Origin of the sequence: Dongia sp. (genome assembly GCF_041905885.1) — a bacterium.
Classification (GTDB): Bacteria; Pseudomonadota; Alphaproteobacteria; order Dongiales; family Dongiaceae; genus Dongia.
Window position 1 is genome coordinate 1 of sequence record NZ_JAYRKD010000027.1, and the last position, 57,671, is coordinate 57,671.

General features: G+C 66.0%; 45 protein-coding genes (1 of these 45 running past the window's edge). 18 read left to right on the forward strand and 27 right to left on the reverse strand.

All coding sequences use genetic code 11. The features are described 5' to 3' along the window. The 3 genes from ACH2CY_RS22065 to ACH2CY_RS22075 all read right to left on the reverse strand — a co-directional run. On the reverse strand, positions 1 to 423 hold a 423-nt coding region (locus ACH2CY_RS22065), incomplete at its 3' end, for a hypothetical protein (protein ID WP_395021759.1). A 2-nt stretch (positions 424 to 425) separates the two neighbouring features. Beyond that, positions 426 to 1,514: a trypsin-like peptidase domain-containing protein gene (locus ACH2CY_RS22070; RefSeq protein WP_395021761.1), complete on the reverse strand. Its 1,089-nt coding sequence runs from the start codon at positions 1,512 to 1,514 to the stop codon at positions 426 to 428. A 143-nt stretch (positions 1,515 to 1,657) separates the two neighbouring features. Continuing rightward, positions 1,658 to 2,665, reverse strand: coding sequence for a hypothetical protein (locus tag ACH2CY_RS22075; RefSeq protein ID WP_395021763.1), 1,008 nt, complete (start codon positions 2,663 to 2,665; stop codon positions 1,658 to 1,660). A 457-nt stretch (positions 2,666 to 3,122) separates the two neighbouring features. On the opposite strand from ACH2CY_RS22075, the gene ACH2CY_RS22080 reads away from it, so the two are divergent. Together ACH2CY_RS22080 and ACH2CY_RS22085 are read left to right on the forward strand one after the other, a co-directional pair. Continuing rightward, complete coding sequence (locus ACH2CY_RS22080) at positions 3,123 to 9,425, forward strand: HAMP domain-containing protein (RefSeq protein ID WP_395021764.1); 6,303 nt, start codon at positions 3,123 to 3,125, stop codon at positions 9,423 to 9,425. Between the two features lie 12 nt (positions 9,426 to 9,437). Further along, positions 9,438 to 11,093: a response regulator gene (locus ACH2CY_RS22085; protein WP_395021766.1), complete on the forward strand. Its 1,656-nt coding sequence runs from the start codon at positions 9,438 to 9,440 to the stop codon at positions 11,091 to 11,093. A 6-nt stretch (positions 11,094 to 11,099) separates the two neighbouring features. On the opposite strand, the gene ACH2CY_RS22090 is transcribed toward ACH2CY_RS22085, so the two are convergent. The 7 genes from ACH2CY_RS22090 to ACH2CY_RS22120 form a co-directional block, all read right to left on the reverse strand. Then, a complete protein-coding gene (locus tag ACH2CY_RS22090) occupies positions 11,100 to 11,978 on the reverse strand; it encodes an SMP-30/gluconolactonase/LRE family protein (RefSeq protein WP_395021767.1) in 879 nt (292 codons plus the stop codon). A gap of 12 nt (positions 11,979 to 11,990) precedes the next feature. After that, a complete protein-coding gene (locus ACH2CY_RS22095) occupies positions 11,991 to 12,923 on the reverse strand; it encodes a 3-keto-5-aminohexanoate cleavage protein (protein WP_395021769.1) in 933 nt (310 codons plus the stop codon). 11 nt (positions 12,924 to 12,934) lie between these two features. After that, positions 12,935 to 13,882 carry a 3-hydroxyacyl-CoA dehydrogenase gene (locus ACH2CY_RS22100; protein ID WP_395021770.1) on the reverse strand — a complete coding sequence of 316 codons (948 nt, stop codon included), beginning with the start codon at positions 13,880 to 13,882 and terminating at the stop codon, positions 12,935 to 12,937. Positions 13,883 to 13,898: 16 nt separating this feature from the next. After that, positions 13,899 to 14,699: an SDR family oxidoreductase gene (locus tag ACH2CY_RS22105; RefSeq protein ID WP_395021772.1), complete on the reverse strand. Its 801-nt coding sequence runs from the start codon at positions 14,697 to 14,699 to the stop codon at positions 13,899 to 13,901. Positions 14,700 to 14,711: 12 nt separating this feature from the next. Continuing rightward, entirely contained in the window at positions 14,712 to 16,772 is a 2,061-nt protein-coding gene (locus ACH2CY_RS22110) for an ABC transporter permease (RefSeq protein ID WP_395021773.1), read from the reverse strand. Then, complete coding sequence (locus tag ACH2CY_RS22115) at positions 16,769 to 18,298, reverse strand: sugar ABC transporter ATP-binding protein (protein ID WP_395021774.1); 1,530 nt, start codon at positions 18,296 to 18,298, stop codon at positions 16,769 to 16,771. The genes ACH2CY_RS22110 and ACH2CY_RS22115 overlap by 4 nt, the downstream gene beginning before the upstream one ends. Before the next feature lie 224 nt (positions 18,299 to 18,522). After that, on the reverse strand, positions 18,523 to 19,653 hold the full coding sequence (locus tag ACH2CY_RS22120) for a sugar ABC transporter substrate-binding protein (protein ID WP_395021775.1): 1,131 nt from the start codon (positions 19,651 to 19,653) through the stop codon (positions 18,523 to 18,525). Positions 19,654 to 19,908: 255 nt separating this feature from the next. Here ACH2CY_RS22120 and ACH2CY_RS22125 point away from each other — a divergent pair, with 255 nt between their 5' ends. Then, on the forward strand, positions 19,909 to 20,553 hold the full coding sequence (locus ACH2CY_RS22125) for a GntR family transcriptional regulator (RefSeq protein WP_395021777.1): 645 nt from the start codon (positions 19,909 to 19,911) through the stop codon (positions 20,551 to 20,553). A gap of 6 nt (positions 20,554 to 20,559) precedes the next feature. Here ACH2CY_RS22125 and ACH2CY_RS22130 read toward each other — a convergent pair whose 3' ends face one another. After that, a complete protein-coding gene (locus ACH2CY_RS22130) occupies positions 20,560 to 21,690 on the reverse strand; it encodes a sugar ABC transporter substrate-binding protein (RefSeq protein ID WP_395021779.1) in 1,131 nt (376 codons plus the stop codon). Between the two features lie 223 nt (positions 21,691 to 21,913). Continuing rightward, entirely contained in the window at positions 21,914 to 22,642 is a 729-nt protein-coding gene (locus tag ACH2CY_RS22135) for a GntR family transcriptional regulator (protein ID WP_395021780.1), read from the reverse strand. A 192-nt stretch (positions 22,643 to 22,834) separates the two neighbouring features. Here ACH2CY_RS22135 and ACH2CY_RS22140 point away from each other — a divergent pair, with 192 nt between their 5' ends. Beyond that, a complete protein-coding gene (locus ACH2CY_RS22140) occupies positions 22,835 to 23,737 on the forward strand; it encodes an SMP-30/gluconolactonase/LRE family protein (protein WP_395021781.1) in 903 nt (300 codons plus the stop codon). 5 nt (positions 23,738 to 23,742) lie between these two features. Beyond that, complete coding sequence (locus tag ACH2CY_RS22145) at positions 23,743 to 24,267, forward strand: cupin domain-containing protein (protein ID WP_395021782.1); 525 nt, start codon at positions 23,743 to 23,745, stop codon at positions 24,265 to 24,267. Here ACH2CY_RS22145 and ACH2CY_RS22150 read toward each other — a convergent pair. From ACH2CY_RS22150 to ACH2CY_RS22195, 10 genes are all read right to left on the reverse strand, one after another. Next, positions 24,264 to 25,019 (reverse strand): hypothetical protein, encoded by a 756-nt coding sequence (locus tag ACH2CY_RS22150; protein WP_395021783.1) that lies wholly within the window; start codon positions 25,017 to 25,019, stop codon positions 24,264 to 24,266. The genes ACH2CY_RS22145 and ACH2CY_RS22150 overlap by 4 nt on opposite strands. Positions 25,020 to 25,024: 5 nt before the next feature. Further along, on the reverse strand, positions 25,025 to 27,172 hold the full coding sequence (locus ACH2CY_RS22155) for an AAA family ATPase (protein ID WP_395021785.1): 2,148 nt from the start codon (positions 27,170 to 27,172) through the stop codon (positions 25,025 to 25,027). A 67-nt stretch (positions 27,173 to 27,239) separates the two neighbouring features. Then, positions 27,240 to 28,931, reverse strand: a complete 1,692-nt coding sequence (locus ACH2CY_RS22160) for a hypothetical protein (RefSeq protein ID WP_395021786.1) — start codon at positions 28,929 to 28,931, stop codon at positions 27,240 to 27,242. A gap of 267 nt (positions 28,932 to 29,198) precedes the next feature. Continuing rightward, positions 29,199 to 30,107, reverse strand: coding sequence for an SMP-30/gluconolactonase/LRE family protein (locus ACH2CY_RS22165; protein WP_395021787.1), 909 nt, complete (start codon positions 30,105 to 30,107; stop codon positions 29,199 to 29,201). A gap of 69 nt (positions 30,108 to 30,176) precedes the next feature. Next, complete coding sequence (locus tag ACH2CY_RS22170; protein WP_395021789.1) at positions 30,177 to 30,998, reverse strand: aminotransferase class IV; 822 nt, start codon at positions 30,996 to 30,998, stop codon at positions 30,177 to 30,179. After that, entirely contained in the window at positions 30,998 to 32,389 is a 1,392-nt protein-coding gene (gene pabB / locus ACH2CY_RS22175) for an aminodeoxychorismate synthase component I (RefSeq protein ID WP_395021790.1), read from the reverse strand. The genes ACH2CY_RS22170 and pabB overlap by 1 nt, the downstream gene beginning before the upstream one ends. A 215-nt stretch (positions 32,390 to 32,604) precedes the next feature. Beyond that, on the reverse strand, positions 32,605 to 32,730 hold the full coding sequence (locus tag ACH2CY_RS22180) for a hypothetical protein (RefSeq protein WP_395021791.1): 126 nt from the start codon (positions 32,728 to 32,730) through the stop codon (positions 32,605 to 32,607). A gap of 267 nt (positions 32,731 to 32,997) precedes the next feature. Beyond that, positions 32,998 to 33,531, reverse strand: a complete 534-nt coding sequence (locus tag ACH2CY_RS22185) for a DUF1003 domain-containing protein (RefSeq protein ID WP_395021792.1) — start codon at positions 33,529 to 33,531, stop codon at positions 32,998 to 33,000. Next, positions 33,531 to 34,973, reverse strand: a complete 1,443-nt coding sequence (locus tag ACH2CY_RS22190; protein WP_395021794.1) for a DUF294 nucleotidyltransferase-like domain-containing protein — start codon at positions 34,971 to 34,973, stop codon at positions 33,531 to 33,533. The genes ACH2CY_RS22185 and ACH2CY_RS22190 overlap by 1 nt, the downstream gene beginning before the upstream one ends. Further along, on the reverse strand, positions 34,970 to 35,722 hold the full coding sequence (locus ACH2CY_RS22195; RefSeq protein ID WP_395021795.1) for a PolC-type DNA polymerase III: 753 nt from the start codon (positions 35,720 to 35,722) through the stop codon (positions 34,970 to 34,972). Before ACH2CY_RS22195 ends, ACH2CY_RS22190 begins: the two co-directional genes overlap by 4 nt. Positions 35,723 to 35,875: 153 nt before the next feature. Between ACH2CY_RS22195 and ACH2CY_RS22200 the strand changes: the two genes are divergently transcribed. After that, the gene (locus ACH2CY_RS22200) at positions 35,876 to 36,286 is read left to right on the forward strand and encodes a response regulator (RefSeq protein WP_395021796.1); all 411 of its coding nucleotides are present in this window, start codon (positions 35,876 to 35,878) and stop codon (positions 36,284 to 36,286) included. An 86-nt stretch (positions 36,287 to 36,372) separates the two neighbouring features. On the opposite strand, the gene ACH2CY_RS22205 is transcribed toward ACH2CY_RS22200, so the two are convergent. The 3 genes from ACH2CY_RS22205 to ACH2CY_RS22215 form a co-directional block, all read right to left on the reverse strand. Then, positions 36,373 to 38,823, reverse strand: a complete 2,451-nt coding sequence (locus ACH2CY_RS22205; protein WP_395021797.1) for an FAD-dependent oxidoreductase — start codon at positions 38,821 to 38,823, stop codon at positions 36,373 to 36,375. A gap of 82 nt (positions 38,824 to 38,905) precedes the next feature. Beyond that, positions 38,906 to 41,329, reverse strand: a complete 2,424-nt coding sequence (locus ACH2CY_RS22210) for an FAD-dependent oxidoreductase (RefSeq protein ID WP_395021798.1) — start codon at positions 41,327 to 41,329, stop codon at positions 38,906 to 38,908. A 174-nt stretch (positions 41,330 to 41,503) separates the two neighbouring features. Further along, on the reverse strand, positions 41,504 to 43,084 hold the full coding sequence (locus tag ACH2CY_RS22215) for a trimethylamine methyltransferase family protein (RefSeq protein WP_395021800.1): 1,581 nt from the start codon (positions 43,082 to 43,084) through the stop codon (positions 41,504 to 41,506). A 112-nt stretch (positions 43,085 to 43,196) separates the two neighbouring features. Between ACH2CY_RS22215 and ACH2CY_RS22220 the strand changes: the two genes are divergently transcribed. Together ACH2CY_RS22220 and ACH2CY_RS22225 are read left to right on the forward strand one after the other, a co-directional pair. Next, positions 43,197 to 44,132, forward strand: a complete 936-nt coding sequence (locus ACH2CY_RS22220; protein WP_395021801.1) for a LysR substrate-binding domain-containing protein — start codon at positions 43,197 to 43,199, stop codon at positions 44,130 to 44,132. An 11-nt stretch (positions 44,133 to 44,143) separates the two neighbouring features. Then, positions 44,144 to 45,364, forward strand: a complete 1,221-nt coding sequence (locus ACH2CY_RS22225; RefSeq protein WP_395021802.1) for a M24 family metallopeptidase — start codon at positions 44,144 to 44,146, stop codon at positions 45,362 to 45,364. Here the strand turns inward: ACH2CY_RS22225 and ACH2CY_RS22230 are convergent. After that, the gene (locus ACH2CY_RS22230; protein ID WP_395021804.1) at positions 45,354 to 45,830 is read right to left on the reverse strand and encodes an MmcB family DNA repair protein; all 477 of its coding nucleotides are present in this window, start codon (positions 45,828 to 45,830) and stop codon (positions 45,354 to 45,356) included. The two genes, ACH2CY_RS22225 and ACH2CY_RS22230, sit on opposite strands and share 11 nt — an antisense overlap. A 76-nt stretch (positions 45,831 to 45,906) precedes the next feature. Here ACH2CY_RS22230 and mtgA point away from each other — a divergent pair, with 76 nt between their 5' ends. From mtgA to ACH2CY_RS22275, 9 genes are all read left to right on the forward strand, one after another. Continuing rightward, positions 45,907 to 46,644 carry a monofunctional biosynthetic peptidoglycan transglycosylase gene (gene mtgA / locus ACH2CY_RS22235; protein WP_395021807.1) on the forward strand — a complete coding sequence of 246 codons (738 nt, stop codon included), beginning with the start codon at positions 45,907 to 45,909 and terminating at the stop codon, positions 46,642 to 46,644. A gap of 206 nt (positions 46,645 to 46,850) precedes the next feature. Continuing rightward, positions 46,851 to 49,904 carry a PAS domain-containing protein gene (locus ACH2CY_RS22240; RefSeq protein ID WP_395021809.1) on the forward strand — a complete coding sequence of 1,018 codons (3,054 nt, stop codon included), beginning with the start codon at positions 46,851 to 46,853 and terminating at the stop codon, positions 49,902 to 49,904. An 84-nt stretch (positions 49,905 to 49,988) separates the two neighbouring features. Further along, complete coding sequence (locus ACH2CY_RS22245) at positions 49,989 to 50,471, forward strand: putative molybdenum carrier protein (RefSeq protein WP_395021810.1); 483 nt, start codon at positions 49,989 to 49,991, stop codon at positions 50,469 to 50,471. Between the two features lie 169 nt (positions 50,472 to 50,640). After that, positions 50,641 to 51,369: a FecR domain-containing protein gene (locus ACH2CY_RS22250; RefSeq protein WP_395021811.1), complete on the forward strand. Its 729-nt coding sequence runs from the start codon at positions 50,641 to 50,643 to the stop codon at positions 51,367 to 51,369. A gap of 10 nt (positions 51,370 to 51,379) precedes the next feature. Beyond that, entirely contained in the window at positions 51,380 to 51,784 is a 405-nt protein-coding gene (locus ACH2CY_RS22255) for a YbaN family protein (RefSeq protein WP_395021812.1), read from the forward strand. 241 nt (positions 51,785 to 52,025) lie between these two features. After that, positions 52,026 to 53,159, forward strand: coding sequence for a DUF2336 domain-containing protein (locus tag ACH2CY_RS22260; RefSeq protein WP_395021814.1), 1,134 nt, complete (start codon positions 52,026 to 52,028; stop codon positions 53,157 to 53,159). Then, on the forward strand, positions 53,156 to 54,697 hold the full coding sequence (locus tag ACH2CY_RS22265) for an ATP-binding protein (RefSeq protein ID WP_395021815.1): 1,542 nt from the start codon (positions 53,156 to 53,158) through the stop codon (positions 54,695 to 54,697). Before ACH2CY_RS22260 ends, ACH2CY_RS22265 begins: the two co-directional genes overlap by 4 nt. 55 nt (positions 54,698 to 54,752) lie before the next feature. Beyond that, positions 54,753 to 55,895 (forward strand): DUF2336 domain-containing protein, encoded by a 1,143-nt coding sequence (locus tag ACH2CY_RS22270; RefSeq protein WP_395021817.1) that lies wholly within the window; start codon positions 54,753 to 54,755, stop codon positions 55,893 to 55,895. Between the two features lie 81 nt (positions 55,896 to 55,976). Beyond that, complete coding sequence (locus tag ACH2CY_RS22275) at positions 55,977 to 56,855, forward strand: neutral zinc metallopeptidase (RefSeq protein WP_395021818.1); 879 nt, start codon at positions 55,977 to 55,979, stop codon at positions 56,853 to 56,855. Positions 56,856 to 56,857: 2 nt separating this feature from the next. On the opposite strand, the gene ACH2CY_RS22280 is transcribed toward ACH2CY_RS22275, so the two are convergent. Then, complete coding sequence (locus tag ACH2CY_RS22280; RefSeq protein WP_395021820.1) at positions 56,858 to 57,556, reverse strand: extensin family protein; 699 nt, start codon at positions 57,554 to 57,556, stop codon at positions 56,858 to 56,860. A 29-nt stretch (positions 57,557 to 57,585) separates the two neighbouring features. On the opposite strand from ACH2CY_RS22280, the gene ACH2CY_RS22285 reads away from it, so the two are divergent. Further along, on the forward strand, positions 57,586 to 57,671 hold the 5' portion of the coding sequence (locus ACH2CY_RS22285) for a biotin/lipoate A/B protein ligase family protein (RefSeq protein WP_395021821.1). It continues 631 nt past the right edge of the window; the window shows 86 of its 717 coding nt (coding positions 1-86); it begins with the start codon at positions 57,586 to 57,588; the stop codon falls past the right edge of the window.

Consider the following 57,671-nt stretch of genomic DNA (forward strand, 5'->3'; position numbering starts at 1 on the left):
GGCGCCGCGCCGCGCGCGGCTGCCCCATTGGGGGAGCACCGGCTCCTGGCCGACCACATAGACGCTGTCGGCACCCGGGTACTGGGCCGCGGCTTCGAGCAGAGCTTTCTGCCGCGGATCGCCGGTGGCGGCGGCGAGCGCGCGCAGCTGGCCGAGACGGAACTGCAGCCGCTCCTCGGCGGCGATGCGATCGCCGCCCTGCAACGAGACCAGCGGAATTGCCGTGCCGGAGATGGTCGCGTACCAGTCGATGGTGTTGCGGTCCTCAGCGATGACCGGCTCGGCCAGGAAGCCCGCGAGCTGCGGCACCGAACGGCCGACCTGCTCCAGGATCGACGCTGCCGAGGCAATGGTCGGCGCGCCGGCGTTGAGGATCGGCTCGGCCGTATCGGCGGTGGTGCGGGTGAGGCGGAGACGGCGCATGATCAGAACCGATCGGCCGAGCAGCTGCCGCCGACCGGCAGGCCGACATTCTGGCTCTTCAGGAAGCGATCGATCGCGCCGTTGCCGATGGCGAAGTTGGAGCTGCGGCTCTGGCCGGGAATCTGGATGCCGAAGGTGTTGATGCCGACCAGCTGGCCGCAGGCATTGACCAGCGGGCCGCCGCTGTTGCCCTCGGATATCTCCGCGGTATGGGCAAGCACGGGGGTCTGGCTGCCCTGATTCTCCACCGCGCGGACGTCGCCGCGGCTCAACACGACGCCCGGCATGCCGACGGCGCGGCCGGCCTGCAGATCCTGAAACTGCTTGTCGGCGCTGATGACATTGGTCGGGAAGCCGGCAGCGATCACGGGATCCAAGGGCTGCACCGCGCTCGCCATGCTGAGTTGTGGTGCTGCGAGCGGACCGTTCACCGTGACCAGGGCGAAGTCGTCGGAGTAATAGTCGCCGGCATTGCCGATCGGCTCGGCGGAGAGAACCTTCACCCGGCCGAGCAAGGGCTGCGCCTGGGTCGAGGCCATCACCACCAGGTCGCGCCCGACCGAGCCGGCGACGACGTGCCGGTTGGTCAGGACCAGGCCGGGGCCGATCACCATGCCGGAGCCGAGCATCACGTCATCGCCGCCGGTCGGCGCCAGGATGAAGACGGTCTGCTCCTTGAGCTGCTTGACCAGGGCGTCGTTGCGGAGCGCCGCAGCGCCGTCGTTCGGCGCGACGCTCGCGTTCTGGATCATCGCCGGCGGCGTTTCGAGATGCGCGCCGAACTCGATCTTCTGCAGCAGGGTTTCCAGCTCGGCCTGGCGCTTCGGATCACAGACGTCCAGCTTCAGCAGCGCTTCGGCCTGGGTGATGCCGGCGGCGAGGCGGTCGTTGCTTTGCTTCAGCGCGGCGATCTCGTTCTGCAGGACCGCCGGCGCCTGCATCAGGGCGTCCGGAAGCACCGGTTGCGGCGCCGCCACGGTCAGTTCCGGCAGGCGGTAGAACAGCCACCACGCCGCGACGCCCGCCAGGCCGAGGACCAGGACGGCCAGCAGGAGAACCCAGACTCCAAAACCCCTTCGCCCGCGCGCCATGAATGCCCGATCCTCGATCCGCTCTCCCAAGCTAAACAAGGGGTTGCAGCGAATACAAGCTGTTAAACCCCAAACCCGCGGGAATCCGGCGGCTTAGAGCGCGTTCTTCACGCGAAGTTGTGCAAGCTGGATGACACCGACGGTCAGCCCATCACGCGCCCGTCCGGATTGACGCCGCGCACGGCGCCGCCGGGTTTGAAGACCTGCAGACGGATCTCGGCGGTAACTTCCTTGCCGGGCGCCAGGATGAGGAGGCGGCCGCCCTGCTCCTCGACATCGGCGAGGCCGCTGGCCGGCCAACTGGTGTTCGGCCCGACCGCGATCAACCGGGTCTGCCCGTTCCAAGGCGCGTCCTTCAATCCGTTGAGCTCGAACCAGAGCCAGGCATAGGGAAAGACGCTCTCGTCCCAGGAGAGGGCGATGCCGACGGCATTGTCGAGGCGGCGCAAAGTCACCCAGGCACCGCCGGTGATCTTCGGCGGGAAATCGCCGAGGCAGGTCATGGCCGAAAGCGGCTCGCGCGGCCGGCTCAAGTCATAGAGTGCGTTCTTCGCCTTGCTCGGCACCATCGGCCAGCGGCCCTTGCCGCCAGGGCGCAGTGGATTGGCCGGCGCGTCGTAGCGTTCGTCGCTCAGGAAGCCGCGGGCGCTCGACTGGATCTCCACCGGGCCGTCGAGCAGGTCGGCGCCGAAGCTCGGCTGATGGCCCCACATCACCGTCGCGGGCGCCGCACCGGTGCAGCGCGCGGTCTCGCGGATCAGCAAGAGATCGCCATCGAGCGTGATCTCGCGCTCGAGCGTGACCGGCACGGTCTGGAAGCGCCGGCGCAGCACGATCGCGCGATCGTCCATCTGCATGTCCCAGGGTGCCACCGAGGCCTCGCCATGGAAGCCGTGAAACACGCCTTGATAGGTGCAGGCGTCGCCGCCGTTGGGGAAGAGGATCGGCCAGCCGCCGGAATAGCGGGTGAGCCAGAGCGCATCGTCCTGCACGGTCGCCGGATCGAGTGGGGTCGTCTCTGCCTTCCACGGCACCTTGCCGAGCACGGAAAAGCCGAGCTCTTGATGCTGGACGCTGCGGATGGTGCCGCCGACCATCGGGTCGACGACGACGCGCAACTGTTCGTTCTCGAGGAGGACAAGGGCGCTCATGGCAGGCGAGCCCGGGTCGCTAGGTCACCGCCGCAACCGGCTGTCCGGGAACGCGCGCTGTCGAAAGGCGGTCGAGAAATCGGTCATTCGCGGCACTCTTGCTTGTCGTCCCCGGCCTGGATTCGGTCCCAGGCTCCCCGCCGTGAAGCTTCCCGCAGGTGCCGGACCGCAATCAAGAGGCCGGACTAGGAGCGGAGGCATAAAATGCAGATTTTTGCCGTCATTTCCGGGGTTTGTCTCAAATGTCGGAGAAACAGCGCTCGGGATTCAGGGCGCGGCCCAAGGAACTCTTTGCACCGCTCGGGGTTTCCGGTTGTGGCGGAGATCGCCTCGGGGTCTTGGAATTTGCGCGAAGCGTCTGATCAGGCACGGGAATTCTTCAGGGCTGGCACTGAAGGGTTGGCGCGTGCACTGAATGGAGATCGCGCCCCCGATCACATCCGGTTCGGGGGTTTCCATGGCGCAAGCCAAAGTCGAGCAGCGTAGTTCCGAGACCAAGTCGCGCAAGGCGCCGCCCCCGCCCCGCTATTCCGGCAACGGCCATGCCGAATCCGACCCGATTCTTTCGCCCCTGCTGCAGGCCTTGCAGTCGATGCGGATGGGCGATTTCTCGGTCCGGCTGCCGACCGACCAGGTCGGCCTCGCCGGCAAGATCGCCGATACCTTCAACGACATCGTCTCGGCCAACGAGCGCATGGCGCAGCAGCTGGAGCAGGTCGGCCAGGTGGTCGGCCGCGAGGGCAAGACCTCGAAGCGGGTCAAATACGGCATCACCCACGGCGCCTGGGGCGAGATGGAGACCTCGGTCAACACACTGATCGACGATCTCCTGTGGCCGACCACCGCCGTCACCCGCGCCATCACCGCGGTCGCCAAGGGCGACCTGCTGCAGACCGTGCAGCTCGAAGTCGATGGCCGGCCGCTGAAGGGAGAGTTCCTGCGCTCGGCGACCATCGTCAACACCATGATCCAGCAGCTCTCGGTCTTCACGTCGGAAGTGACGCGCGTGGCGCGCGAGGTCGGCACCGAAGGCAAGCTCGGCGGCCAGGCCCAGGTGCGCGGAGTCACCGGCGTCTGGAAGGATCTGACCGAATCCGTCAACTCGATGGCCGACAACCTCACGGCCCAGGTGCGCAACCTCGCCGACGTGACCATCGCCGTCGCCAACGGCGACTTGTCGAAGAAGATCACCGTCGACGTGCGCGGCGAGATCCTGCAGCTGAAAGAGGCCATCAACACGATGGTCGATCAGCTCCGCTCCTTCGCCTCGGAAGTGACCCGCGTCGCCCGCGAGGTCGGCACCGACGGCAAGCTCGGCGGCCAGGCGCTGGTGCCGGGCGTCGCCGGCACTTGGAAGGATCTGACCGATTCCGTGAACGCGATGTGCGGCAACCTGACCGACCAGGTCCGCAACATCGCCGAGGTGACCACGGCCGTGGCGCGCGGCGACCTCTCGCGCAAGATCACCGTCGATGTGCGCGGCGAAATCCTGGAACTCAAGGACACCATCAACACCATGGTGGACCAGCTGAACGGCTTCGCCTCGGAAGTGACCCGCGTCGCCCGCGAAGTCGGCACCGAGGGCCGCCTCGGCGGCCAGGCGCAGGTGCCGGGCGTCGCCGGCACCTGGAAGGATTTGACCGACAACGTGAACTCGATGGCCGGCAACCTGACCGGCCAGGTGCGCAACATCGCCGAGGTCGCGACCGCGATCGCCGGCGGCGACTTGTCGAAGAAGATCACCGTCAGCGTCTCGGGCGAAATCCTGCAGCTGAAAGAGACCATCAACACCATGGTCGATCAGCTCAACGCCTTCGCCGGCGAAGTCACCCGCGTCGCGCGCGAGGTCGGCACCGACGGCCGGCTCGGTGGCCAGGCGCAGGTGCCGGGCGTCGCCGGTACCTGGAAGGATTTGACCGACTCCGTGAACTCGATGGCCGGCAACCTGACCGGCCAGGTGCGCAACATCGCCGAAGTGGCCACAGCCATCGCCAACGGCGACTTGTCGCGCAAGATCACCGTCAACGTGCGCGGCGAAATCCTGGAGCTGAAGGACACGATCAACACCATGGTCGACCAGCTCAACGCCTTCGCGGGCGAAGTCACCCGCGTCGCCCGCGAGGTCGGCACCGAAGGCAAGCTCGGCGGCCAGGCCGAGGTGAAGGGCGTCGCCGGCACCTGGAAACACTTGACCGACTCCGTGAACTCAATGGCCTCGAACCTCACGGCGCAGGTCCGCAACATCGCCGAAGTCGCGACCGCCGTCGCCGAAGGCGACTTGTCGAAAAAGATTACGGTCAACGTCTCCGGCGAAATCCTGCAGCTGAAAGAGACCATCAACACCATGGTCGACCAGCTCAACGCCTTCGCCGGCGAAGTCACCCGCGTCGCCCGCGAGGTCGGCACCGAGGGCCGCTTGGGCGGCCAGGCACAGGTGCTGGGCGTCGGCGGCACCTGGAAGGACTTGACCGATTCCGTGAACTCGATGGCCGGCAATTTGACCGGCCAGGTGCGCAACATCGCCGAAGTGGCCACAGCCATCGCGAACGGCGACTTGTCGCGCAAGATCACCGTTAACGTGCGCGGCGAGATTCTGCAGCTCAAGGAAACGCTGAACACCATGGTGGATCAGCTGAACGGCTTCGCCTCGGAAGTCACCCGCGTGGCGCGCGAAGTCGGCACCGAAGGGCGTCTCGGCGGCCAGGCGCAGGTGCCGGGCGTCGCCGGTACCTGGAAGGATCTGACCGACAACGTCAACTCGATGGCGGGCAATCTGACGGCCCAGGTCCGCAACATCGCCGAAGTCACCACCGCCGTTGCGCGTGGTGACCTCTCGCGCAAGATCACCGTGGACGTGAAAGGCGAAATCCTCGAGCTGAAGAACACCATCAACACCATGGTCGATCAGCTGAACGGGTTCGCTTCGGAAGTGACCCGCGTGGCGCGCGAGGTCGGCACCGAGGGCAAGCTCGGCGGCCAGGCCGCCGTGCCCGGCGTCGCCGGCACCTGGAAGGATCTGACCGACAACGTCAACTTCATGGCCTCGAACCTGACCGGCCAGGTCCGCAACATCGCCGAGGTCGCGACCGCCATCGCCAACGGCGACTTGTCGAAGAAGATCACCGTGGACGTGCGCGGCGAGATCCTGCTCCTCAAGGAAACGCTGAACACCATGGTCGAGCAGCTGCGCTCCTTCGCGGCCGAAGTCACCCGCGTCGCCCGTGAAGTGGCGACGGAAGGCCGGCTCGGCGTGCAGGCGGTGGTGCCCGGCGTCGGCGGCACCTGGAAGGACTTGACCGATACCGTGAACCTGCTGGCGGCGAACCTCACCACCCAGGTCCGCAATATCGCCGAGGTGACCACCGCCGTGGCCCGCGGCGATCTCTCGCGCAAGATCACCGTGGACGTGCGCGGCGAAATCCTCGAGCTGAAGAACACCATCAACACCATGGTCGATCAGCTCAACGCCTTCGCCTCGGAAGTCACCCGCGTCGCGCGCGAGGTCGGCACCGAAGGCAAGCTCGGCGGCCAGGCGCAGGTGCCCGGCGTCGCCGGTACCTGGAAGGACCTGACCGACACCGTCAACGTCATGGCGGCGAACCTGACCGAGCAGGTTCGCGGCATCGTGAAGGTCGTCACCGCGGTCGCCGACGGCGACCTGAAGCAGAACCTGACCGTGAAGTCGAAGGGCGAAGTCGCGGCGCTGGCCGAGACCATCAACAACATGACCGACACCTTGGCGACTTTCGCCGAGCAGGTGACCTCGGTCGCCCGCGAGGTCGGCGTCGAAGGGCGCCTGGGCGGCCAGGCCAACGTGCCGGGCGCCGCCGGCACCTGGAAGGACCTGACCGGCAACGTGAACCTGCTGGCCGCGAACCTCACCAACCAGGTGCGCGCCATCGCCGAGGTGGCGACCGCCGTTACCAAGGGCGACTTGACCCGGTCGATCCAGGTCGATGCCCGCGGCGAGGTCGCCGAGCTCAAGGACAACATCAACACCATGATCGGCAACCTGCGCTTGACCACCGAGCGCAACACCGAGCAGGACTGGCTGAAGACCAACCTCGCCCGCTTCACCAACATGCTGCAGGGCCAGCGCGATCTCTCCGCCGTCGGCCGCATGCTGCTCTCCGAACTGGCGCCGCTGGTCGGCGCGCAGAACGGCGTGATCTACCTGGTCGAGAACACCGACAGCCTGCGGCGCCTCTCGGTCTATTCCGACCAGGGGCTGGACGGCCATCCGCAGCGGCTTACCGTGGGCGAGGGCCTGATCGGGCAATGCGCGGCCGACGCCAACCGTATCCTGATCACCGAGATGCCGGACAATGTGGTGCCGATCGGCTCCGGCCTGTTCCGCGCCGTGCCGAAGAACGACATCGTCCTCCCGGTGCTGTTCGAGGGCCAGGTGAAAGCCGTCATCGAGCTGGCCTCAGTCAACGACTTCACCGAGCTGCAGATCTCCTTCCTCGACCAGCTGACCGCCTCGATCGGCATCGTCTTGAACTCGATCGAAGCCACCATGCAGACCGAAGGCCTGCTGGTGCAGTCGCAGCAGCTCGCCGGCGAGTTGACCACCCAGCAGCGCGAGTTGACCCAGACCAACGAGCAGCTGGAATTGAAGGCCCAGCAGCTCGCAGAACGCAACGTCGAGGTCGAGCGAAAGAACCGCGAAATCGAACAGGCGCGGCGGGCGGTGGAAGAAAAGGCCGCCGAGCTGGCGCTGACCTCGAAATACAAGTCGGAATTCCTGGCCAATATGAGCCACGAGCTCCGCACCCCATTGAACAACATCCTGATTCTCGGCCAGCAGCTGGCCGAGAACCCGGACACCAACCTCACGCCGAAGCAGGTCGAGTTCGCCCGCACCATCCACGGCGCCGGCACCGACCTCCTCAACCTGATCACCGACATCCTCGATCTCTCCAAGATCGAGTCCGGCACGGTCTCGGTGGAAGCGGGCGAGGTGCTGTTCAGCAACATCTTCGATTCCGTGGTGCGGCCGTTCCGCCACACCGCCGAGAATCGCAAGCTCACCTTCGACGCGCATCTCGACCCGACGCTCGATCGCAGCATGATCACCGATGCCAAGCGCTTGCAGCAGGTGTTGAAGAACCTGCTCTCCAACGCCTTCAAGTTCACCGAGCGCGGCGGCGTCAAGCTCTCGATCAGCAAGGTGAGCGCCGGATGGTCGGCGGATCACCCGACCTTGAGCCGCGCGCCGGCCGTGGTCGCCTTCGAGGTCACCGATACCGGTGTCGGCATCCCGCTGGAGAAGCAGAAGATCATCTTCGAGGCCTTCCAGCAGGCCGACGCCTCGACCAGCCGCAAATTCGGCGGCACCGGTCTCGGCCTCGCGATTTCCCGCGAGCTTTCCAGCCTCTTGGGCGGCGAGATCCAGCTGAAATCGCTGCCCGGCCAGGGCAGCACCTTCACGCTCTACCTGCCGCTGAATTATGTCGGCCCGATCGAGCAGCCGCAGCCGGAGAACCGGGCGCGGCGCAATGCGCCGATCGAGGTGATCAGCCACAAGCTCGGCAGCCTGCCGGAGGAGCGGGTGCCGGACGACCGCACCGTGCTGGAGCCCGGCGACCGCATCCTGCTGGTGGTCGAGGACGATCCGACCTTCGCCCGCATGGTCGCCGACATGGCGCACCAGCATGATCTCAAGGTGCTGATCGCGCATAAAGGCGCTGAGGCCCTGGCGCTCGCGCGCGAGTATCAGCCGAGCGCGGTCTCGCTCGACATCTTCCTGCCCGACATGCTGGGCTGGTCGGTGTTGAGCCAGTTGAAGCAGGATCCGCTGACCCGGCATATCCCGGTGCAGATCGTGACCCTGGAGGACGATCGCCAGCACGGCCTCGCCCGCGGCGCCTTCAGCTTCATCACCAAGCCATCGAGCACGGAAGGGTTGGAGAAGGCGCTTGAACGTATCACCGAGTTCAGCCGCGCCCGGCGGCGCAAGCTCCTGATCATCGAGGACAACGCCGCCGAGCGCTTCGGCATCAGCGAGCTCCTCGGCTACGACGACATCGACATCATGGCGGTCGATAGCGGCGCCGCGGCCATGGAGGCGTTGCACGGCGACAAGTTCGACTGCGTGGTGCTGGATCTCCGCCTGCCCGACGTCTCCGGCTTCGACCTCCTCTCCAAGATCTCCAACGAGGACACGCTGGCCGATGTCCCGGTGGTGATCTTCACCGGCCGCGAGCTGACGGCCGAGGAGGACGCGCAACTCCACACCATGGCCCGCAGCGTCGTGGTGAAAGGTGTGGAATCGCCCGAACGCCTGCTGGACGAGACGGCCCTGTTCCTGCACCGTGTGGTGACCGATCTGCCCGCGGAGAAGCAGCGGATGCTGGAACGGCTCTACTCCTCCGACGAGGATCTGATCGGGCGCACCGTGCTGCTGGTCGATGACGACGCCCGCAACATCTTCACCCTCTCGAGCGTGCTCGAGCGGCGCGGCATGAAGGTGCTGACGGCCACCACCGGCAAGGAGGCGATTCAGACTCTGGAAACCTCCGACGAGGTAGCCTTGGTGCTGATGGATATCATGATGCCGGAAATGGACGGCTATCAGACCATGCAGGCGATTCGGAGCAAGGCCGAATTCCGGCGCCTGCCGATCATCGCGCTGACCGCCAAGGCGATGAAAGGCGACCGGGAGAAATGCCTGGAAGCCGGCGCCTCGGACTATCTCGCGAAGCCGGTCAACACCGAGCAGCTCCTCTCGGCGCTGCGCATGTGGCTGCACCGCTAGGGGAGGCCGGTCATGAATCCGGTGGAACCCGTCAACATCCTGCTGGTCGATGACCAGCCGGCCAAGCTGCTGAGCTATGAGGCGATCCTCAGCGAGCTCGGCGAGAATCTGATCAAGGCGCAGTCCGGCCGGGAGGCCTTGGAGATCCTGTTGAAGCAGGATGTCGCGCTGATCCTGATCGATGTCGTCATGCCGGATCTCGACGGTTTCGAGCTGGCGCAGATGATTCGCGAGCATCCGCGTTTCGCCAAGACGGCGCTGATGTTCGTCTCCGCCGTCTCGGTGACCGAGCTCGATCTCCTCAAGGGCTACGAGCACGGCGCGGTCGATTACATGCCGGTGCCGATCGTCCCCGATCTCCTGCGGGCGCGGGTGCGGATCTTCATCGATCTCCACCGCAAGACCCGCGCGCTCGAAGGCATGAATGCAGAGCTCGAGCGCCGGGTCGAGGAGCGCACGGCGGCTTTGGCCGAGATCAACCAGCAGCTCGAGAAACGGGTCGAGGAACGGACCCGGGAGCGCGAGGTGGCGCTGGCCCAGGTCCATGAGATGCAGAAGATGGAGAGCCTCGGCCAGCTGACCGGCGGGCTCGCCCACGACTTCAACAACCTGCTGATGGGCATCCTCGGCTGCCTGCAATATATCGGCAAGCGCATCCCGGACGATCCGAAGTCGAAGCGCATGGTGAAGGCCGCCCAGGAGAGCGCCGAGCGCGGCGCGGCGCTGACCAAGCGCCTGCTCGCCTTCGCGCGGCGCCAGGAGCTGCATCCGGAAGCGATCCACCTCGGCTCGCTGATTGACGGCCTGACCGAGATGCTGCGCCGCTCCGTGGGGCCGACCATCGCCATCGACCTCCATCTCTCCGATGACCTCGACCTCATCGAGGTCGATCCCAACCAGCTCGAGCTTGCCTTGCTCAACCTCACCCTCAATGCCCGGGACGCGATGCCGGAAGGCGGGCGGATCTCGATCGCGGCGCGCAATGCCGATATGAGCAACGCGATGGTCGCCTTGCAGAACGGACGTTATGTGCAGGTCTCGGTGATCGACGACGGCGCCGGCATGGACGAGGCGACCTTGAAGCGCTGCACCGAGCCCTTCTACACCACCAAGGAGCGCGGCAAGGGCACCGGCCTCGGCCTCTCGACCGTGCAGGGCATGGCGGTGCAGTCCGGCGGCGCCATTCATATCAGCAGCGCGCCTGGCGAAGGCACCACGGTCAATCTCTGGTTCCCGGTCGCCGCCGCGGCAACGGCGATCATGGCGGCGGCACCGGCGGTCGACGCGGCGCCGTCGCGCGACCAGTTCATGGTGCTGGTGGTCGATGACGAGGCCCTGGTCGGCCATGTCACCGCGACCATGGTCGAGGATCTCGGCCATGCCGCAATGTGGGTGCCGTCCGGTGCCGAGGCGCTGGAAGTCGTCCGCTCCGGCCGCCCAATCGATGTGGTGATCACCGATCATGCCATGCCCGGCATGACCGGGGGCCAGCTCGCGGAGCAGATCCACAAGCTCATCCCGGGGATGCCGATCATTCTCGCGACCGGCTTCGCAGATCTGCCCGGCTCCTACGCGCAGGACCTGCCGCGGCTCTCCAAGCCCTATGGCCCGGACGAGCTGGCGCAGGCACTGGCGACGGTGGAGCCGCAGCAGCGGGCGGCGTCGTAAGCCGGATCAGGCGCCGAAGCGCGGCTCCGGCACGCCCTTGATGCCGAGATCGTAGATCGCGAACAGACTGCCGCGGAGCACGCCGTCGCCGGGGAAGCGCGGCAGCGGCGGTTTCGCCATCGAGGTCACGAACAGGATGTCGAGATTGGGGCCACCGAACATCACGCTGGTCACCTTCTTCACCGGCATGTCGATGACCCGCTCCACCTTGCCGTCCGGCGTGTAGCGCTTCAGCTTGCCGTCATAGACCTGCGCGTTCCAGAGGCAACCCTCGGCGTCGACCGTCGAGCCGTCGGCGGCACCGCCGGTCGAGGTGTCGATCTTGGTGAAGGTGCGCCGGTTGGAGACGTTGCCGGTCTTGATGTCATAGTCATAGGCCCAGATCTCGCCCGACCAGGAATCCGCGAAGTAGAAGGTCTTGTCGTCCGGGCTGAAGCAGGGGCCGTTGGAGACGATAATCCCGCTGTCGATCTTGGTGACCTTGAAATCCGGATCGACCCGGTAGAGCGAGCCGTTCGGCCCCGCCTCCATCGTGTCCATGGAGCCGGAAATGAAACGGCCGCGGCGATCGACCTTGCCGTCGTTGATGCGGGTGGTCTTGAGGTCCGGCTCGGGGTCGTGGATCAGCGTGGATTCGCCGGTCTTGAAGTCGAGCAGGTGGAATCCGTTGGCCAGCGAGCAGATCGCACCGTTGCCGTCCTTGCGCAAGGCCATGGAGCCGATCTTCGCCGGCACGTCCCAGGCGCGGATCTCGCGGCCATCGACCGTGCAGCGGAAGACGTTGCAGCCGAAGCTGTCGATCCAATAGAGGCGCTGCTGCTCGACGTCCCAGAGCGGGCCTTCGCCCAGGATGGTCTTCACATCGACCAGCACTTCGATCCGCATCGTTCTTCTCCCCTAGAAAGCGACCTTGTCCGCACCCTTCAGACTCAAAATCTCGCGCGCTTCGTCGGGCGTCGCCACTTCCATGCCGAGACCTTCGATCATCTTGCGCGCCAGCGTCACCTGCTCGGCGTTGGATTGCGCCAGCCGACCGGGGCCGCCCCAGAGCGAGTCCTCGAGGCCGACACGGACGTTCCCGCCCATGGCCAGCGCCATCGAGATGATCGGCATCTGGTTGCGCCCGGCGCCCAGCACCGACCATTGATACTTGTCGCCGAACAGGCGGTCGGCGGTGCGCTTCATGTGGATGACGTCCTCCGGATGCGGGCCGATGCCGCCGAGGATGCCGAACACGGTCTGCACGAAGAGCGGCGGCTTCACCAGCCCGCGCTCCAGGAAATGGTGCAGGTTGTAGAGATGGCCGACGTCGTAGCATTCGAACTCGAAGCGGATGCCGCTGTCGCTCAAGGTCCGGAGCGCGTATTCGATGTCCTTGAAGGTGTTGCGGAAGATGAGATCGACCGAGTTCTCGAGATGCTCCTTCTCCCAGGGATGCTTGAACTCCTTGAAGCGGTTCAGCATCGGGAACAAGCCGAAGTTCATCGAGCCCATGTTGAGCGAGGCGACCTCGGGCTTGAAGCGGATCGAAGGCTGGATGCGCTCCTCGATCTTCATCCAGGGGGCACCCCCGGAGGTCAGGTTCACCACGGCGTTCGAGCGCTGTTTGATCACCTTCAGAAATGGCTCGAAGGCCTCCGGCGTCTGGTCCGGCTTGCCGGTCTTCGGGTCGCGGGCATGGAGATGCACGATCGCCGCCCCCGCCTCCGCCGCCCCGATCGCCGCATCGGCAATCTCGCTCGGCGTCACCGGAAGATATTGCGACATCGACGGCGTGTGGATGGCGCCGGTAACGGCGCAGGTGATGATGACTTTGCGTTTCGTGGCCATGTTGCTTGTCCTTACGATCCGATTTCCTTGGCGGCCTTGCGCTTGTGCGCCGTGAGCGCCATCAGGCGGCGGTCGCGCCATTGGTGGCGCTTCAAGAGGTCGGCGGCCGGCAATTTCGCGCGGCGTTCCTTCTCGACCGTTTGCATCACTTCGCCGGCCCAATCGACCCGGCGTTGCATCGATGGGAAGAGCCTCGAATAGATCTGCTGGTAGCGCTCGCAGTAATCCTTGACCCCGCCCGGTGCGTTCAGGTCGATGGTCTCGAACGGGCCCATGAAGGACCAGCGCAAGGCGAGACCTTCCCGAATGCCGACATCGACATCCTCCACCGACGCATAGCCATCCGCGACCAGGCGGAAGGCCTCTTCAAGCAGCGCGCCCTGCATGCGGTTCATGACAAAGCCGTCGAGCTCGCGCTTCATCATGATCGGCGCCTGGCCGGAAGCCACGGCCAGCTGCCGGGTCTTCTCCATGGCGGCGGGATCGGTCCAGGGCGCCGGCACGATCTCCACCGCGGGAATGAGATAGGGCGGGTTGATCGGGTGCATGACCAGGCAGCGGGCGCGGCCCTTCAGGTGCTCGGTGAATTTCGAGGGCAGGATCGCCGAGGTCGAGCTGGAGAGCACAGTCTCCGGCGCCGCGATGGCGTCCAGCTCGGCGAAGACCTTCTGCTTCACCGCGACGTCTTCAGGCGTGTTCTCCTGCACATGCACGACGCCGTCGAGCGCCTCCTTGAGGCTCGCGGCGGGCTTGATCCGCGCCACCAGCTGGTCGGCGGTCTGGCCCTCGAGCAGGCCCTCTGATTCCAGCGGTGCCGCCATCTCGCGCGCGAAGGCGATCGCCTTTTCCGCGGCGCCGGCCACCTGGTCGTAGAGTCGAATCTCATGCTTGGCGCGGGCAAAGCTGATGGCCCAGGCCCGCCCGATCAAGCCGCTGCCGATGATGGCAATCTTCGCCATGATTTCACTTCTTCCCTTAGAGCGTCTCGACGTTGCCGTCGACGCCGAGTGACTGACCGGAGATATTCTCGCCCATCGGCGACAGCAGAAACAGCACCATCGCGGCGACGTCGTGCGGCGAGACCATGCGGCGCAGCGACGTTCGCGAGAGATATTCCTTCTCCATCTCCTTGTAGGAGATGCCGAGCTGCTCGGCCCGGGCGCCGATCACGCCTTCGATCCGCGGCCCTTCGACGATGCCGGGCAGGATCGCGTTGACCCGGATGTTCGAGGGCCCGAGCTCCTTGGCGAGGCTCTGGGTGAATCCGATCACGCCGAACTTCGCCGCGGCATAGGGCGTGCGGAAGGCATAGCCGTGCTTGCCCGCGGCCGAGGACATGTTGACGATGGCGCCGCCGCCCGCCGCCTTGATCTCCGGCACCGCCAGACGCGCGCAGAGGAACTGGCCGGTCAGGTCGATGTCGATGCAGCGCCGCCAGTCTTCCGGCGTGATTTCATCGACGCCGCCGGTCGGCCCGGCGATGCCGGCATTGTTGATGAGGGCATCGATCCCGCCGAGCGACGCCTTGGCCTCCTTGAAGAAGCGCTCGACATCGGCTTCTTTCGAGACGTCGGCCTTGGTGACGCCATGGCCGGCATGGGTTTTCTTGAAATCCGCCAGGAAATTCTCGGCGACGTCGCAGATGTGCAGCTTGGCGCCGTGCAGGATCAGCATGTCGCTGATGGCGCGGCCGATCCCCGAAGCGCCGGCGGAGATCACCACCCGCAGGCCCGGCTTCAGCCCGTTGACCCAGTTCTTCCCGGCGAGTTGCGCCATACCTCTAACTCCCTAGTGGTTCTTTTCCCGAAGCGCGATCACCGCGGCGAGGACCACCAGGCCGAAGATGATGACGCGGGTGGCATAAGGCAGGGTGGTGCCGGCGAGCAAGGTCTGCAGCGCGGTCAGCAGCAGCACGCCGCCGACCATGCCGAGATAGGAGCCGCGCCCGCCGGTGATGAGCGTGCCACCGACCACCACGACCGCGATCGAGGGCAGCATGTATTCATCGCCCATGCCGAGACTGGCCTGGCCGGAGAAGCCGGTCAGCATGCAGCCGACCAGCGCCGCGCAGAAGCCGGAAAGCGCATAGACCGCCAGGATGGTGCGGTCGACATTGATGCCGGAGAGTGCGGCGACCTTCTCGCCGTTGCCGAGGCCATAGACTCTTCGGCCGAAGGGTGTGCGCCGGTGCAGCAGCACCGCGGCGATGACGAAGAGGATGATGAAGACGACGACCGGCGTCACCACGCCGGCCTTGTCGGTCATGAACCAGCGCATCAGCGGCGCCGAGAAGCCGGCCGGTGTGCCCTGCGAATAGAGCAAGGCGAGGCCCTGCAGGATGCCGTTCATCGCCAAGGTCATCACGATCGGCGAAATGCCGAAGATTGCGATGCCGATGCCGTTGGCCAGGCCCACCAGGCAGCCGATCGCCAGCACCAGCGGCAAGGCATAGACCAGCGGCCCATTCTGCCCGTTGACGATCCCAGCGAGCAGGATGCCGGAAAGTGCGATGGTCCAGGGCACCGAAAGATCGAGGCCGCCGGTCAGGATCACCGTCCCCTGCCCCAAGGCGAGAATCAGCAGGAAGGAAGAGAGCACCAGGATCGAGTTGTAGTAGCCCCAATTGCCGAGCGCGCGACCGACGGTCAGCTCGGTCACCACCAGCACGATCAGGAAGCAGACATAGGCCGGCAGCGCATAGCGGATTGCCTCGGCATTGCGGACCAGGAAAGAGGGTTGCGGCGTCTTGTTGGGCTTGGCCTCGATGCCCGGCAGCACCAGCCGCTGCGCGGCACGATTCACCTGGCGCGGCAGCATGCCCTTGCGCCAGGCCTGGAAGCGGACGTAGCCGGCCCTGAGATGCTTGGCGGCGCGGGAGTCGCGGCTGATGGCCCCGGCCAGCACGGCGAGGATCAAGATGCAGCCCTCGACCACGGTCGAGTAATAGGCCGAGACGTTCAGCACCAGCAGGATGTTGACGATGATCATCAGGATATAGGCGCCGATAATCGAGCCCACGACCCCGCCCCGGCCGCCGCCCAGCCGCGTGCCGCCGACGACGACGGCGCCGAAGATCTGCAGCAGCATGGAATTGCCGACCAGCGGATCGCCGGCGCCGGTCTGCGCGCTGACGAAGACGCCGGCAAAGCCGTAGCAGCCGCCGGCCAGCACATAGACGATGAACTGCACCAGACGCGTGGAGATGCCGCGCGCCCGTGCCGCTTCCAGGTCACTGCCGATCGCGTAGATCGCGGTCCCCAAGCGCGTGCTCTTCAGCCAGAGCCAGAGCAGCACCATGATGCCGAGCAGCACCAGCGCCATCGGGATGAGCTCCGGTACCGCATCGAGCGCCAGCGCGTTGCTGAGGCCCATCGGCACCATGCCGCCCGGCTTGTCGAGCACGAGGAGCGTCAGGCCCTGCACGATGAACATGGTCGAGAGCGTGACCACGATCGGCTGCAGGCGGAAGAAGGCGATGAAGAAGCCGTTGAAGGCGCCGGTCGCCATGCCGACGCCGATGCCGAGCAGCGACCAGAGCAGGATGCCGCCGGGCGTGTCCGGCATGTTGGTGGCGACCACCACATTGACCAGCGAGATGACCGCGCCGGCCGAGAGGTCGAAGCCGCCGGTCAGGATGACGAGAGTCTGCCCCGTCGCGGCGATCGCCAGCGGCGCGCCACCGGTCGAGAGCGAGCTCACCTCGAAATAGCTCATCGGCCCAGCGCTCATCCAGTCGTTGATGAGCAGCAGGACGATGAACACGCCGAGCGCCACCAGGACGCCCTGGTAGCGGCCAAGACGGAAGTTGCGCTGCCGCTGCGGGGTGCCGGTGGCGGAGAGGCTGGTCATGCCGCGCGCCCCGCATTGTCGCCGTGGCCGAGCGCCGCGCGCATGATCGAATCCTCGTTGAGCTCGGCGCCGGAGACTTCGCGGGCGATGCGGCCCTGGTAGAGCACCAGCACCCGGTCGGCGAGATGCACCAATTCCGGAATCTCGGTCGAATAGAGCAGGATCGAACCGCCCGCCTCCACGTACTGGCGCATCAGGCGATAGAGCTCGTGCTTGGTGCCGACGTCGATGCCGCGGGTCGGGTCGTAGAGCAGCAGCACCCTGCTTTCAGCCAAAAGCCATTTGGCGATGGCGATCTTCTGCTGGTTGCCGCCGGAGAAGGCGCCGGCGCGGGTCCAGAGCGCGCGCTCTTGCACATCGACACGCTGGAACACGCCGGAGACGGCGTCGCGCTCCGCCTTCGTGTCGATGAAGCCGAAATTGGCGAAGCGCTCGATCACCGGGATCGACGTGTTCTCGGTGCCGGAGAGCTTCAGGAACAGCGCCTCGGTCTTGCGGTCCTCGGGCACCAGGCTGATGCCGATATTGGCGCGGACCGCGTCGGTCGGGCTGGCGATGGTGACCGGCTTGCCATCGACCGCGATCTGGCCGGCGGTAAGCTCCGCGGCGCCGAAGCAGGCGCGGAACAGCTCGAGCTGGCCCATGCCCTGCAGACCGGCAATGCCGAGGATCTCGCCCTTATGGAGCGCGAAGGAGGCATCGGCGAGCTTGCCGGAGGTCGCGAGCTTCTCCGCCCGCAGCACCTCGGCGCCGGATTGATGGGTCTTCGCCGGCTTCTCCGGAAAGGCCTGGCCGATCGAGCGGCCGACGATCATGCGGATGACTTCCTCGTCGTCGAGGTCGGCGACCTTGGCCGTCGCGATATGCTGGCCGTTGCGCAAGACGGTCAGCGAATCGCAGAAGTCGCGCACCTCTTTGAGGCGATGCGAGATGAAGATCACGGTGACGCCGCGCGCCTTCTCCCGCGCGATCACCGCGCCCAGCCAATCGACGTCGCTGCCGGAAAGCGACGAGGTCGGCTCGTCCAGCAGCAGGATCTTCGGCTGGCGATAGAGCGCCCGGGCGATCTCGATCTTCTGCTTGATGGCGAGGTCGAGCGGTCCGACTTCATCGTTGAGATCGATGCTCTCGAGCCCAAGACCGGCGAAATGCGCGGCGACCGCATCCTGCGCGGCGCGGCGCCGGACCAGGCCCAGCGGATTCATCGGCGCGTAAGGCAGCAGCACGTTCTCGAGCACGGTCAGGTCGCGCACCAGGGTCATTTCCTGGAACGCGGTCTGGATGCCGCAGCGATGCGCGGCGCGGGGGCTTTTCAGCGAGACGGCCTGGCCGAGCACCTGGAAGCCGCCCTGGTCGGGGGTCATCAGGCCGCTCAGCAGTTTGACGATGGTCGATTTGCCGGCGCCGTTCTCGCCGAGCAGCGCATGGACGCTGGCTTCCGCCACTTCGAAGGAAACGTCATCGACCGCGACCGTGGCCCCGAAGGCCTTGCGAACGTGGTCGGCTGCGATGGCAACGGCGGTCATGCTTGCGCGTTTGCGTTGTTGGCGGCGGGTCTGTGGCACCCCCACCCCAACCCTCCCCCAGAGATGGGGGAGGGAGAAAGAGGCGCCGTGCAAAGCCCTCCCCCGACTTCGGGGGAGGGTTGGGTGGGGGTGCCGCAGACTCGATGCATCAAATCAGATTCCGTTACCGAAGAAAAAACTGGACGGCGCGTGGGGCGCGCCGCCCAGCTCAGGTCGAGGTAGACTCAGGGTTCGGGCTGGCCGATCAGGGCGGCCTGGAACCCGACTTCCGGGGTCTGGTCTGAGAAGATCGAGGCGAACCAGCCCGGATTCGGCACGAGCGACGGTGGGAAGGCGTTGCAGCCGGCCTTCATCTCTTCCCAGGAACCGGTCTCGCAATACTTGATGGTCTCGTTGGTGACGATCGGCAGCGGCAAGGTGGTGAGCTTCGGAATGTCCTTGCCCTCCAGCTTCTGCACCGCGAGCTTCAGCGCCAGCGCGCCGGAATAGGGCGGCGAGGCGTAGGAGATGCGCGGCGCGCCGAGCGGCGCATAGGGCGGCGTGTCGCCGCCTTCCACCTTGGCACTGGTCGGCAGCATCTGGATGCGGCCGCCGTTCGAGCCTTCGCCGGCGCAGGGCAGCAGCTCCTCGATCTTCTTGCCGGCTTCGAGCTGCATCGCATTGGCGGTGTAGCAGCCGACCTGCATCCAGAGCCCGTCGATCGCGTCCCAGTTCTGGGTGGCGAGGATCTTCGAGAGCTCGGTGCGGGCGACCGCCTGGCTCCACATGCCGACCGCCTCGGCGACGATCTTGATGTCCGGATGCTTGGCGAAGACTTCCTTCGCCGCCTTGGTGCGCAAGGTATCGACCGAGGTGCCCGGCACGCCGGTGATGGCGATGATGTTGCCCTTGCCGCCGAGCTTCTTCACCAGCCATTCGGCGGTGACGCGGCCGGCCTCTTCCTGGTCGATGGTCACGTTATAGGCGCAGGGCTCCTCGATCGCCGCGTCATAGGCGATGATGATGACGCCCTTGCTGCAGGCATTCTTGACCACCGCGTTCAAGGCCGTCGGCGAGATCGGATAGACCACGATCGCCTTGGCGCCCGCCTGGACCATCGCGTTGATCTGCTGGATCTGGCGCTGGGCATTCGGCCCCGCGACCTGGACCTGGAGGTCGATCTTGTCGGCGAAGTCCTTATGCGCCGCCATGGCCTTCACCATGTTGGCGGCTTCAGCCTGCCAATCATTGCCGATGTAGGACATCGACAAGAAGACCTTGAACTTGTCCGCATGCGCGGCACCGGACTGGGCCATTACGCCCAGCGCAAGCGCGCCGGCGGCGAGGAATCGCCACCCCGTTTTCCACGATTTCATCATCACTCTCCCATCGTGCGGCCGATTGGCGTCGGGTGCGTCGCGCGCCCTGGACCCCGGCCGCGGCCACATCGGCGCGGAGCCCAAACTTCTTTTTGATCATTTGATCATAAATCAGATATCATCGGCCGAGCAAGGGCGTTTCCTCCAATGCCCTTGACGCAGCAACGGCTCAGCGATACCCGCAGCGACGCAATGTCCGTGGATACGACTCAGCGATCGAAACGACGCACCTCTGCCTTGCCGCAGATGCAGGTGGCGCGCGTCACTTTGCCTGAAGAGATCTATCGCCGTTTGAAGACCATGATCCTCGACGGTGGCCTTGCACCGGGCGAACTGGTGACCATCCAGGGCTTGGCGAGTGCTTTTGGGGTGAGCGCCATGCCTGTGCGCGAGGCCCTGCAGCGGCTGACGGCGGAAGGCGCCTTGCGCGTGATCTCCGGCCGCTCGGTCGGAATCCCGGAACTGGAATCCGATCGCCTGGCCGATCTCACCAAGGTCCGGGTCGAGATTGAAAGCCTGGCCGCCTCCTGGGCCACGCCGCTCATCGGCAAGGACGAGATCGCCAAGCTCGATGCCCTGGTCGAGACCATGACCAAGGCGGTCGAGGATGGCGACACCCGCGCCTATGTCCGCGGCAATCACGATTTCCATTTCACGATCTACGCCGCATCGGGATCGGCGACCCTGCTCTCGGTGATCGAAGGGCTCTGGCTCCAGGTCAGCCCCTACTTCCATCTGCTGCATGGCGTGCGGGGCGCCGGCAACTACGACAACGCCAACCATGAGCATAAGCTCATCTTGAAGGCGATCCGCGCAGGCGACGCCAAAGCCTGCGCGGCGCACCTCCGCGGTGACATCGAATCCGCCACCGCGGGTCTCCTCAAGCTGCTGGGCTAGCCGCGCTCACTCTTCCGGCTGGCCCACCAGCGCGGCGTTCAGGCCGATCTCCGGCGTGGTCTCGGAATAGACCGAGGCGAACCAGCCCGGGTTGGCGATGATCGCCGGCTGGAACACGTTGCAGCCCGCCTTCATCTCGGCCCAGGTGCCTTCGGCGCAGAGCTTGATGTTCTCGTTGGTGACGATGGTTTGCGGCACGTCAGTCAGGGCCGGGATCTCCTTGCCCTCGAGCTTCTTCACCGCAAGGCTCAGCGCGAGCGCGCCGGTGAAGTTCTGCGAGCCCGACGACCAGCGCTGGGCGCCCATCGGCCGGTAGGTGCCGCTCGCCCCTTCGACTTCGGTCCCGACCGGCAGCATCTGGATCCGGCCGCCGTTGGAGGCTTCGCCGGCGCAAGGCTTGAGCTTGTCGTCGGCGACGCCGGCTTCGCTCTGCATCGAGTTCGCGGTGTAGCAGCCGGCCTGCATCCAGAGCCCGTCGATCTGGTCCCAGGGCCGCGTCGCCACCACCTTGGAGAGTTCGGTGCGCGCGACCGCCTGGCTCCACATGCCGTTCGCTTCGGCGATCACTTTGATGCCGGGATGCTTGGCGAAGACTTCTTTCGCACCTTCGTTGCGCAAGGTGTCGACCGTGGTGCCGGGGACGCCGGTCACCATCACGACATTGCCTTTACCGCCGAGCTTATCGACCAGCCATTCGGCCGACTTCTGGCCCCAGGCCTTCTGGTCGATATGGACGTTGTAGGCGCAGGGCTCTTCGATGATCGAATCATAGGCGACCACCACCACGCCCTTGGCGCAGGCATTCTTCACCACCTGATTGAGCGCGGTCGGCGAGATCGGATAGACGATGATCGCCTTCGCGCCGGCCTGGACCATCGCGTTGATCTGCTGGATCTGGCGCTGCGCATTCGGCCCCGCGACCTGGACCTGCAGGTCCACCTTGTCGCGATAGGTTTTGCTCAAGGCCATCGCCTTGATCATGTTGGCGGCCTCGGCCTGCCAGTCGTTGCCGATATAGGACATCGACAGGAAGATCTTGAACTTCTCCTGGGCCTGCGCAGCGCCGGTCCAGGCGGAAACACCCAGCGCGCCCGCAAGGCAGGCAGCCGCGATCTTCGACTTCGATAGAAGCGTCATCTCACATCCTCCCGGTTTCATCGTTCCGGCGGCTCGTTCGCTGTCCGCCGATCACCCTGTGCGGTCTCGGAGGAGTCCGCATCGACGGAGTATGCCGTTAACATCTTATATCGTCAATCTGTGATCACAGATAGGACTAAATGACCTTCCAGTGAGAGCGCGCCTGCCGCCGGCGGCGTAGGAGCCAGGCGGCTGTGCAGCACGCGGAGGTTGAATTTTTGAGCTAGGCCGGGCGTCCGATGCGAGCACCGCGCGGCGGCACGGGCTCGGCCTGGATCGGGGCGCCGAAATGATGCCGGCGGAACCAGGAGGCAGCGGCGCGGATATCGAGCGCCAGCGCAAAGCGCGCCTCTTCCGGATCGCGGCGCTCCATGGCGGCAACCACGCGTTCATGCACCGGAACGCCGCGGCGGAACATCTCGATCGAGCCATCGATATGCTGCACGAAGGCCAGCACCGGCCCGAAGCGCAGCCACAGCGAGCCGATGATCTTCAGCAGCGCCTCCGACTGCGCCGCTTCATAGACCGCAAAGTGAAAGTGCTGGTTGCCTTCCAGCATCCCGCCTGCATCCCGCGCCTCGATGGCCTCGCCGAAGGTGCGGTTGATCTTGCGGAGCTCGGCGCAGATCCCCGGCGTCGCCCGCAAGGCGGCGCGTTGCGCGGCATAGCCCTCGATCTCGCAGCGCAGCCGGATCCATTCGTCATAATTCTCCAGCGTCAGAGCCGCAACCTGGAAGGTCCGGTTCGGCAGCTGGGTCAGCGCGTTCTCGGTGACCAGGCGCTGGATCGCCTCGCGGACCGGCATCGGGCTGGTGCCGAGTGCGGCGGCCAGCGCCCGGATGGTCAGCACCTCGCCCGGCATGAAGCGGCCCTGGTAGAGCGCGTCGCGCAACTCCTGATAGACCCGCTCCTGCACGGTCGTGACGTCGATCGGCCTGACCTTGTCGTCCATGGGTGTCCCGAAGCCTCAGCCCGAATCGCGCCGCACCGGCCCATCATAGAGCCTCTCGGAGCAGCCTACAGCAGCCCGTGACGGTTTCAAACACTGTCTATCTTCGATATGTGATCACAAAATTGATTGCCAACGCGTCCCGGCCGGCTATCCTCGACGGCAACGAAAAGACCAAAGCTGGGGAGAGAACGCATGGTCGAGATCCGCTGCATCGTCGACGCCAAGAACCATCTGGGCGAGGGACCGCTCTGGGACGTGAAGGAGCAGCGGCTCTACTGGATCGACAGCTCCGCCGCCGAGATCTACAGCGCCAAGGAAGACGGCAGCGACGTGAAGCGCTGGTTCGTGCCGACCCATATCGGCTCGATGGCCTTGCGCGAGAAGGGCGGCGCGGTGCTCGCCCTCGCCAACGGCTTCAGCCTCTACGACTTCGAGACCCAGAAGCTCACCCATATCGGCGATCCCGAGGCCGACGAGCCGGAGAACCGGCTGAACGACGGCAAGGTCGATCGCCGCGGGCGGTTCATCGCCGGCTACATGGCCTATGACCATGACCGCGAGGATGCCAACCGCGGGCAGCGGCCGGTCCGGAACTCGGCGCTCTACCGCCTCGATCCCGATCTCAGCATCCATAAGCTCGATTCCGGGATCAAATGCTCGAACGGGCCCTGCTGGTCGCCGGACAACAAGACCTTTTACTTCTGCGACTCCTACGACAAGGTCATGTACGCCTACGACTACGACATCGAGACCGGCAGCGTCAGCAACCGCCGCAAATTCCTCACCGCCTGGGAATATCCCGGCACCTTCGACGGCTCGACCGTGGATTCCGAAGGCTTCATCTGGAACGCCCATGTCTTCGGCGGGCGCATCATCCGCTACGCGCCGGACGGGCGGATCGACCGGATGATCGAGTTCCCGGTCCGCAACCTCACCAGCGTGATGTTCGGCGGCGCCAATCTCGACGTCCTCTACTGCACTTCGATGGGCCGGCCGATGAAGGGCGTGCCGCAGAAGGAAGCGACCGCGGGCGGCGTCTTCGCGGTCACCGGGCTCGGCGTGAAGGGCATCGCCGAGCCGCGGTTCGCGGGGTGAGCAGCATGCTGAGACAGATTCGCCGTATCGTCACCACCAATGACGCCCAGGGCAAATCCGGCGTCATGATCGACGGCATCGCCGACAACATCATCACCGTCCTCACCGAATGCTGGATCACCGGCAAGGGCAAGGTGAACCACACCGACGGCATCGATCACGGCGCGCGCTCGACCCAGCTGGAGCCACCGGAAGGCGGCACCCTGTTCCGCTATTTCGAGATCCCGCCGGAATCCGAGTTCGCGCATCTCTCGGACGATGAGAAGCGCAAGGCCAATGCCGAGTGGTTCGCGGCCATGAACGGCGCGCATCTGCAGCCGGACACCTCGGTGCATCCGGCGATGCACAAGTCGCCGACAACGGATTACATCATCCTGCTCTCGGGCGAGATCACGCTGGTCCTCGAAAAGGAGGAGCGGACGCTGAAGCCGTTCGACTGCGTGATCCAGCGCGGCACCAACCATGCGTGGGTCAACCGCGGCAAGGAGAACGCGCTGCTGATGGCGGTGCTGGTCAGCGACGGAAGCTAGTTCGCGGCCGGCGCCGCCGGGCCTTCCTCGGCGTCGAGCGGCGTGCATTCGGTCCGGAGCACGTCGGGATAGATGTCGAGGTTGCGCACCACGAACTTGATCCGCATGCCGTAGGAAGTGATGGTGCAGCGGCTGATGGTGAGCGGCACCGCCGCCGCCACGAAATCGGGATAGAAGATCCCGTGGCCCTGGACCAGCGACCAAACCTCATTGAAGAGCGTGGCACGGATCCGGAAATATACGCTGTTGTCGTCGGTGCAGGGCAGGCTGTGGCAGCCCTGGATCGAATGCACGTTCTCCTCGGGGATAATCTCCTGGGAGTTGGTGAGATAGACCACCTCGTCCTTCCTGACCGTCGCGAGATAGACGCCGACGTCGAACAGGAATCCCAGCAGCGGGATCAAGATGAACCAGGCGAAGACGATGGTGGCGGTCAGGAACAGGCCGGCGCGGGTCTTCGAGAACAGCCGGTTCTTGTACGGGTCCTGGCGGTAGACGACCTTGTCCCAGAGCCAGCGATAGCCGCGGAACAGATAGCGAGCCGGGATGGACAGGAACCGGCCGGTCGGGCTCAGGATGTTCTGGTAGATCCAGTGACAGGCCAGCAGGAACTGCGCGACGAAGCGGTTCATCGCGGCGATGTCGCTGCGCCGCCGCGCCTGGAACGAGGCCGCCTCGGTCTTCCTCGAGCTATAGGCGTTGTCGTCGATCTTCGCCTTCAGCTTCTCGATCTCGTCCTTGAGCTCGCTCATCTTCCTCAGCTCACGGCGAAGTGGCCGGCCTTCTCGTCATAGCGCAGCGTGATCGTCCCCCGCTTGGCGCCGTCCAGGATCATGTTCACGATCACTGGCTCGACCGAAGTCTGGATGAAACCCGGCAGGCCGCGCGCGCCGATCGCCGGATTATAGCGCGCCTTGCAGAAGGCCCGGAGGTCCTCGTCGGAGACCAAGACCGAGACGCCGTCGGCACGGTAGGTCTGGTTCATGTTGTCGAACTCGCGCCGCACGATCCGCTCGATCGAATCCAGATCGAGCTTGTTGAAGCAGATGATGTTCTCGCGGCCCGCGAAGCGGTTCAGGAACTCCGAGCGGTAGGTGTTGCCGACCTCCTCCATCGCCCCCTCGACCGCCTGCTCGAAGCTGAAGTCGGGGTTGAGGAAATGCGGCTGGCCGATATTGGTGGTCATGACGATGATCGCATCGGAGAAGGACACCGTCCGCCCCACGTTGTCGGTCAACCGCCCGTCCGACAGGATCTGCAGGAAGACGTTGAAGACGTCGGGATGCGCTTTCTCGATCTCGTCGAACAGCAGGACGCGCAGCGGATTCTTGCGCATCGCGTTGGTCAGGATGCCGCCGACCTCGAAGCCCTCGTAGCCCGGCGGCGCGCCGATCAGCCGCGAGACCGCGTGCTTCTCCATGTATTCCGACATGTCGAAGCGGGTCAGCGCCTTTTCGTCGTCGAGCAGGGCCTCCGCCAGGGCCTTGGCGATCTCGGTCTTGCCGACACCGGACGGCCCCATGAACATGAAGGCCGCCTGCGGCCGGTCCTGGTTGCGCCGCCCCACCCGGGCCGTCTTCACCGCATTGGCGAGATGGCGGATCACATGGTCCTGGCCGAAGATCCGCCGCTTCAAGGCGGCCTCTAGGTTGCGCAGCTTCTCGCGCTCGTTCTCATTCAGCTTCGAGACCGAGATGCCGGAGATCGTGCTGAACTCCTGGAGCACGATATCGCGGGTCAGGATCAGGTGGTCGTTCAATTCGCGGGTCAAAGCGTCGAACTCCGCCTTGTTCTTGGCGATCTCGGCCTGGAAGTTGCGGATCTTTTCGTTGATCGCTCGCACTGCCTCGGATTCCAATCCGCCGCCGGTCGCCAGCCTTGCGAAGCTCGCGATCTTACCGGAGGCGCGCACCTCTTCGGCCACGGCAGTACCGGCCTTGCGCGCCTCTTCCTCGGCCTTCAGCTGCCGTTCGAGCTCGCTCTCGAGCTCGGCCACCGCGGATTCGCCGTCGCGCTGGCGCTTGTAGAGCGTCTTGATCTGCTGCTGCTTCCGGGTCCAGTCCTCGGCGACGCGTTTGACCTCAGCCTCTGCGGCCGCCTTCTCGGCGCCGTTGGTCGCCGCCTTCAATCGGGCTTCCGCCTGGGCGAGGCCCGGCGCCGTCCGGTGCGCGGTCAGACGATAGGTCGAGAGGGCGCGGTCGAGCAGCGTCGTGCTTCGCTCCGGCTGCGCCTGGTCGATGCCGGCACGCGTCCGGTACTTGGTCGTGAGCTCGATCGCGGTGGTGATCGCATCCGGCGCGATCTTGATCCGGTGGAACTCCTGCAAGGCCTTGGCCGCATCCTCGACGATCTTGAACAGGGCCTCGCCGACCGGCTCCTCCAGATCGATGAGGGTGAAGAGATCGCGGATGTCGGAATGCGCCTTGAGGATTACGTCGAGATCCTCGTCGCGCGCCTCCAGGATCGCCTGGGTCTTCTGGTTCTTGATCGCCAGCGCCAGCGCATTGATGAAATGCGGCGTGCCGTTGTTGCGGCAGGCCTCGATGAAGTCCTTGGTGTCCTCGATGATCAGGATCGTTTCCGGCGTGCGATAGAGCCGCTTGATGATGCGCTGGAACGACTCGTTCACCTTGACCGAATCGCCCTGGGAGAACAGGCCGTCGGTGTCGAGCCAGAAGATCCGCTTCGAGACGATGTCGAAGGGCGCGTCCGGCGCCTTCTTGCTGGCCTCGAGCCCCATGCAGAGCGCAGTGCACCCCACCCCCGCCGGGCCGACCAGCAGCACGGAGTTCGACTTGCTCCGCACCAGCACGGCGGTGAGGCGCGCCAGCGCCGCTTCGCGGTCGACCAGCTTGAAGTTGGGGCTCTTCGCGAGATAGTCGTCGCCCCTGATCAGGTAATCCATGCCTCATCCCCGATGATCAAGACACACGTCCGGCGTCGCGGCCTTCACGGCCGCGCGCCGGATTTGCTCAGTTGCCGCCGAGCTTGAACGGATTCGGCACCGGTCCCGCCGCGGGCTGCGTCGGAGTTGAGGCCGGCGTCGCCGCCGGGCCGGCATCCCGCGTGTCCGCGTTGACGGCGATCGCCTCGTGGATGTCGCCGGTGACCGATTCCGCCAGGGTCTTCAGCTCGGCCAGCTTGCCGCGCATCTCGGTCAGGCCCTCGCGGGTGATGTTGGTCGCGGCGCGCACTACCTCGCCGTAGGAGCCGAGGTCGTCGATCGCCTTGGTGAGATCGGCGTTCTGCTCCTCGATGCCCATGGCGATGCGGATGCTCTCCTTCTGCGCGACCTTGTTGGTGTTCTCCGCCATCTGCTGCAGCGTGTCCTTGGCCATCGCCGAAGCCTCGCCGAGCGCGGCCGAGGAGACCGCCTGCAGCACGACGCTGAGACGGTCGGCCACGCCGGAGATGCCCTGGCTGTGCATGGTGCGGGCGCGGATCGCCTGCTGGTCCACCGCATCCTTCATGGTCTTGATGCGAATTGCACCGGAGACGAGATCCGAATAGGTCGCCATCGTGTCGGTGGCCGAGGCATCGAGCATGGTCATGTGCTGCTCGACCGACATCTTCTTCTGCTCGCGGGACATCTTGGTGATCATGTCTTCGTCGCCGGCTGGCGCCTCGAGCGCGTCGCGGATCTTCTGGTTCTCCGAACCCGCATCCTTGATGCTCTCGTTCATGATGGCATAGACGGTGCCCATCATGTTGTTGGCGTCGAACAGATTCTCGACCTGCTCGTTCATCAGGGTAAGGTGCTGGCGCACCGAGCCGACCCGGGTCTTCGCCGTGTTGACGAAGGAGATCGCGGAATCGACCAGCTCGCGCTGGCGTTGCTTGTGCTCGTCGGTGCTGATATCCAGCAGCTCGCGCAGCTTCTTCTTCTGCTCGGCGAACTCGCCCAATGCGCTCTCGCTCGGCACCTGCTTGTCGAGCGCGGCGATTTCGCCGCTCAAATTGCCGAGGTTGTCGCCGATCACGCTCAGCCGCTGCTGCTTGCGGGCGATTTCCTCACGCGTCTCCTGGTTCGGCCCGAGCAGGCCGAACAGGGCGCGCCGCTCGCCGAGCGCCGCGATGTCGCTGTTCAGCGTGTCGACCTCGCCGCGCAGGGCCTCGAACTGCTTCTTCTTCTCGTCGCGCTGCTTGGCGAGGTCGGCCTCGCGGCGGCGGTCGCGGATGATCTCCTGGAAGGCCTCGATGGTCAGGCCGTTCGTGCGCAAGGTGTAAACCGCGTCGATGATGTCGGTCAGCGGCTTCATCTTGTTGTCGAAGTCGATCAGCGCGCCGTTCAACTGGTCGTAGACCTCCTTCAGCTCGGCGAAGGTCTCGGTGTCGGTCAGGCGGATGATCTCCTGCGCCATCGCCTCGCGCTGCGCCTGGAGATATTCCTTGAACAGCTCGAAGGCCTTGATCCGCTCGCGGTTCTCTTCCTTGGTGCCCTCATAGGCGAGGATCTTCGCCATCTGGGCGCGTTTCTCCTCGGGCTTGGTGGCCTGGTCGAACATCACCTTGTAGAAGAGGTTGGCCTGGATGTTGGCAAAGCGCGCATCCTCGGCCGCGGTCTCTTTCTTCGCGGCCGCCTGCGTCGACTGCTTGGCCTTGCCGACTTCAGCCGCGACCGTGGCGGCGGAACGCTTCAGGCTGGTACCTGTACCCGTGGACATTTCGAACTCCCCTTCGTCTGACCCCAAGCCCATGCGCAAGCGCGCAAAACGGCGGCCTGTGGCCGCCGATGCAATGCTACCGGAGCTTGTGCGTAATGGGTATATAGGTATTCACGGCGGAACTTCCGCAAAAATCGGAAGCGTTAACGCCGATTTTGCGGGATGCCCGGGAAATGCACAGCGCCGCGGGATATGCCGCGCGGCCGGCGCAATATCAGGATTCTCTTCCGCGACGCTATAACCTAGCGTCGCGGAAGTTGCGGCTAGCTAATAGGTCTTCTGCCCATTCACCTTGAGGCGCACGGCGTAGAGCGAGGTCGTGCCGCAGATATAAAGGTAGTTCCGCTTCGGTCCGCCGAAGCAGACATTGGCGACCACTTCCGGCACCAGCACCTTGCCGATCAGCTTGCCGTCCTTCTCGTAGCAATGGACGCCGTCGGCAGCACTGGTCCAGATCCTCCCCTCGGTGTCGAAGCGGAAGCCGTCGAACAGGCCGGCAGTGCATTTCGCGAACACGCCCTTGTCCTTCAGCTTGTCGCCTTTCACCTCGAAGCGGCGGATATGCTTCGGGCCGTTCTTCTTGTGGGTGGCGCCGGTGTCGACGATGTAGAGTTCCTTCTCGTCGGGCGAGAAGGCGATGCCGTTGGGCTGCACGAAATCGTCGGCGACGATAGTGACCGCGCCGCTCTTCGGGTCGATGCGATAGACGTTGGAGCGGCCGATCTCGCTCTTCGACTTGTTGCCCTCGTAGTCGGAATCGATGCCGTAGCTGGGATCGGTGAACCAGATGCTGTTGTCCGACTTCACCACCACGTCGTTCGGGCTGTTCAGGCGCTTGCCCTTGTAGGCATCGGCGAGGGTGATCACAGTGCCGTCGAACTCGGTGCGCGACACCCGGCGCCCGCCATGCTCGCAGGAGACCAGCCGGCCCTGTCGATCGACGGTATGGCCATTGGTGTTGCCGGCAGGGGCGCGGAACACCGAAGTCTGGCCGCTGGTCTCGTCATAGCGCAGCATCCGGTCGTTCGGGATATCCGACCAGACCAGGTAGCGCCCGGCCGCGAAATAAGCCGGGCCTTCCGCCCAGCGGCAACCGGTGTAGAGCTTGTCGAGTTGCGCGGTGCCGACGAAGAGATTGTCGAACCGCTCGTCCAGCGTCTCGAAGACCTTGGCCATGGAGTTCCCCTGTATAGAGTCGAAAAAAGGTGGCCGAGCCTAGCCGGATCGCAGGGGAGCGTCACCCCCTCAGGTGAGGGCGCGATAGTCCGCCCGGAGCCGGGCGGCGATCCCGGCGGCACCGAACTCCCGATCGTCGAGGCGGCCGACCGAACGGACTTCGAACAGCGAGTTGGTCAGGAAGATCTCCGCCGCTGCGGCGAGATCGGCCGGGGACAACGAGGCCTCTTCGGTCGGGATCTTCAATGTCGCCGCCAGCTCCAGGACCACGCGGCGCGCGATCCCCGGAAGCACCCCGTCGCGCAGGGGCGGGGTCAGCAGCCGGCCGTCCAGCACGGCGAACAGGTTGGCCCGCGCCGCGCCGGCGACCCGGCCGGCATTGTTCAACAGGATCGCCTCTTCGGCGCCGCGCGCCGCCGCCGCCTGCATGGCGAGTATATTGTCCAGGTAGCCCAAGGATTTCATCTGCGAGAGCGGCGAGCCCTCGTTGCGGCGGATCTCGACCAGCGCCGCCGCGCAACTCTCCGGCAGCGGCGCATAGGGGATGGTCGCGATCATCAGGGTCGGCTTCACCTCGGCCGGCGGCAGCAGGCCGCGCGGACCGGTGCCGCGGGTCGCGGTGATGCGAATCGCGGCGTCGGCTTCGGTCAGCGCATTGGCTTCCAGCAGCTCGACCACGGCTTCGGCGATGCGGACGGCATCGAACAGCAGCGGGATGCCGAGCGCCTGGGCGGAGGATTCCAGCCGCACGAGATGGTCTTCCAGCCGGAACGGCTTGCCGCGATAGGCGCGCAAGGTCTCGAACAAGCCGTCGGCCAAAGTGAAGCCGCGGTCGGCGGGATCGATCCGCGCGAAATCCGGGGGCACGATCGCGCCGTTGAGATAGATCATCAGGCGCGCTTCTTGGCGGCGCCCTTGGCCCGGCCGGCCAGGGTCTGGATCAGCGCCTTGGCCTTGGTCAGGCTCTCCTGCCATTCCGCCTGCGGGTCGCTGTCGGCGACGATGCCGCCGCCGACCTGGAAGGAGATCCGCTCGCCGTCGATCAGCAGAGTGCGGATCACGATGTTGGTATCCATGGCGCCGCCGGCGGAGAGATAGCCGATCGCGCCGCAATAGGGCCCGCGCTCGGTCGGCTCCAGCTCGGCGATGATCTCCATCGCCCGGATCTTCGGCGCCCCCGTGACCGAGCCGCCGGGAAAAGCCGCCTGCAGCAGATCGACCGCGCTCTTGCCGTCGTCCAGGGCCGCGGTCACCACCGAGACCAGGTGATGCACCGTCGCGTAAGACTCCAGCCCGATCAGCACCGGCACCTGGACCGAGCCCAGCTTGGCCACCCGCCCGACGTCGTTGCGCAGCAGATCGACGATCATCAGGTTCTCGGCGCGGTCCTTCTCGGAAGCCAGCAGCTCGCGGCCGAGTGCTGCGTCCTGCGCCGGATTGGCGCCGCGCGGCCGGGTGCCCTTGATCGGCCTAGTCTCGATCACGCCGTCCTCGACCTTCAGGAAGCGCTCCGGCGAGGAGGAGAGCAAAGCGGTCGCGCCGAAATCGATGAAGGCGGCGAAGGTCGCCGGATTCTGCCGGCGGAGCTCATCGTAGAGCGCCAGGCGATCGAAGCCTTGCGGCAGGTCGGCCTGGAAGCGCTGGGTGATGTTGGCCTGGTAGATATCGCCGGCCTCGATGTAGTCGATGGTCCGGCGTACCGCGCGGCGATACTGGTCGGCGCTGAGGTCCGGCTCGGGCTCGATCTCCCAATCGGGCAGCCCGAACCGCGCCTGGCCGTTCAGCCGCGCCAGCGCCCAGGCGGTCCGCGCCGCGGCCTTCTCGCCGCTGGCAAAGACGAAGGCGCGATTGTCCCGGTGATCGACCGCGACCACCACGTCGTACCAGCCAAGCTCGAGATCGGGGAAACCGTGGTCGCTGCGGCCATGCGCCGGCAGCGATTCGACGTGATGGCGGAGCCCGTAGCCGAACTGCCCGGCCAACCCGGTCTGAAAGGGCGGCAGGCCCGGAACCTGTTCGAGCGGATGCTGCGCCAGGAGATGCGCGACCGCCGCGAAGGGCGAGCCGCCGAAAGGGGCGCCGTCGATTGTGGTCGCCGCGCCGCGGGTCACGAGGCGGTGGACCGGGTCGGCGGCGATGAAGGAATAGCGGCCGAGGCTCTCGTGGCGAAGCGCGCTGTCCAGGAAGACGAGGCCCGGGCAATCCACAAAGCCGACCACCCAATCCATGAGATCGGTGGGAATACGCTCGGGCGGGATCTCGGTGACCGAAGGTCTATCCATGGGGGGGCGCCGTGCCATGACCGGCAAGCTAGCACCGCCGGGCGGCGGGCTAAACCACGATCAGCGACCGGGAATCATCCCAGACCGCCGCGGCTATTCAGGAAAACAGGTCGGAGCTGGCGATCAGCCAGACCAAAGCCAGGAGAACCAGGGCGTCGAAGATGGCGAAGGCGCGGATGCCGGCTTGGAGGGTCAAGCGAGGCATCGCCGAGCCCTCAGGAATGGCTGGCCAGCGCCAGCAGGAAGAGGACGAAGCCGCCGAGGAACGCCCGCGCCAGGAACGTGCTGAGCCCGGCAGGGATCTGCGGCATGGTCTGGGCGGCGGCACGAAGACGGGACACGGCGGTAATCCTTCAAGCGGTGGTCGATACTCAATTCGTCGCCAGAAACTGCCACCGGGTTCGCTGACCGGCTATGACCCGGATCACAGGATCCGGCGACTGGCTGTGCGACGAGCATCACTCTACGCGCCAATGTTTAAGCGCCGGTTTATGGCAGCGGAGCGATCCAATTGAGGCAAATGCAAGGTATCGCGGAAAACCGCGGCTTTCGCCGCGGCTCCGTAAAAATACCGATTGGAGTGGCCGAAATTCTTCGCGAGAGCGGCGTCAGCCGCTGGACGCCTCACGCGCCGCGAGCTTCTGCGACAGATCCTTCACCAGCTCGGTGAGCAGTTGGATCTCCTTGCTGCGCAGCAGGTCGATCTTGTGGTGCAGCAGCTCGATCTCGAGCTCGGCCTTCAGGTTGACGTCGTAGTCGTTCGCCTGGTCCTGGCGGTCCAGCATCGCCTGGCGGTTCTGGCTCATCAGGATGACGGGCGCGGTATAGGCCGCCTGGAAGGACAGCATCAGGTTGAGGAGGATGAAGGGATAGGGGTCCCAGGCCTGCACCCAGGCATAGACATTGATCAGGATCCAGAGGGTCAGCAGCAGAGATTGGCCGATCACGAAAGGCCAGGAGCCGACCACCGCGGCGATCCAGTCGGCGACCCGGTCGCCGGTGCGGAGCGGCGGCGGGGGTGGCGGCTGCCGGTCGGTCCGCTCGCGGCGCAGCCGCTGCAGGAGGGCGCGGTCCTCCTCGGTCAGCGCGGTGATCTCGCCGATCAGGCTGTCGATGGAATGGGGTGCGTGGGGCTGTGCCATCAGGGTCCCAGGACATGGTTAAGGATGAGGTCGATCTCGCCGACGATCTTCAAGGCCTGTTTCAGGCGTTCCCGAGAGAGGCCGAGCAAGCGCCGCACCTCGACCGCGGTGCCTGGCGCGCGGCCCGCAGCGAGGTCGGCGATCTGCTGCGAGAGGATGAGCTCCAGGAGCATTTCATGGGCGTCGTCGATCCGGGCAAAGTCTTCGCGGCGGACGAAGCCCGGCTCCACCGCGGCACGCCATCGTTCCGGCGTCGCGGTCACGGCGACGCCGAGCCGCAAGGCCAGCACGCGGCCGCCGGAGACGATCGGCAGCAACCCGCCGCGCTTCAGGTCGACCCGGCCGTCCTGCTCGCGGAACCGGCCGAAGATGTTGAGCGCGGTCCCATGCCGCGCCGAGGTCCCGGCCAGGGCCCGGATGAAGCCCGGATCCTGCCCCAGCGTGGTCGCGGTTTCGCGGAGCGCAGCGGCCAGGCCGTGGTCGCCGGCCGCCGGCTGGAAGTCATAGAAGATGTCGGCGTTGAGCAGGGCCGCGGGTTCCAGCCGTTCGATCCAGAGCGCCAGCTCGGCGCGCCAGCCCGCGCGGTTGTGGCGGAGGTGGCGGTTCATCGCCATGACCTCGCCGCGACAGAAGGGAATGCCCGCCTGGTCCAGGATGGTCGAGGCGCGCTTGCCGAGCTCCGCGAACCAGGGGTGATCGTCCTTCTCGAAGTCGTGGACCAGCGCATTGTCCTGGTCGGCGGCCAGCAGGCTCTCGCCGCGCCCGCCCGAGCCCAGCACCAGGTAGCACCAGCGCGCCGGCGCCGGCTTGCCTTCCGCCTCCAGCGATTCGCAGGCGAGTTCCGCGGCCCGGCCGGAGACGTCGCGCAACACCGCGCTGATCACCGCTGCGATCTGTCGCGCGCCGACGCCTTCCTTCAGCAGCCCGCCGGCGATCGCCGGCAGCCGTGCCTGGATCCTGGCGAGTTCGGCCGCCGACTTCGCCGCGCCGACATCGTCGGCCAGGACCAGCGCCTGCTGCGCCCGCAGCTTCAGCACGCTGCCGGCGGTGACGATGCCGATCGCCCTGCCGGAGACCGGATCGACCACCGGCATATGGCGAAACCCATTCTGTGCCATGCGCGCCAGGGCGGTGAAGACGAAAGCATCGGGCGGCAACGAGACCAGGTTGCCGCGCATCCGGATTCCGACCGGCAGGTCGAGCGCTGCGGCACCCAGCTCCGCAACGGCGTTGAGGAGGTCGCGCTCAGTGATGATCCCGGCCGGCCGGCCGGCGGTGTCGAGGATCAGCAGCGAGCTGATCTTCAGGCGGCGCATGGTCGCCGCGGCGGCGGTGCAGGTGGCGGCAGGATCGATGGTCTCGACCGGGCTGCTCATCACCTCGGCGAGGCGATGCTGGTAGGGAAAGGGATCGATCCGGCTGAGCGCCGCCTCGGCGGTCATGACCCGGTGATTCCTGCAACCTGGTGCGCCCGCGCGGCTTTGCGGCTGGTCACCTGGAAGGCCATGGCTTGGCCGAGGGTGACGATGCCGTGCGCCTCCAGGTCGGGCAGCAGCTTCAGATAGACCTCGGCCGTGGTCCGCGCGTCGCCCAGGGCCGTATGCCGGCCCTGGATCGCGACGCCGACCTGCTGCGCCACCGCGTCGAGTTCGAACATCCGGGCCTCGGGCCGGAGCGCGGAATAAAGCAAAGCCGTGTCCAGCCAGGGAGGGTCCTGCCAGTCGATGCCGATCGCCGTGGAGGCGCGGCGCAGCATGGCGAGGTCGAACACCGTGTGATGCCCGATGAGCGCCACGCCCTTGAGGGCCGCGATGATCTCCGGCGCGACCGCGGCATAGGCCGGCGCGCCCTGCACCATCCGGTCGGAGATGCCGTGGAAGGCGGTCGAAGTCGCCGGGATCCGCCGCCCCGGGTTGATCAGGAGATCGAGCACCGGGTCAGGCAGCAGCGCGGCGCCCTCGAGGCGCAGCGCACCCAAGGAGACGATGCGATCGCGCACCGGATCCAACCCGGTGGTCTCGGTGTCGAGTGCCAGGGCCGGCAGTTCGGCGAGGCGCATCGCCGCGGTGATTCGTCCCTCCGGGATCGGCGGCGTGACCGAAGGATGCGGCGCGGCGGGACCGCGCGGCTGCGCGGGGCGGGCATGCGCCTGCCACGCCCGGATCCAGCCGCGTTTCAAACGATCGAGCATCTTGCGCCATCTCCCCATTGCACCGACTCCGATTAGACATCCGGCACGACCCGCTGTCACGGGCGTTGCCAGGACGGGCGCCGCCGGACAAGATGCCCCGCAAGTTGACCTGGCCCGCCGATCTCGGCGCGGCCGCTGCGAGGATGGCGCGTCTTGACGGAAAGCCTGGTTGCCGGTTGCCGCGTGTTGGTCGCCGATGATTCCCCCTTCGCGCTGGAACTGATCAAGGCAATCCTCGACAAGGCCGGCTGCACGCAATTGCTCGGCGCCGGCGGCGGCCGTGAAGCCCTCGCGCTCGCGGCCGAGAATCGGTTCGACGTCGTGCTGCTCGACGTCACCATGCCGGACATGAACGGCTATGAGGTCGCAAGGAGCTTGCGCACCACCGAGCCGGCACCCGGCCCGGTGATCGTGATGCTCTCCGGTCGCGACATCGTCGAGGTCGACCTCGCCGCCCGCGAAGCCGGAGCCGACGGCGTCATGGCCAAGCCGGTCGACCGCCGCAAGCTGCTGGAGCTGCTGGAGACCCTGCTGCAGCAAAGAAGGGCGATGGCGATTCAGTAATGAATCGTCATGCCCGGCCTTGACCCGGGCATCTGGTGCCGTCGGAGAAAGATCGCCGGATCAAGCCCGGCGATGACGACTGAAAATCAAACCTTCATCCGCGCCCCGGTCGGGTCGCACATCGGCCGCAGGCTGGCTTTCGCCTTGTGCCGCACGCCGGCGATGGCGATCTCGAACCGGCCGGATTTGATGAAATCGGCATCGACGCCGGCCTCGTTGGAGACATAGCCCATGCCGATCGCGGCCCCCAGGGTGTGGCCGTAGTTCGCCGATGTCACCAGGCCGACGCGCTTGCCGTCACGGTAGATCGGCTCGTTGTGATAGAGCAGCAGCGCGGGGTCCTCCATGGCGAACTGCACCATGCGGCGCTTCAGGACATTCTCGCCGCGCTGCTTCTCGACCGCAGCCTTGCCGATGAAGTCCTTCCCGAAGTCGCAGGTGAAGCCGAGGCCGGCTTCCAGGATGGTGTCATGGGTGCCGATGTCGTGGCCCCAGTGGCGGAAGGCCTTCTCGATGCGCATGGAATCCATCGCATGCATGCCGGTCGGCTTCAGGCCGAAGGTGGCGCCCGCTTCCAGCACCAGCTTCAGCACGCCGCGCGCGAACTCGGCGGGGATGTAGAGCTCCCAGCCCAGCTCGCCGACATAGGAGATGCGCTGCGCCAGCACCCGCGCCGCACCGATCTCGATGCCCTGGGTCGAACCGAAGGGGAAGCCCTCGTTGCTGAGATCGGCATCGGTGAGCTTGGCCAGCACGTCGCGGCTCTTCGGCCCCATCAGGCCGAGCGCCGCGAAGGACGTGGTGACATCGACCAGTTCGACCTGCGCGCCGGGCCGGAGGTTGTCCTTGAGATAGTTCCAGTCGCGCGTTGCCGTGGCAGCCGCGGTCACCACCATGAACCGCCCATCACGCAACCTAGTCACGGTGAGATCGGCCTCGATCCCGCCCTTCGCGTTGAGCCATTGCGTGTAATGGGCGCGGCCGACGGCGGCGACATTCGCGGTGCAAATCCGCTGCAGCTCGGCCTCGGCATCGGGGCCGACCACCAGGAACTTGGCGAAGGTCGACAGATCGAGCAGGCCGACATTCTCGCGGGTGTTGCGGCACTCGGCGCCGCAATAATCGAACCAGTTCTGCCTTCCGTAGGAGTATTGGTATTTCGGCTTCACGCCCGCCTTGATCGCTTCGGGGGGTGCGTACCAGTTCGGCCGCTCCCAGCCGGCAACCTCGCCGAAGCAGGCGCCCTGCGCCTTCCAGTCTTCATAGAAGGCGGTCTGGCGGATGTTGCGGGAGGATTCGAACTGGCGATACGGCCAGTGCATCGCGTAGAGCAGCCCCAGCGCCTCGGAGACGCGCGGCACCAGGAAGCTCTTGCGGCTCATATGCGGCATCAGCCGGCGGATATCGACGTCCCAGAGATCGAAGGGCGGCTCGCCGTTGACGATCCAATGCGCCAGCGCCATGCCGGCGCCGCCGCCCGACTGGATGCCGATCGAGTTGAAGCCGGCGGCGACGAAGAAGTTCTTGAGCTCCGGCGCCGGGCCCAGGATGTAGCGCTGGTCGGCGGTGAAGCTCTCCGGCCCGTTGAAGAACTTGCGGATGCCGACCTTCTCGAGCGAAGGCACGCGGTGGATGGCGCCTTCCAGGATCGGCTGGAAATGGTCGAAATCCTCGGGCAGCTCGTCGAAAGCGAAATCCTCGCGGATCCCGTCCATGCCCCAGGGCTTGGCCTTGGGCTCGAAGGCGCCGAGCAGCAGCTTGCCCGCGTCCTCCTTGTAATAGGCGCAGGCATCCATGTCGCGCATCACCGGGAGATTCGCGGTCATGCCCTCCATCGGCTCGGTCACGATGTAGAAATGCTCGCAGGCATGCAGCGGGATGTTGACGCCGAGCTTGGCGCCGATCTCCCGCGACCACATGCCGGAGGCGCAGACGACATAGTCCGCGTGGATCGTGCCTCGGGGCGTGCGCACACCGACGGCACGCCCATTCTCAACCAGCACCTCTTCGACCTTCACGTCCTCGAATATCTTGACGCCCTTCATGCGGGCACCCCGCGCCAGCGCCATGGTGGTGTCGGCCGGGTTGCACTTGCCGTCCTTGGGATAGAACACGCCGCCGAGCACGTCATCGACGTTCATCAGCGGCCATTTCTCCTGGACCTGCGCCGCGGTGACCTTCTCCGCCGGCACGTCGAAGGCATGCAGCATGTCCATCCCACGCAACAGCTCTTCAAAGCGCTCCGGATTGGTCGCGATCGAGAGCGAGCCCGGTTGCACGAAGCCGGTCGCCTGGCCGGTCTCGGCTTCGAGCCCGGTGTAGAGATCGACCGTGTATTTCGCGAGCTTGGTCAGGTTCTCGGTGTAGAGCGAAGCCCGCACCAAGCCGGCCGCATGCCAGGTCGTGCCGGAGGTGAGCTTCTTGCGCTCCAGCAGCACGGTGTCACCCCAGCCGAGCTTGCCCAAGTGATAGGCGATGGAGCAGCCGACGATACCGCCGCCGATGATGACGACACGGGCCTTGGTGGGAAGGGTCATGACTGTGCTTCGCTGAGTGGGAGATGGAGCCCAACCCTAGACTCGTCGAGAGGGAGGCAGCAGCGGGTGCAGGCCATCGCCATCATGCCCTGAGCCTTTCGTTCTTCGGATCGTAGATCGGCTCCTGGGCCACGGTCGCCTTATAGCGCTGGCCGAGGATTTCGATTTCCAGCTTCGAGCCGGGCGCCGCCAAGTCCTTGCGCACATAGGCGAGTGCGATGCTCTTGCCGATGCGGTGGCCGTAGCCGCCGGAGCCAACGATGCCGACTTGCGTATTGCCGTCGAACACGATCGAGCAGGTCAGCGCATCGGCGGTCGGGGTGTCGACGATCAGCGGCACGAAGCGCTCGGCCTCGCCCTTGGCATGGCGTTCGAGCAAAGCCTTCTTCCCGATGAAGTCGCCTTTCTCCAGCTTCACGAAGCGCTCGAGCCCGGCATCGAAGGGCGTGTATTCGTGGGTGATGTCCTGCTTCCAGGAGCGGTAGCCCTTCTCCAGGCGCAGGCTCTCCATCGCATACATGCCGAAATCGGCGATGCCCAAGGACTCGCCAGCCTTCCAGACCGCGTCATAGACATGGACGAGATCCGCCATCGGGACATGCAGCTCCCAGCCGAGCTCGCCGACATAGTTCACGCGCAAGGCCAAGACCTTCTTCCCCGCGACCGTGATCTCCTTGGCACTCGGCCAGGGAAAGGCGGTGTTGGAGAGATCCGCGTCCGTCAGCTTCGACAGCAGTTCGCGGCTCTTCGGCCCGGCGATCACCAGCGAAGAACCGGCCTGGCTCGCCTCCTCCAGCTGCACCGAACCGTCGCCCGGCAGATGCGCCTGCAGCCAGTCGGTGTCATGCCACAAGGCCGAACCGGCCGAGAGCAGATAGAACCTGTCCGCCGCCACGCGGGTGATGGTGAACTCGGAGAGAATCGTACCGCGTGTCGTCAGCGCATAGCCCAGCGACACGCGCCCGAGCTTCGGCAGATTGCCGCAGATGATGCGATCGAGCCATGCCTCGGCCCCCGCGCCGCTCACCCAATATTTGGTGAAGCCGCCCAAGTCCATGATGCCGACGCGCTCGTTGACCGCCTTGCATTCCTCGGCGACCGGGGCGAACCAGCGCATCTCGCCGCGGTGGAAGGAGAGCTTCTGCTCGGCCTCCCTGGCATTGCGCGGGAAATAAGCGGCGCGCTCCCAGCCGCCGCGCGCGCCGAAGAAGGCGCCCTTGGCTTTCAGCTTGTCGTAGAGCGCCGTCACCTTGCGCGGCCGGCCGGCGGGGCGTTCCTCCACCGGGAAGCCGATCTCGTATTCGTTCTGATAGAGCTCGACCGCCTTGTGATGGACATAGGCATGGTCGGCGAAATCGGTGAAGCGGCGATGGTCGAAGCCCCAGAGATCCCATTCCGGCTGACCGTAGACGATCCACTCGGCCATGGTCTTGCCCGCTCCGCCCGCCTGGCTGATGCCGAAGCTGAAGGTGTTGCAGTTGTAGAAATTGCGTAGGCCGTGCTGCGGGCCGATATAGGGATTGCCGTCCGGCGAATAGGGAATCGGCCCGTTGATCACCTTCTGGATGCCGACCTGGCCGAGGATCGGCACCCGGCCGATCGCGGCCTCGATATACTTCTCCAGGCGGTCGAGATCGTCGGGATAGAGCTGGAAGGAGAACTCCTCCGGGATGCCGTTCAGCCAGTCGGCCTTGCAATCCCATTCATAGGGACCGAGCAGGAGGCCTTCGCGCTCCTGGCGCAGGTAGTAGCTGACATCGGGATCGCGCAGCAGCGGCAGCTTCTGCTTCAACTGCGAGAGTTCCGGGATCTGCTCGGTGACCAGATACTGGTGCTGCATCGAAACCAGCGGCAGGTACTGGCCGACCATGGCCGCGACCTCGCCCGCGCGGTAACCGGCGGCGTTGACCACGATCTCGGCGGTGACGATGCCGTTCTTGGTGTCGAGTTCCCATTCTCTCGAGGGTTTTTGCCGGATCGCACGGACCGGGTTGAAGCGCTGCACCTTGGCGCCCTTGTCCTTGGCGCCCTTGGCGAAGGCCTGGGTCAGCTGCGAGGGATCGATGTCACCGTCGAAGGGATCCCAGAGGCCGCCTTTGATGTCGTCCAGTTCGATGAACGGATACTTGTCCTTGATCTCGTTCGGCCCGATCACCTCGAAATCGATGCCTTGCGCGCGGGCCATCGACTTCACATGGCCATATTCCTCCATCCGCTCCTTGCGGTGCGCGAGTCGGATCGAGCCGGTGACATGGTAGTTGATCGGATAATCGACCTCCTCGCCGAGCTTCGCGTAGAGCTTCGAGGTGTAGCGCTGGTACTTGATGACGTTCCAGGAGGTCGAATAGTTCGGCACGTTGCCGGCCGCATGCCAGGTCGAGCCGGAGGCCAGCTCATCGCGGTCGATCAGCAGGCAATCGGTCCAGCCGAGCTTGGCCAGGTGGTAGAGCACGCTGGTGCCGACGGCCCCGCCGCCGATGATCACTACGCGGGCATGGTCTGGCATGTTCGTTCCTCAGTTCTTCGCAGCAACGCTGCGTGTTTCGTCCCCCCGCCCCTACCCTCCCCCTGAAGGGGGAGGGGGTTGATCGAGATCGCCCTCTGCTCCCTCCCCCTTCGAGGACGAATGTCCGCCTTCGCGGACGGCCGGGAGGGCCGGGGTGGGGGTGCGTCTGTCAACCTAAGCCGGCCGCATCGCCTCGCGGGCGAGCCTGACCGGCAGCTTGGCGCGGATCTGATCGTCGATCTCGTCCGAGACGTGGCGCGGATAGTGTTTCGCCAGGATCGACTTGGTGTTCTTGATCGCGCGGTCGAGGATGGTCGGCCGGCCCTGCTCGACCCAGTCCTTCGGGTTCGAGCGATCGCCGATCACCGGATAGACATATTCCGACTGCATCCGCGCGAGCGTCTGGTCCGAGCCGAGGAAATGGCCGGGGCCGCTCAGGCAGGTCTGGCGGATCGTCTCCAGCGAGAGCGAATCCTCGGTGACCTCGATCCCTTTGATCGTGCGCTGCGCGGCGCCGATGATGTCGTTGTCGATCAGCAGGCTCTCCAGGGAGAAGCCCAAGAGGCTCGCCTGCATGCCGGCCGATTCGTAGATGAGGTTGGCGCCGGCGTTGCCGACCAAAGCGTGGTTGTAGGCCTTCTCATAGCCCGACTGCGCGTCCGGCATCTTCGCATCGGTCATCCCCGAGGCGGTGCCGCCGGTGAGGTTGTAGAACTGTGCTAGTTGCGCTGAGGCGGCGGAGAGCAAGGCCTGTTCCGGCGAGCCGCCGGACATCGCGCCGGTGCGGAGATCCGAGACGAAGCACCAGGTGCCGAAGATCGCCGGATGGCCCGGCTTGATCGAGTTCACGTAGACGAGACCCGCAAGGCATTCCGCGACTTCCTGCGCGATGGCGCCGGCGAGCGCGGCCGGCGCGGTGGCGCCCGCCTGGCCCGCCGACAGCAGCAGCACCGGCATGCCGCCATGCACCGCCAGCTCCAGGCAGGCGCAGGCATCCTGCGCGAATTTCAGCGGCGGCACGACGAAGCAGTTCGACTGGCTGACGAAGGGACGCGCGCGCCACTTGTCCTCGCCGCCGGCGATCATGTGGAGCATCTCGAAGGATTTCTTCAGATGGTCCTGATGCACCCAGCTCGAGCCCACATGCTTGGTGGTGCCCATCACGCTGGCGTAGCAGGTGTTGAAATCCATCTCGAGCGGATCGGGCAGCTCGCGGCACACCACCGAACGCTGGAAGAAATGGATGTTGTCCAGCGTGTCGACCATCCTCGCGATGTCGTAGAGGTCCTTGGTCGTGGACTCGCGATATTCGCCGGTCACCGGATCGACCATGTGCACGGCCGCACCCGCGGTGCCGTAATAGACCCGCTTGCCCCAGGGCTCCATGTCGTGGCGCGGGTCCTGGCCGTGCAGCACGAAGTTGCGCGCGCACTTGGCGAGCGTGTCTTCGACGAGTGCACGCGGGAAGACGAGCCGTCCCTTGTCGGTGAGCTTCGCGCCGGCGCGTGTCATGTATTCGATGCCGGTCGGGATCGCGTCGGCGAGGCCGATCTGCTCGAGAATATCGAGCGCGGTGTTGTGGATCTTCAGGATGTCGCCGTCGGAGAGCGGCTTGTAACGCCCGCCCTCCATGCCGGCCCGGACCGGGCGCTCATTCTGCGGCAAGGGTGCTGCGCGCAGGGCACGGCGTGCCTCGCGTCCGCCGCGCCTGGCGCCGGGCTCGGCGCGGGGAGCCCCGGCTTGAACGTCACTCATGGTTCAAATCCTCGCAGAATGCTGATTTTTGGCGATAATCCTGTGATAGAGCCCTCGCCACAAGCGAGACCTTTTCATAGAGTGATGAATTGAATTCATGTTATAGAGGCGCATGTCCAAGCGCCAAATCCCCTCCCTGACCGCCTTGCGCAGCTTCGAGGCCGCGGCCCGGCACCAGAGCTTCCGGCGGGCCGCCGAGGAGCTCGGGATCACCCAGTCGGCGGTCAGCCACCAGATCGCCGCCCTGGAGGATGCGCTGAAGGTGGCGCTGTTCCGCCGGGTCTCGCGCGGCATGGTGCTGACCGATGCCGGGGCGCAGTTCTATCCCTATCTCCGCGACGGCTTCGACCGGATCGCCCAGGGCGCCGCCCTGGTGAGCCGGGCGGAGCTCGGCGGCGATCTGACGGTGCAGCTCTACATCACGGTGGCGATGCGCTGGATGATCCCGCGGCTGCACTTCTTCCAGGCGCGCCATCCCGACATCCTGGTCCGCTTCCATACCCGCGACTTCCACTGGGAGTTCGACCCGAGCTTCGCCGATATCGGCATGATCTCGACGGTGAAGCCGGACAATCCGGAGCTCCATTACACGCATCTCTTCGACGCGCGGCTGACCCCGATCTGCACCCCCGGCATCGCGCAGGCCGGCATGGGGTTGCGGCAGCCGGCCGACCTGGTCAACCACGCGATGCTGGAAGTCTATACGGCGGTCGAGGACTGGCATCACTGGCTCGACGCCGCCGGTGTCCCACAACTGAAGGGCCGCTCGGCGGCGAAATACGACACCTATCTGCTGGCGATCGAAGCCGCGATCGACGGCCAGGGCATCGCCCTGGTGCCGCATTTCCTGGCGGCGCCCGACATCAAGAGCGGCCGCCTGGTGCAGCCCTTCGCGATCGACGTGCCGCAGCCGGCGCGCTGGTACCTGACCTGCCTAAAGGAGCGCGCCGAGGAGCCCCGAATCCGGCGCTTCCGCGAATGGCTGGTCGATCTGGTTGCGGAAGATCCGGTGATTGTGGGACAGAAGAGCCCAATCGCAGCGCAATAGCGGAGTACATCATGACCATCGGCGTCGGCGGCAAGACGGCGGAGCAGGCGCTCGCCGAACTCTCCAACATGACGGCGGGGGTCCAGCCGATCGGCGAAGCGGAATACCGCGCGCGGATCGAGAAGGCGCAGAAGCTGATGCGCGGCCGCGGCATCGCCGCGGTCTACCTCAATGCCGGGTCGAGCCTGCTCTATTTCACCGGCATGCGCTGGCATGCTTCCGAGCGCATGGTCGGCGCCGTTCTGCCGGCCGAAGGCGAGATCGAGTTCCTGGCGCCGAAGTTCGAGGAAGGCACCGTCCATGACTACATGGTCATCCCCGGCAAGGTGAATTGCTGGGAGGAGCACGAGGCGCCGACCGCGCTGTTCATCTCGATGCTGGACCGGATGTGCCCGGGCGACAGCACGGCGCGGGTCGGCATCGACGAGAGCACGCCCTTCTTCCTGTTCGACAAGATCCGGGTGCTGGGCAACCGCTACGATTTCTTCGATGCGTCCGAGATCACCCGCACCTGCCGCATGCAGAAATCGGCGGCGGAACTGGCGCTGATGCAGCGCGCCAAGGACATGACGCTCGTTGTGCAGCAAGCCGCCGCCTCGATCCTCCGCGCAGGCATCAGCACCACCGAGGTCGAGAGCTTCATCGAGCAGGCGCACCGCAAGGTCGGCGCGCCGGGCTCGACCTTCTGCATCGTGCTGTTCGGCCCAGCCACCGCCTTTCCCCACGGGGTGAAGGATCCGCAGATCCTCAAAGATGGCGACTTCGTGCTGATCGACACCGGCTGCCGGCTGCACAACTATCTCTCCGACATCACCCGCACCTATGTCTTCGGCGAGCCCAGCGAGGAACAGCGCCGATACTGGCAGATCGAGAAGGACGCGCAGATCGCCGCCTTCAAGGCCGCGAAGCTCGGCGTGCCCTGCGGCGACGTCGATCGCGCCGCGCGCAAGAGCCTGGTCGCCAACGGCATGAGCGAAGGCTACAAGCTGCCCGGCCTGCCGCACCGCACCGGACACGGCATCGGTCTCGACGGGCATGAGGGTCCATATCTCGTCTTGAACGACGACACTCCGCTCGATGTCGGTATGTGCTTCTCGAACGAGCCGATGATCTGCATCCCCGGCAAGTTCGGCGTCCGCCTCGAAGATCATTTCTACATGACCAAGGACGGCGCCAAGTGGTTCACCGAGCCCTCGCCTTCCTGCGACGACCCGTTCGGGCTTAAAGCGTAGGGTCCGGATCGAGCAGCCGCGCCAGCCGCCGGTTGGCGGACATCGCAATCTCCAGCGTCAGCACCCTTCGGCGGTTGCCGTTGAGCTTGCCTTGCGGCGCCGGCCGGACGATCTCGCCGCCATGGGCGTCGGCGACGATCAGGCCGCAATCGAGCGGCAGGATCTCGCGCGGGAAATCGGGCTCGACCGCGAAGAAGAAGCGGTCGCAGAACTCGAGATATTCCGGCCATTTCCGGTCGGACTGAAAATCGGCGCGGCCGGATTTTACCTCGACGATCACGATCTCGCCGGCGCTGCTCAACGCGATCACGTCGGCACGGCGCCGTGCTTTCAGCGGAAACTCATGCAGCGACGCGAAGCCCAGTCCATCCAGCAGACGCACGACGCCACGGCAGATGCGCTGCGCCGCCAGCGGAGATTCGAACGGCGTTTCGGGCGCGGAAAGCTGGTGGGAAACTTGCAGCATGACTGAGCTTCGCCACCCCGCCCCGGCTTGTCCAGGGGTCACGATGCCGGTATGAGCAAGTATGCCAGAAGGGGCCATGCCTGAAGGGGAGCCGGAAGTGATCGCCGCCGCACCGCCGAAGCGCGGTTTGGTGCGGCGGGTCTTGCGCTTCGTCGCGCGCGCGATCGGTCTCTTCCTGCTGATCTCGGTGTTCTGGACCGCGCTCTATGCCTGGTTGCCGGTGCCGCTGACGCCGCTGATGGTGATCCGCCTGGTGCAGGGCCACGGCTTTTCGAAGGACTGGGTCTCCTATGAGGAGATCTCGCCGAACCTGCCGCGGGCGGCGATCGCGGCTGAGGATTCCGGTTACTGCGCGCATCGGGGCTTCGAATGGGAGGCGATCCAGAAGGCCTGGAACCGCAACGCCAAATCCAAGCGGATCCGCGGCGGCAGCACGATCAGCAACCAGACCGCCAAGAACGCCTTCCTCTGGCCCGACCGCACTTACATCCGCAAGGCGCTGGAATACTACTTCACCGGCCTGATCGAGCTGATGTGGGGCAAGAAGCGCATCCTCGAGGTCTATCTGAACGTGGTCGAGTTCGGCCCCGGCATCTATGGCGCGGAAGCCGCGGCCCAGACCTACTTCAAGAAGCCGGCGAGCCAGCTCAGCGGGCGCGAGGCGGCGCTGCTGGTCGCGGTCCTGCCTTCGCCGCTCAAATGGTCGGTCGCCAAGCCCGGCCCCTATGTCCAGTCCCGCACCGCGACCATCATGGCGCGCATGATGGACATCCCCGACCCTAAGGATGATCCCTGCGGGCGAAAAGGCGGCTGACGCCGAAATTTGGGACTGGATTCCCGAGAAGCGCTCTCGGTCCCGCCGGCAAGGCCCTGAAAAGTCACATTAGGGCGCTGTAATTTAAGTCGAATTTGCTGGATCTGCGCGGCGCGGACGCGGCCTGAATAAACCAAATCTTCAAGGATTGGACGGCAGTCTGGCGTCCGTAATTCGCACCTTCGCGCAACTGCTTAGAGGCCGGAGTGGCCGGAAACCAACCGCCCGCCGCATTGAAGACCCCCGCAACGACCGCCGCCCTCCTGGTGGCGATCGCGGCTGCCTGCGCCGGTTTGGCCGAGTGGTTCGGCAGCCGCCCGGTCGGCCTCATCGCCATCCTGCTGCTGGCGGCCATCGCCATCACCTGGCTTTTGCGGCTGAACGCGGCGCCGACGGCGCGGCAGGCCGCCTCTTCCGCCCCGACCGCGGCGGCGCGCGATGGCGCGCTGATGCAGCAGGCAGCGATGCTGCGCCAGGCCCATCGCATCGCGCGGCTGTGCTATTGGCAATGGCGCCCGGCCGACGGCGACGGCGTCTACACCTACACCGACGATACCAAGGAACTGCTCGGCATCGCGGCGGAAGAGCTGACCGCTGCCGGCGTCGACTACTGGAACCTCGTCCATCCCGAGGACCGGCCGCTGGCGCGCCGCCGCTACATCGACTTCGAGCAGGGCGACGGCACGGTCCATGTGCAGGAATACCGCATCCTGCATCCGCAGCTCGGCGAGCGCTACATCCGCGAATGCGCCGAGAAGGTGCTCGATGCCGACGGCCGCCTGAGCTACATGGCGGGCACGCTGCAGGATGTAACCGACGCCCGCCGCGCCCAGCAATCGATCCGCGAGAGCGAGGCGAAGCTGCAGCACGGCTTCCGCATGGCCAAGCTCGGTCACTGGAGCTTCGAGCCCAACCGGCCGCGCTCGGGCGGCGGCAAGGGCGTCTACTCCTATTCCAACCAGGTCTGGGAGATCTACGGCGTCTCCAGCGACGCGCTCGACATCGGCGACGCCTTCTACGATCTCTATATCCACCCGGAGGACCGCGCGGAGCTGCGCGCCCTCAACGTCGACTTCCTGACCGACTCGCGCACCAGCTACACGCACGAATACCGGTTCCTGCGGCCCGACGGCCGGACCTCCTACATCCGGGAATGCGCCGAGAAGATTCGCGACGACAGCGGCCGCGTCACCCAGATCGTCGGCACCATCCAGGACGTGACCGATCAGCGGCTCGCCGACATCGCGCTGCGCGAGAGCGAGGCCAAGCTGAAGCTCGGCTATAAGATCGCCAGGATGGGCCATTGGTCGTTCGACCCGAATGCGCAATCCGGCGAGCTCACCAAGGCGCCCTACTCCTGGTCGCCGGAAGCGGCGGAGATCTTCGGCGTCCCCCTGGCCGAGATGAATGCATCCGGCGGCGCCTTCTACGACCGCTACGTCCATCGCGACGACCGCGAGGACCTGAAGAAGCTGGATGAGACCTTCCTCCACGGCGACGCACCGAGCTACGTGCAGGAATACCGCGTGGTGTTGTCGGACGGCTCGATCCGCCATGTGCTCGAAAGCGCGGAGAAGCGCCTCGACGCGGCGGGGCGCCTGGTCCAGATCAACGGCATCGTCCAGGATGTGACCGGCCTCCGGCGCTCGGCGATCGCGATGCGCCGGGTCGAGCGCCAGATGCGCCGCGCCTACCGCCTGGCCAAGCTCGGCTACTGGTACTGGGAGAGCCCGGACGGCAGCAACGAGGACGTCAACCACAGCCAGCTTTCAGACGAGATCTGCGAGATCTTCGGCGCCGAGCGCGACGAGCTGCATTGGGACGACGGCAAGGCCTTCTGCGCGCGCTACGTCCATCCGGACGACCGCGAGATGGTGCTGCAGGTGTTCAGGGATTTCGACCAGGGCCTGGTCGACAACTACACCATGAGCTACCGCGTCACCCATCCCTCGGGCGAGATTCGCCATGTGCGCTCGGTCTCGGAGCGCATCCGTGACGAGCACGGGCGGCCGCTCTACGGCATCGGCATCATCCAGGACCTGACCGAGGTGAAGACCGCCGAGGCCAACCTCCGCCGTTCGGAATACCAGCTGCGCCGCGCCCAGCGTGTCGCCAAGCTCTATTGCTGGCACACCGAGGAGGATCAGCACGGCGCGCGCCGCATCGTGTTCGACCATGAGTTTTACACGGAGATTCTGCAGCGCGTGCCCGAGCAGCCGATCGCGAGCCTCCCGGACTACATCGAGCGCTTCGTCCATCCGGACGACCGTCTGCGCCTGATGCCGATCGGCAACGCCTTCGCGCGCGAGGAGATCGACTCCTATTCGCTGGAATACCGGATGCTGCGCCCCGACGGCACCACGCTCTACATCCGCTCGGCCGGCGAGCGCATGCGCGATCAGGACGGCAACACCGCGCAGCTGTTCGGTGCGATCCAGGACGTGACCGACCTGAAGCAGCACGAGCAGGAACTGATCGAGGCCAAGAACGAGGCCGAGCTCGCCAACCGCTCGAAGGGCGAGTTCCTCACCAACATGAGCCACGAGCTCCGCACGCCGCTGAATGCCATCATCGGCTTCTCGCAGGTCATCCGCGACCAGCTGTTCGGTTCCGACCAGGCGCGCTACGTCGATTATGCCCGCGACATCCACGAGAGCGGCCTGCTGCTCCTGGAGCTGATCAACGACATTCTCGATGTCTCCAAGCTCGAGGCCGGCAAGCACGACCTCTATGAGGAGGAGCTCAGCATCGGCGACGTGGTCAACGTCTGTTTGAACATCATGAAGTCGCGCGCCGCCGAAGGCGCGGTGAAGCTCTCCTCCGCCGGATTCGGGGCGCTGCCACGGGTCTGGGCCGAAGAGCGCGGCATGAAGCAGATCCTGCTGAACCTGCTCTCCAACGCGGTGAAGTTCACGCCGCGCAACCACTCGGTCAGGATCGAAGGCCGGCTCACCAAGGACGGCGAGGTCGAAGTCGCGGTGATCGATACCGGCATCGGCATCCCGCCCGACGTGCTGCCGCATCTGTTCCGCCCCTTCCGCCAGGGCGACAACTCGATCAGCCGCCAGTTCGGCGGCAGCGGTCTCGGCCTCGCCATCTCGCGGCGCCTGATCGAGCTGCACAACGGCCGCATCGAGGTCCAGAGCGAGCCCGGCAAAGGCACGACCGTCACCATCACCCTGCCGGCGGACCGCGTCATTCCCGACCTCAACGCCCTCCCCGAGCCGGAAGCCGAAGCGAAAGCCAAGATCGCGATCTGAAGGGCAAGCGCGCCTTGCCACGTCGGCTCTGGGCCGATCCCAGAGTTGCTATTTTGTTCCCATGCCGGTAAGCTCGCCGGTCCAATGCTCAGGCTGAAGAAGATCGTGTCCGGCGGCCAGACCGGGGTGGACCGCGCGGCGCTTGATTTCGCGATCCGGCGCGGGATCCCGCATGGCGGCTATTGCCCGAAGGGCCGCCGTTCGGAGAGCGGTCGCATCGCCGCGAAATACCGGCTCACCGAATGCGCGTCGCCCGAATATGCGATGCGGACCGCGCTCAATGTCGCGCATTCCGACGGCACCTTGATCCTCACCCGCGGCCGGCCCGAAGGCGGTACCCAGCGCACGGTCTTTCTCTGCCGCGAATACGGCAAACCCGCTCTGGTCATCGATCTCAACAGCAAGCTGGAGGCGGCCGGCTTCATCACCTGGCTGCGCGAACACGCGATCGAAACGCTGAACGTGGCGGGTCCGCGCGAGAGCAAGCAGTCCGGCATCGGCCGCCAGGCCAAGGCGACGCTCGACGCGCTGTTCGCCGCGGCGGATGCACCGGCCTGGATGGGCTGACGCAGCTGTGAACGGCAGCTATTATGTCCTGCCGCCACCTTTGTGTGTGGGATTCTCTTTCACACGGGGTTGTTAACCTTGTCGGCTTGACAAGGTCGGGGGTGAAAGAGGCAATAGGTTCGAACGGGTCTCCTGTTGAGACTCACGCACTCGAAGAGGCTCTCGCACCATGTTGCCCGATCGGAATCCCGGCTTCGGCCGCCGCCTGTTCCTGCGGATGACGACCGCCCTCTGCGCCGCCATGGGGCTGCCTGGCTTGGCGCTCGCGGCGGATTCGGTCGGCGCGGTCACCAAGCTTAGGGGCCAGGCCCGGGCCGCCCGCAGCGGCGGCAACGTCATGCTGGCCGAACCCGCCAAGAAAGACGACGGCACCATGGTGGCCGGCACCCCGATCGAAGCCGGCGACGGCATCGTGACCGGCCCGGGGGCCCGGCTGAAGATCGAGTTCAAGGACGGCTCGGTCATCACCTTGGGCGAGAACTCCAAGCTCAATATCGATACCGCGAAATTCGCCGGCTCGAAGCGCGACATCGCCGCAACTCTGCTGGACGGCGTGGTGCGCGCCGCCGTCGCCAAGGCCGGCGAGGGCTCCAGCTTCGAGATCAGTTCCTCGCTGGTGACCAGCGCCGCCCGCGGCACCGAATGGATCATGTCGATCAGGGACCAAACCACCTCGCTGCTGGTGCTGGAGGGCACGGTCAACGCCAAGGGCATCGGCGAGACCCTGGACGACCTGCCGAACGCGCCGATCTCCAAGGGCGTCGATCTTGGCCAAAAGCAGGGCCTGGCGGTCGGCGAGCCGGCCCGCGCACTCGGCATGGACCCCAACGACATGGGGAAAGTGATCAACTGGAAGGCCGAGAAGATCGACAAGCTGGTCTCTTCGACCGAGTTCTAACCGCGCGGCGTTGAAGCGCCCCGCCTATTTTGCCGCCGGCAGCCTGCTGGTCGCCGTCGGTTTCGTCGGCGCCTTCCTGCCGCTGCTGCAGACCACGCCCTTCCTCATTCTCGCCGCGGCCTGCTTCGCGCGCTCATCGCCGCGCCTCGAGAACTGGCTGCTGAACCATCGGCAGTTCGGCCCGGTGCTGCGTGCGTGGCGCGAGCGCGGGGCGATCCCGGTGAAGGCCAAGCGGCTCGCCTGCGCCGGCATGGTGCTCGGCTATGCCCTGTTCTGGTGGGGCCACCAGCCCAGCCTGTTGCTGGCCGCGGCGGTTGCGGCGGCGATGATCGGCGCCGCCGCCTATGTGCTGACGCGTCCCTCGGCAGCCTCACCTTGCGAATCGGAGAACCCCGCGGGACCCCTTCCGCGTTAAGGGTTTACACACCCCGGGCGGGGGATAATGCCCTATGCCTAGTGGCTAGCAGCATTCGCAGACGCGGAATATTGATTGTTCAGCTTTTCTTAAGCCTAAATTCCCTTTCTGAATCAAATCTATAGCGCAGAATCTTCGCGTATTGGTTTGACATTAACGAGATTAGGACTGTACCGTATCCGTATGTGAGGCGATTCACGGGCGCCAAATCGGGCTCGGGAAGCGCCAATGTGGGGCGGGGATGGCGTTGGAACCCCTCAGTAGCGACCAGCTGATGACCCTGGCCCGGCAGAAGTCGGACCAGGCGCGTGAGCAGCTGTTCGAAGCCATGGGAGACGTGTTCCTGGAACGGAACACCGTGCTCACCTTGCAAGAGCGCGCCCTCATCACCGACATCCTGGAGAAGCTGATCCGCGAGGTCAGCCGCGAGATCCGCCGCAAGCTCACGGTGAAGCTGGCCGACGCGCCCGGCACGCCGCGCGAGCTGGCGGTGCTGCTCGCCAACGACGAGATCGACATCGCCAGCCCGATGCTGATCCGCAGCAAGGTGCTGCAGGACGCCGACCTGATCGAGATCGTGCGCAACCGCTCGACCCAGCATCTCCTCGCCATCGCCATGCGCCGCGACCTCTCGACCGCAGTCGCCGACGCCCTGGTCGAATCCGGCGAGAAGGATGTGATCCGCACCCTCTTGGAGAACCAGGACGCGCATATCTCGCGCGCCACCATGGCCTACCTGGTCGAGCAATCGAAGGCGGTGGACGAGTTCCAGGAGCCGCTGGTGAAGCGCCGTGACCTGCCGCCGGAGCTGGCGCGCCGTATGTGCCTCTGGGTCTCCGCCGCGATCCGCCAGTCGCTGGTCGATCGCTTCGACATCGACATCGACAAGCTCGACGACAACCTGGAGCCTATCGCCCGCGAGGAATCCGAGAAGCCGCACGAGCCCGATCCCGACGCCGCCGGCGCGCTGGCCCAGGCACTGGGCGAAGGCCGCAAACTGACGCCGCGCCTGTTGATGCAGACGCTGCGCCGCGGCGAGGTCCCGCTGTTCGAGGCGATGCTGGCCGAGATGGCCGGCCTGCGCCCCGCGCTGATCCGCCGCCTCTGCTACGAGCAAGGCGGACAGGGCCTCGCCGTGGTCGCCCGCGGCATCGGCCTCTCCCGTGAAGAGTTCGCCAGCATCTATCTCCTGACCCGCAAGGCCCGGCCCGGCGGCACCTCGATGGACCCGGCCGATCTCGGCCGCGCCCTCGAATTTTTCGACCGCATCAACCACGGCAACGCCGCGACCGTCATCGGCCGCTGGCGCCGCGACCCCGACTACCTCTACGCCATCAGAAGCGTGGAAGAGCAACAAGGACGACAGCGCGCATGAAGCCCAATCCCTTCCTCGTCTCGCCGGCGCCGAAAGGCAAGGCGGCCGCGGCCGCCAGCAGGCCCGAGCTGCTGCAGCAGGCCTTCGCCAAGGAAATGCTGGAGTTCGGCCCGGCCTGCTTCCAGGCCGATACCCGCGGGGAGATCACCTGGAGCAACGCCGCCTTCCGCAAGATCACCGAGAGCAAGGCCGGCGGCAAGCCGGTCGGCCAGATCCTGCCGCTCAAAGACATCGCCGAGGAGATCGACCTCAAGCGCCAGCCGATGTTCCGCGAAGACACCATTGCGACCGGCGCCGTCCTACGCTCGCGCCTGGTGCCGCTGTTCGACGAGCGCGGCCAGCTGGTCGGCTTCGGCGGGTTGCTCAATCTCTCGACCGAGGTCGCCGAGCGTACCGACGAGAGTCCGATCGTCGTCGAGCGCCACATGGATTTCATCCGGCTCTCCTCCGACTGGATGTGGGAGACCGACGCCGGCTTCAACCTGCAGATGGTCACCCACCGGGTGAACAACGTGCTCGGCTTCTCGCCGCATGAGCTGATCGGCCGGAACCTGATGTCGATGGTGAGCTCGGAGCCGCTGCGCCAAGCGCTCCGCAGACGACTGGAGCGGCTCTCGCCGTTCCGCGACCAGCCGTTCGACGCCGATGACAGCAACGGCCGCCGCAAGCTGTTCCTGATGAGCGCCGCGCCGATCTTCGACAAGAGCGACGGCAGCCTCAAGGGCTTCCGCGGCGCCGCCACCGACATCACCGAGCTGACCCGCCGCGAAGAGAGTCTGCGCACCGCCAAGGAGGCGGCGGAAGTCGCCAGCCGGGCCAAGAGCCATTTTCTCGCCAACATGAGCCATGAGCTCCGCACGCCGCTGAACGCGATCATCGGCTTCACCGACGTGATGCGCATGGGCCTGCTGGGCCCGGTCGAGAATCCGGAATACCGCGCCTATGTCGGCGACATCCACGGCAGCGCGCAGCGCCTGCTGGAAGTCATCAACGACATCCTCGACATGTCGCGGATCGAGACCGGCGAGGTCGAGCTGCACGAGGCGGCCTGCAACGTCGAGGAGTTGTTCGAGTCCGCGCGCCGCATCGTGGCCAGCCGGATGGAAGCCCGCGCCATCAAGTTCAGCGCCGACCTCTCGCCGCGCCTGCCGCGCATCAATGCCGACAAGCGCAAGATGAAGCAGATCCTGGTCAACCTGCTCGGCAATGCGGTGAAGTTCACCGCGCCCGGCGGCCGCGTGCGCCTCTCCGGCACGATGGCACCCGAGGGCGGCGTGGTGATCACCGTCGAGGACAACGGGATCGGCATCGCGCCGGAGCATCTCGACCGGGTGATGGAGCCCTTCGCCCAGGTCGAGGCCGACCTCGACCGCCGCTTCGAGGGCATTGGCATGGGCCTGCCGCTCTCCCGCGGCCTGGCGCGGCTCCATGGCGGCGACCTCGCGTTGGAGAGCACCGTCGGCAAGGGCACCCGCGCCACCGTCACCCTTCCCCCCGAACGCTCGATCGAGGGCGGTCACCTGCAGGCGGTGAAGTAGCCGGGTATGCGGTAATGCGCGGACTTGATCCGCGCATCTGCTACACTGTGATTCCATGACCGAAGCCTTCAGCATCGAAGCCTTGATGGAGTCGGCGCGCGACCGCACGCCGGAGGGGCGGTCGCGGTTGTTCGGCCTGCTGGGGCAGCTGTTCCTGGCGCGCGGTCAGGGCCTGAGCGAGGGCGAGAAGCGCGGCTTCATTGAATTGCTGGAGATCCTGCATCCCTTCGCGACCGTCGAGGCGCGGCTGGAACTCGCCTATGCGACGGCCAACGCGCCCTTCGCGCCGGGCGAGCTCGCGAAGCTGCTGGCCGGGGACGATATCGAGATCGCCTCGCTGGTGCTGTTCCAGGCGGAATCGCTCGCCACCATGGACCTGATGGCGCTCAGCGAGGATCCCGAGCGCGCGACCATCATCGCCGCGCGCCGCGCGCTGCCGATGATCGTGGCCGATGCCCTGATGCGCCGGAGCGATCCCGACCTCGCCCGGGTCCTGTTGAAGAACGAGACCATCAAGCTCTCGATCCCGGCCATGGCCGGCGCGATCGAGTTGGCGCGCGACGACCTGGACCTGCAGCAGCGTATCGCCAAGCGTCCGGAGCTGATGGAAGAGGCCGGGATCGAGATGGCCGAATGGGCCGACCCGGCGGTGCGCGAGGAACTGATCGAGCGTTTCGAACTGGCGCCGGAGGAAGGCGACACGATCGCGCGGTTGCGCAACCTGCTGAGCCTCGCGGTCGAGAGCGGCGCGCCGCGCGAACCGGATTTCACTGGCGCCGCCCGGGTCCCAACCGAGCCCGCGACGGAACCGGACGGCATGCCGCTGCCGGACCCGCGCTTCCGGCTCTCGCCGCGGCTGATGGTCGAGACCTTGCGGCGCGGCGAGCGGGCCATGGCCGAGGCGATGTTCGCCAGGATGGCCAGCCTGCCGATCGGCCTGGTGCAGCGCTTCGTCAAGGAGAACAACGGCGAGAGCATCGCCATCGCCGCGCGCGCGATCGGCATGGCGCGCGAAGAGTTCGCCACCATCTACCTGCTCTGGCGCAAGGCGCAGTCGCAGGACGGGCTGGTCGCGGCGGGGGCGCTGGGCGGCGCGCTCGATCTCTTCGACACCATCCCCCAGGACCGGGTCGAGGTCGAGATCAGGACCTGGCGTCGGACCGCGCGGGCGGAAGCCAACGGCGCCGAGAGCGCGTGATATCCCAGCAAGGCAACCAAGCCCCTCCGCAAGGTGTTTCGCCTGGGTTAGACTGCGCTTCACTTCAGTTGGGAGGCGGACATGCTTTGGCGCGGCGGGCGGCGCAGCACGAATGTGGAAGACCGGCGCGGCTCCGGTGGCTTCGGCGGCGGATTTGGCGGCGGGGGCGGCGGCATCAAGGTCGGCGGGCTCGGCCTGGTCGTGATCCTGCTGGTCGGCTGGTTCTTCGGCGTCGATCCCAGCGCGCTGCTCTCGCAGATCGAAGGCGGCAGTGTCGGCGGCTATGAGCAGCCGGCCAACACCACGCCGATCCCGCAGGACGACGAGGGCGCGCAATTCGTCCAGGTCGTGCTGGCCGATACCGAGGATACCTGGAGCGAGATCTTCCAGCAGTCGAACGCCACCTACCAGCCGCCGCGGCTGGTGCTGTTCACCGGCCGGACCGCGACCGCCTGCGGCACGGGCGCCGCGGCGATGGGGCCGTTCTACTGCCCCGGCGATGCCAAGGTATATATCGACCTCTCCTTCTACGAGGAGCTGAAGCAGCGTTTCCAGGCGCCGGGCGACTTCGCCCAGGCCTATGTGATTGCGCATGAGGTCGGGCACCACATCCAGCAGCTGATCGGGTCCACTGAGGATATCGAACGCGCCTTCGGCGGCGGTGGCCAGTCGGGCGCCGATTCCGCATCGGTCAGGATCGAGCTGCAGGCCGATTGCTTCGCCGGCGTCTGGGCCTACCACGCCAACCAGCGCAAGATCGTCGAGCCCGGCGACGTCGAAGAAGCGCTGAACGCCGCGACCGCGATCGGCGACGACAAGCTGCAGGAGCAGGGCCAGGGCTACGTGGTGCCCGACAGCTTCACCCACGGCACCTCGGCGCAGCGGGTCCGCTGGTTCAAGCGCGGCATGGAGAGCGGCGACGTCAACGCCTGCGACACGCTGACCGCGAAGACGCTGTAGCTTCACCGGCAAAACCGGAAGCCGCCCAGATCGAGGTGGAAGTGGTTGGCGTGGAGCCGGTTGTAGTCCGGCCCCAGCACGATGTTGAAGAGGCCGCAGGCCTCGTCATGCGCGGCGTCGAGGAAGCGGCCCTCCGGCGTCGGCTTGCCGTAGTCCTTCAAGACCGAGATCACCCGGCCGTCGGCCAGGTGGAAGGCGGCGATGTCGATGGCGTTGGCGGTGGCATGCTGGCTGCGGCGGCCTTCGGCGGCGGAGTTGATGTTGCGGCAGGCGTAGGTCCCGAGCTGATCGATGCGGACCACGCGGCTGTGGAGCTCGGCCTGCGCGATCGCGTCGAGGCGCTGCTGCCACCAATAGAGGCCGGCGGTCATGGCGCAGGTCGCGACCGGCCGCGGGCTCATGGCGATCGACGTCGCATCGGCGCGCACCACATTGGTGAAGCCGCAATCCTCACCGATCTTGCGGTCGGCCATCACCGAGAACTTCATCGCGGTACGCCCGAGCGCCGCGCGGCAGGCGGCACCGTCGGTCGATAGGCCGTTCAGCTGGATGTTGGCGAACCAGCCGGGCTTCCGATCCAACATCACCGGCCCCCAGGGGAAGAGATCCGGCGGGACGCGGATCCAGCCCTCATAGAGAGCGCCGCCGGCAGCGACCAGCGCCAGCAGGGCGAACAACACGAGCCGGCGAAAGCGTTTCAAGGTCGTCCGAATATGCTAAGGCCTGTCTCATGAACCTCGAGATCAGGCGCGGGTTGCCGGGGGCGAGCGCCGAAAGCGATATCGCCGGAGAAATGCAGCTGCTGGAGGATGTGCT

Excerpts from the sequence above, each read along its gene's own strand:
- ACH2CY_RS22070 (WP_395021761.1), bottom strand. The coding sequence starts at position 1,514 with ATGGCGCGCGGGCGAAGGGGTTTTGGAGTCTGGGTTCTCCTGCTGGCC.
- ACH2CY_RS22075 (WP_395021763.1), bottom strand. The coding sequence starts at position 2,665 with ATGAGCGCCCTTGTCCTCCTCGAGAACGAACAGTTGCGCGTCGTCGTC.
- ACH2CY_RS22080 (WP_395021764.1), top strand. The coding sequence starts at position 3,123 with ATGGCGCAAGCCAAAGTCGAGCAGCGTAGTTCCGAGACCAAGTCGCGC.
- ACH2CY_RS22085 (WP_395021766.1), top strand. The coding sequence starts at position 9,438 with ATGAATCCGGTGGAACCCGTCAACATCCTGCTGGTCGATGACCAGCCG.
- ACH2CY_RS22090 (WP_395021767.1), bottom strand. The coding sequence starts at position 11,978 with ATGCGGATCGAAGTGCTGGTCGATGTGAAGACCATCCTGGGCGAAGGC.
- ACH2CY_RS22095 (WP_395021769.1), bottom strand. The coding sequence starts at position 12,923 with ATGGCCACGAAACGCAAAGTCATCATCACCTGCGCCGTTACCGGCGCC.
- ACH2CY_RS22100 (WP_395021770.1), bottom strand. The coding sequence starts at position 13,882 with ATGGCGAAGATTGCCATCATCGGCAGCGGCTTGATCGGGCGGGCCTGG.
- ACH2CY_RS22105 (WP_395021772.1), bottom strand. The coding sequence starts at position 14,699 with ATGGCGCAACTCGCCGGGAAGAACTGGGTCAACGGGCTGAAGCCGGGC.
- ACH2CY_RS22110 (WP_395021773.1), bottom strand. The coding sequence starts at position 16,772 with ATGACCAGCCTCTCCGCCACCGGCACCCCGCAGCGGCAGCGCAACTTC.
- ACH2CY_RS22115 (WP_395021774.1), bottom strand. The coding sequence starts at position 18,298 with ATGACCGCCGTTGCCATCGCAGCCGACCACGTTCGCAAGGCCTTCGGG.
- ACH2CY_RS22120 (WP_395021775.1), bottom strand. The coding sequence starts at position 19,653 with ATGAAATCGTGGAAAACGGGGTGGCGATTCCTCGCCGCCGGCGCGCTT.
- ACH2CY_RS22130 (WP_395021779.1), bottom strand. The coding sequence starts at position 21,690 with ATGACGCTTCTATCGAAGTCGAAGATCGCGGCTGCCTGCCTTGCGGGC.
- ACH2CY_RS22135 (WP_395021780.1), bottom strand. The coding sequence starts at position 22,642 with ATGGACGACAAGGTCAGGCCGATCGACGTCACGACCGTGCAGGAGCGG.
- ACH2CY_RS22140 (WP_395021781.1), top strand. The coding sequence starts at position 22,835 with ATGGTCGAGATCCGCTGCATCGTCGACGCCAAGAACCATCTGGGCGAG.
- ACH2CY_RS22145 (WP_395021782.1), top strand. The coding sequence starts at position 23,743 with ATGCTGAGACAGATTCGCCGTATCGTCACCACCAATGACGCCCAGGGC.
- ACH2CY_RS22150 (WP_395021783.1), bottom strand. The coding sequence starts at position 25,019 with ATGAGCGAGCTCAAGGACGAGATCGAGAAGCTGAAGGCGAAGATCGAC.
- ACH2CY_RS22155 (WP_395021785.1), bottom strand. The coding sequence starts at position 27,172 with ATGGATTACCTGATCAGGGGCGACGACTATCTCGCGAAGAGCCCCAAC.
- ACH2CY_RS22160 (WP_395021786.1), bottom strand. The coding sequence starts at position 28,931 with ATGTCCACGGGTACAGGTACCAGCCTGAAGCGTTCCGCCGCCACGGTC.
- ACH2CY_RS22165 (WP_395021787.1), bottom strand. The coding sequence starts at position 30,107 with ATGGCCAAGGTCTTCGAGACGCTGGACGAGCGGTTCGACAATCTCTTC.
- ACH2CY_RS22170 (WP_395021789.1), bottom strand. The coding sequence starts at position 30,998 with ATGATCTATCTCAACGGCGCGATCGTGCCCCCGGATTTCGCGCGGATC.
- pabB (WP_395021790.1), bottom strand. The coding sequence starts at position 32,389 with ATGGATAGACCTTCGGTCACCGAGATCCCGCCCGAGCGTATTCCCACC.
- ACH2CY_RS22185 (WP_395021792.1), bottom strand. The coding sequence starts at position 33,531 with ATGGCACAGCCCCACGCACCCCATTCCATCGACAGCCTGATCGGCGAG.
- ACH2CY_RS22190 (WP_395021794.1), bottom strand. The coding sequence starts at position 34,973 with ATGACCGCCGAGGCGGCGCTCAGCCGGATCGATCCCTTTCCCTACCAG.
- ACH2CY_RS22195 (WP_395021795.1), bottom strand. The coding sequence starts at position 35,722 with ATGCTCGATCGTTTGAAACGCGGCTGGATCCGGGCGTGGCAGGCGCAT.
- ACH2CY_RS22205 (WP_395021797.1), bottom strand. The coding sequence starts at position 38,823 with ATGACCCTTCCCACCAAGGCCCGTGTCGTCATCATCGGCGGCGGTATC.
- ACH2CY_RS22210 (WP_395021798.1), bottom strand. The coding sequence starts at position 41,329 with ATGCCAGACCATGCCCGCGTAGTGATCATCGGCGGCGGGGCCGTCGGC.
- ACH2CY_RS22215 (WP_395021800.1), bottom strand. The coding sequence starts at position 43,084 with ATGAGTGACGTTCAAGCCGGGGCTCCCCGCGCCGAGCCCGGCGCCAGG.
- ACH2CY_RS22220 (WP_395021801.1), top strand. The coding sequence starts at position 43,197 with ATGTCCAAGCGCCAAATCCCCTCCCTGACCGCCTTGCGCAGCTTCGAG.
- ACH2CY_RS22225 (WP_395021802.1), top strand. The coding sequence starts at position 44,144 with ATGACCATCGGCGTCGGCGGCAAGACGGCGGAGCAGGCGCTCGCCGAA.
- ACH2CY_RS22230 (WP_395021804.1), bottom strand. The coding sequence starts at position 45,830 with ATGCTGCAAGTTTCCCACCAGCTTTCCGCGCCCGAAACGCCGTTCGAA.
- mtgA (WP_395021807.1), top strand. The coding sequence starts at position 45,907 with ATGCCTGAAGGGGAGCCGGAAGTGATCGCCGCCGCACCGCCGAAGCGC.
- ACH2CY_RS22245 (WP_395021810.1), top strand. The coding sequence starts at position 49,989 with ATGCTCAGGCTGAAGAAGATCGTGTCCGGCGGCCAGACCGGGGTGGAC.
- ACH2CY_RS22250 (WP_395021811.1), top strand. The coding sequence starts at position 50,641 with ATGTTGCCCGATCGGAATCCCGGCTTCGGCCGCCGCCTGTTCCTGCGG.
- ACH2CY_RS22260 (WP_395021814.1), top strand. The coding sequence starts at position 52,026 with ATGGCGTTGGAACCCCTCAGTAGCGACCAGCTGATGACCCTGGCCCGG.
- ACH2CY_RS22265 (WP_395021815.1), top strand. The coding sequence starts at position 53,156 with ATGAAGCCCAATCCCTTCCTCGTCTCGCCGGCGCCGAAAGGCAAGGCG.
- ACH2CY_RS22270 (WP_395021817.1), top strand. The coding sequence starts at position 54,753 with ATGACCGAAGCCTTCAGCATCGAAGCCTTGATGGAGTCGGCGCGCGAC.
- ACH2CY_RS22275 (WP_395021818.1), top strand. The coding sequence starts at position 55,977 with ATGCTTTGGCGCGGCGGGCGGCGCAGCACGAATGTGGAAGACCGGCGC.